At 60.2% G+C, this 41,522-nt stretch carries 33 protein-coding genes; 17 read left to right on the top strand and 16 right to left on the bottom strand.

The genetic code is table 11. The features are described from left to right. Nucleotides 1-193: 193 nt before the first annotated feature. Complete coding sequence (locus NKH38_RS29820) at nucleotides 194-445, top strand: DUF768 domain-containing protein (RefSeq protein ID WP_352765712.1); 252 nt, start codon at nucleotides 194-196, stop codon at nucleotides 443-445. 717 nt (nucleotides 446-1,162) lie between these two features. On the opposite strand, the gene NKH38_RS29825 is transcribed toward NKH38_RS29820, so the two are convergent. Further along, complete coding sequence (locus NKH38_RS29825) at nucleotides 1,163-1,672, bottom strand: tyrosine-type recombinase/integrase (RefSeq protein ID WP_352765710.1); 510 nt, start codon at nucleotides 1,670-1,672, stop codon at nucleotides 1,163-1,165. 445 nt (nucleotides 1,673-2,117) lie between these two features. Between NKH38_RS29825 and NKH38_RS29830 the strand changes: the two genes are divergently transcribed. Then, nucleotides 2,118-2,249, top strand: a complete 132-nt coding sequence (locus NKH38_RS29830; protein ID WP_352765708.1) for a hypothetical protein — start codon at nucleotides 2,118-2,120, stop codon at nucleotides 2,247-2,249. A 592-nt stretch (nucleotides 2,250-2,841) separates the two neighbouring features. Here NKH38_RS29830 and NKH38_RS29835 read toward each other — a convergent pair. The 3 genes from NKH38_RS29835 to NKH38_RS29845 all read right to left on the bottom strand — a co-directional run bounded on the left by NKH38_RS29835 (nucleotide 2,842) and on the right by NKH38_RS29845 (nucleotide 4,792). Continuing rightward, nucleotides 2,842-3,048, bottom strand: coding sequence for a KTSC domain-containing protein (locus tag NKH38_RS29835; protein ID WP_352765707.1), 207 nt, complete (start codon nucleotides 3,046-3,048; stop codon nucleotides 2,842-2,844). 430 nt (nucleotides 3,049-3,478) lie between these two features. Further along, nucleotides 3,479-3,664 (bottom strand): DUF3606 domain-containing protein, encoded by a 186-nt coding sequence (locus NKH38_RS29840; RefSeq protein WP_023815822.1) that lies wholly within the window; start codon nucleotides 3,662-3,664, stop codon nucleotides 3,479-3,481. Nucleotides 3,665-4,474: 810 nt separating this feature from the next. Continuing rightward, the gene (locus tag NKH38_RS29845) at nucleotides 4,475-4,792 is read right to left on the bottom strand and encodes a DUF982 domain-containing protein (protein ID WP_352904722.1); all 318 of its coding nucleotides are present in this window, start codon (nucleotides 4,790-4,792) and stop codon (nucleotides 4,475-4,477) included. Nucleotides 4,793-6,339: 1,547 nt separating this feature from the next. On the opposite strand from NKH38_RS29845, the gene NKH38_RS29850 reads away from it, so the two are divergent. Beyond that, entirely contained in the window at nucleotides 6,340-6,690 is a 351-nt protein-coding gene (locus tag NKH38_RS29850; RefSeq protein ID WP_352765058.1) for a hypothetical protein, read from the top strand. Between the two features lie 94 nt (nucleotides 6,691-6,784). Continuing rightward, complete coding sequence (locus NKH38_RS29855; RefSeq protein ID WP_023697367.1) at nucleotides 6,785-7,018, top strand: hypothetical protein; 234 nt, start codon at nucleotides 6,785-6,787, stop codon at nucleotides 7,016-7,018. Nucleotides 7,019-7,117: 99 nt separating this feature from the next. Here the strand turns inward: NKH38_RS29855 and NKH38_RS29860 are convergent, their stop codons facing one another. The 4 genes from NKH38_RS29860 to NKH38_RS29875 all read right to left on the bottom strand — a co-directional run bounded on the left by NKH38_RS29860 (nucleotide 7,118) and on the right by NKH38_RS29875 (nucleotide 11,054). After that, complete coding sequence (locus NKH38_RS29860; protein WP_352446670.1) at nucleotides 7,118-8,089, bottom strand: NAD-dependent epimerase/dehydratase family protein; 972 nt, start codon at nucleotides 8,087-8,089, stop codon at nucleotides 7,118-7,120. 11 nt (nucleotides 8,090-8,100) lie between these two features. Continuing rightward, complete coding sequence (locus NKH38_RS29865) at nucleotides 8,101-9,243, bottom strand: DegT/DnrJ/EryC1/StrS family aminotransferase (RefSeq protein ID WP_352765061.1); 1,143 nt, start codon at nucleotides 9,241-9,243, stop codon at nucleotides 8,101-8,103. 1 nt (nucleotide 9,244) lies between these two features. Beyond that, on the bottom strand, nucleotides 9,245-10,270 hold the full coding sequence (locus tag NKH38_RS29870) for a Gfo/Idh/MocA family protein (protein WP_352446672.1): 1,026 nt from the start codon (nucleotides 10,268-10,270) through the stop codon (nucleotides 9,245-9,247). 298 nt (nucleotides 10,271-10,568) lie between these two features. Further along, nucleotides 10,569-11,054 (bottom strand): acyltransferase, encoded by a 486-nt coding sequence (locus tag NKH38_RS29875; RefSeq protein WP_352446673.1) that lies wholly within the window; start codon nucleotides 11,052-11,054, stop codon nucleotides 10,569-10,571. 192 nt (nucleotides 11,055-11,246) lie between these two features. On the opposite strand from NKH38_RS29875, the gene NKH38_RS29880 reads away from it, so the two are divergent. The 4 genes from NKH38_RS29880 to NKH38_RS29895 all read left to right on the top strand — a co-directional run bounded on the left by NKH38_RS29880 (nucleotide 11,247) and on the right by NKH38_RS29895 (nucleotide 16,039). Then, complete coding sequence (locus NKH38_RS29880) at nucleotides 11,247-12,881, top strand: glycosyltransferase family protein (protein ID WP_352765063.1); 1,635 nt, start codon at nucleotides 11,247-11,249, stop codon at nucleotides 12,879-12,881. A 507-nt stretch (nucleotides 12,882-13,388) separates the two neighbouring features. Further along, nucleotides 13,389-14,099, top strand: a complete 711-nt coding sequence (locus tag NKH38_RS29885; protein WP_352765065.1) for a polysaccharide deacetylase family protein — start codon at nucleotides 13,389-13,391, stop codon at nucleotides 14,097-14,099. Continuing rightward, nucleotides 14,096-15,067 carry a glycosyltransferase family 2 protein gene (locus NKH38_RS29890; RefSeq protein WP_352446676.1) on the top strand — a complete coding sequence of 324 codons (972 nt, stop codon included), beginning with the start codon at nucleotides 14,096-14,098 and terminating at the stop codon, nucleotides 15,065-15,067. The genes NKH38_RS29885 and NKH38_RS29890 overlap by 4 nt, the downstream gene beginning before the upstream one ends. 30 nt (nucleotides 15,068-15,097) lie before the next feature. After that, nucleotides 15,098-16,039 carry a glycosyltransferase family 2 protein gene (locus tag NKH38_RS29895; RefSeq protein ID WP_352765067.1) on the top strand — a complete coding sequence of 314 codons (942 nt, stop codon included), beginning with the start codon at nucleotides 15,098-15,100 and terminating at the stop codon, nucleotides 16,037-16,039. A 6-nt stretch (nucleotides 16,040-16,045) separates the two neighbouring features. On the opposite strand, the gene NKH38_RS29900 is transcribed toward NKH38_RS29895, so the two are convergent. Together NKH38_RS29900 and NKH38_RS29905 are read right to left on the bottom strand one after the other, a co-directional pair. After that, nucleotides 16,046-17,134 carry an acyltransferase family protein gene (locus tag NKH38_RS29900; protein WP_352446678.1) on the bottom strand — a complete coding sequence of 363 codons (1,089 nt, stop codon included), beginning with the start codon at nucleotides 17,132-17,134 and terminating at the stop codon, nucleotides 16,046-16,048. Between the two features lie 21 nt (nucleotides 17,135-17,155). After that, entirely contained in the window at nucleotides 17,156-18,340 is a 1,185-nt protein-coding gene (locus NKH38_RS29905; RefSeq protein ID WP_352446679.1) for an acyltransferase family protein, read from the bottom strand. Nucleotides 18,341-19,052: 712 nt separating this feature from the next. On the opposite strand from NKH38_RS29905, the gene NKH38_RS29910 reads away from it, so the two are divergent. From NKH38_RS29910 to NKH38_RS29920, 3 genes are read left to right on the top strand one after another with little or no spacing between them, the layout of a single operon-like run. Further along, nucleotides 19,053-20,276 carry a DegT/DnrJ/EryC1/StrS family aminotransferase gene (locus NKH38_RS29910; RefSeq protein ID WP_352765070.1) on the top strand — a complete coding sequence of 408 codons (1,224 nt, stop codon included), beginning with the start codon at nucleotides 19,053-19,055 and terminating at the stop codon, nucleotides 20,274-20,276. Between the two features lie 9 nt (nucleotides 20,277-20,285). Further along, on the top strand, nucleotides 20,286-21,869 hold the full coding sequence (locus NKH38_RS29915) for an oligosaccharide flippase family protein (protein ID WP_352765072.1): 1,584 nt from the start codon (nucleotides 20,286-20,288) through the stop codon (nucleotides 21,867-21,869). Between the two features lie 18 nt (nucleotides 21,870-21,887). After that, nucleotides 21,888-22,940, top strand: a complete 1,053-nt coding sequence (locus tag NKH38_RS29920; RefSeq protein WP_352765074.1) for a GNAT family N-acetyltransferase — start codon at nucleotides 21,888-21,890, stop codon at nucleotides 22,938-22,940. Nucleotides 22,941-23,657: 717 nt separating this feature from the next. Here NKH38_RS29920 and NKH38_RS29925 read toward each other — a convergent pair. The 3 genes from NKH38_RS29925 to NKH38_RS29935 all read right to left on the bottom strand — a co-directional run bounded on the left by NKH38_RS29925 (nucleotide 23,658) and on the right by NKH38_RS29935 (nucleotide 28,924). Continuing rightward, on the bottom strand, nucleotides 23,658-24,377 hold the full coding sequence (locus tag NKH38_RS29925; protein ID WP_023697353.1) for a Crp/Fnr family transcriptional regulator: 720 nt from the start codon (nucleotides 24,375-24,377) through the stop codon (nucleotides 23,658-23,660). A gap of 712 nt (nucleotides 24,378-25,089) precedes the next feature. Further along, nucleotides 25,090-27,390, bottom strand: a complete 2,301-nt coding sequence (locus NKH38_RS29930) for a mannose-1-phosphate guanylyltransferase/mannose-6-phosphate isomerase (protein WP_352765076.1) — start codon at nucleotides 27,388-27,390, stop codon at nucleotides 25,090-25,092. A gap of 13 nt (nucleotides 27,391-27,403) precedes the next feature. Further along, nucleotides 27,404-28,924, bottom strand: coding sequence for a phosphomannomutase/phosphoglucomutase (locus NKH38_RS29935; RefSeq protein WP_031199982.1), 1,521 nt, complete (start codon nucleotides 28,922-28,924; stop codon nucleotides 27,404-27,406). 121 nt (nucleotides 28,925-29,045) lie between these two features. On the opposite strand from NKH38_RS29935, the gene NKH38_RS29940 reads away from it, so the two are divergent. The 3 genes from NKH38_RS29940 to NKH38_RS29950 all read left to right on the top strand — a co-directional run bounded on the left by NKH38_RS29940 (nucleotide 29,046) and on the right by NKH38_RS29950 (nucleotide 32,437). Continuing rightward, nucleotides 29,046-29,471, top strand: a complete 426-nt coding sequence (locus NKH38_RS29940) for a hypothetical protein (RefSeq protein ID WP_352765079.1) — start codon at nucleotides 29,046-29,048, stop codon at nucleotides 29,469-29,471. Between the two features lie 167 nt (nucleotides 29,472-29,638). Continuing rightward, the gene (locus NKH38_RS29945) at nucleotides 29,639-31,519 is read left to right on the top strand and encodes a GumC family protein (protein WP_352765081.1); all 1,881 of its coding nucleotides are present in this window, start codon (nucleotides 29,639-29,641) and stop codon (nucleotides 31,517-31,519) included. Nucleotides 31,520-31,645: 126 nt separating this feature from the next. Beyond that, nucleotides 31,646-32,437: a sugar transferase gene (locus NKH38_RS29950; protein WP_352765083.1), complete on the top strand. Its 792-nt coding sequence runs from the start codon at nucleotides 31,646-31,648 to the stop codon at nucleotides 32,435-32,437. 553 nt (nucleotides 32,438-32,990) lie between these two features. On the opposite strand, the gene NKH38_RS29955 is transcribed toward NKH38_RS29950, so the two are convergent. Continuing rightward, on the bottom strand, nucleotides 32,991-34,304 hold the full coding sequence (locus NKH38_RS29955) for a polysaccharide biosynthesis/export family protein (RefSeq protein ID WP_023697345.1): 1,314 nt from the start codon (nucleotides 34,302-34,304) through the stop codon (nucleotides 32,991-32,993). A gap of 14 nt (nucleotides 34,305-34,318) precedes the next feature. Next, a complete protein-coding gene (locus NKH38_RS29960; RefSeq protein ID WP_352765084.1) occupies nucleotides 34,319-35,191 on the bottom strand; it encodes a glycosyltransferase family 2 protein in 873 nt (290 codons plus the stop codon). A 246-nt stretch (nucleotides 35,192-35,437) separates the two neighbouring features. Here NKH38_RS29960 and NKH38_RS29965 point away from each other — a divergent pair, with 246 nt between their 5' ends. Further along, nucleotides 35,438-36,670: a glycosyltransferase gene (locus NKH38_RS29965; RefSeq protein WP_502896674.1), complete on the top strand. Its 1,233-nt coding sequence runs from the start codon at nucleotides 35,438-35,440 to the stop codon at nucleotides 36,668-36,670. Here NKH38_RS29965 and NKH38_RS29970 read toward each other — a convergent pair. Then, a complete protein-coding gene (locus tag NKH38_RS29970; protein WP_352765086.1) occupies nucleotides 36,663-37,793 on the bottom strand; it encodes a glycosyltransferase family 4 protein in 1,131 nt (376 codons plus the stop codon). The genes NKH38_RS29965 and NKH38_RS29970 overlap by 8 nt on opposite strands. Nucleotides 37,794-37,983: 190 nt before the next feature. Between NKH38_RS29970 and NKH38_RS29975 the strand changes: the two genes are divergently transcribed. Beyond that, nucleotides 37,984-39,255, top strand: a complete 1,272-nt coding sequence (locus NKH38_RS29975) for a glycosyltransferase family 4 protein (protein ID WP_352765090.1) — start codon at nucleotides 37,984-37,986, stop codon at nucleotides 39,253-39,255. A 248-nt stretch (nucleotides 39,256-39,503) separates the two neighbouring features. Beyond that, nucleotides 39,504-40,943 (top strand): DUF4214 domain-containing protein, encoded by a 1,440-nt coding sequence (locus NKH38_RS29980; protein ID WP_502896673.1) that lies wholly within the window; start codon nucleotides 39,504-39,506, stop codon nucleotides 40,941-40,943. Nucleotides 40,944-41,522: the final 579 nt, after the last annotated feature.

The raw sequence follows: 41,522 nt of genomic DNA on the forward strand, positions 1-41,522 counted from the left end.
TATCCCGAACGGAATGCGGAAATCCGTAGGTCGGTATCGACACGCTGATCCTGTCGTCAGTGACGCGTCGAATAATGGTGGCGTCGATCGCCACCTCATCGCCCATCTTGAGACCACCATGCAATGGAGTCTGGTGCGGCCGTCTCTGGGGTCAAGTAGTGGAACCTAATATGCGCTTTGAACTTATCGGCTGATGAGCACACGCGGCATCAACTTTCTCGATCGGTGGATGGCAGAGCACCTGCCCAACGCAATGACTGATGATCCAGTGGCGGTTAGCGACCTCGCTGACGCAATGATGAAATCTGCGGAGCGTGAGGGAATCGGTGCCGACGAGATCAACGAGGAGGTCGGCAGCGTCTATGAGGTGATCTCCGATGCGATGCACCACCGCGAAGGCAGCTTGGCCGAACAACCCTTGCCGTCCAGGTCCAGTGAGGAATAGAATCCTTCGCTGCGGCGCCCCCAAAAGACTCTGGCCGACAACCTGCCCGCGCATCCCATGTGCTGCAAGTCGACCAAACTGACGGCATCAACGGGAAGCCGGCGGTCGCGGCCGGCAGCCTTGCAATCCGAGCAGCTCATCTGTTCGGCCGATGTGCCGGGCAAAGGATGGCGGCAAATTGCACATGTGATCCTCCCCGGGTCATACGGCCGAACAGCCCCTTCACCTAGTCCCTAAGTGGGCTGTTCTAAGAGCCCCACCGGCTGATTCCGGTGGGGCATCTTGCTTATCCAGGCCTCAGCCAGGCGGCGCGTCGCTATCTGATTTTTCTCGATCCCATAGGGCCAAGCCCATCCGACACACGTCTCGCAACGTCCCTGACCAAATCATGGATCGCACTCGGCTCATGCGCCGCGTATGCCGTGAAGAACTCCATCGACTGTGCGACCTGATAAATCTCGCGGAAGTTCTGGGACATCAGTTCGTCATTATCGTCGAATGGATTCAACATGACATGTGCCTACAAGCTTTGGACAGATGCTGAAGACGGCATTTGCCGGGACGGTTATCCCGACTATGCCGCCATATCAAGAGCGCTTCCCCACCGCAGTCGCTGCGCGATCAAGAGCCGGTGCGTGAGCATCGGAATCACAAGAGCAGCACATGGAAGCCCGAAATTTGCGCCCACGCGACCTTTCACGGTGAGGAGGCCGCGCTTCAGGTCGACGGCGTTCCATCTGAGGCACGCAGTTCGGAGGCGCGCAAGCCGCTAAATAGCGCCTGACTATCAGGGCGCGGTGCTTGCCTTGGGCGGCGGCCAGTATCGTCCGCAACTCGGGTTTGGTCGGGATCTCGGGCCGCTTCAACTTTCGCCGATCGTTCGTCTTCACCTTGGCGTCCGACAGCGGATTGTCGCCGCCAAGCCACGCCGCCTGCTTCAACGAAGATCGCGCCGAGCGAACGCACAACGCGCTTGACCATGGCAAGCGATCGATCCTTCGCTAGTTCGTCAGCGAAGGCGTGGGCGTGCGGCGTGTTGAACTGCGAGAGCTTTCTGGCGCCGATCAGCGGCACGATGTGGATGTTGACGTGTTGGGCGTAGGCATCGCGCGTAGAGCGCTCCAAGCCTTCGGCGTCGCATCGTTCCAGCCACAGCTTCGATGCCTCTTTGGTCGTGATCGAGGTGCTGTCTGCGACATGAACGCCGAGCTGCAGGTCACGTTGCACTCTACCAGATAGGCGTCGGCATCCTTGCGCTTGTCCAACTGCTTGGCGCGGCGATTGCCGCCGGCATCGAAGTAGCCTGCCAGCCAGCGAACTTCACCGGAGGGCAGGGTGCTTGCGAACCTGAGCCATTCCTATTCCTCGCGGTACTTTGGATGACGTTGCGTGGTGTGCGAGCGAGCTTGCCAGACCGGATAGCGTTCCGCCTCTTTCGCCAACTCTCTATCATTTCTTTCCGCGACGCTCCGATGGCCTCGAAAACCTCTTGGCCAATGGGGACGTCTCCGGAGGCGTATTCATTCGCAAGCTTGATTGCTTCGCCCAACTTTGGATCGTTGGCGAATGGCGCAAGTTCAACCAAAAGATTGAACAGGTTATCCAGACCAGAACATTAGCGCCGACTAACGGTTAATGTCGGCAGTGTCCCGAATCATGATTGGCTGGAGCGATGGCGGTACTGGCGTTCGATCTTGTCTATTTTTCCCGCCTGACCCTAGGCGACCTGCTGGGCAGCGTCATTTCGTTGCTGGCGTGTTTGGTGCTCTACAACGCTTTGGCTACGGACTGCCCGAACCGATAGGTCGGGACTAACCCGCGACCGCGAAGGCCCAGGCCATTGCCACGCCAAGAAACAGCTTGCCGGCCATGTCGATGCGAAGGCGCATACAGGGCGCCATGCGTCTGTGCGGGCGCTCTGAGGCCGTTGCCGATGTCATCGAAGATCGTTTCCATCGGCCGAGTCTCGAAACGCCCAACCTGTGAATCCCCTGTTTGTTCCGTCAAAGTCTAACGATCAGGGAAGCGCCATGGAAAGCACGTGCAGTAACGGTTGATTCAACCATTGCTGGCATAAGTGTGGGTGGGTGGCGGCTCCGACAGCTCGGGGGTGGAACTGAGTGCCGAAGCCGCCTGCGCAGCCAAGGTTGGGGTTTGACCGCGCCGTCCTATTCTGGGACAGCGCGGTCAACGATTCGTTAAAATGATCCGGACCTAATTAAGTCCATGCTAATTGCGCCCTTCGGCCTTTTTGCGTCAGCCGGCTGTTCGGTCACACCCCGCTCGCGTTCTCAGCGGTCCTGCCGGTGACCAAGATGGCCCCTCACTCATCATGGTCGGCCCGCGCTCGGAAGCAAGCGCGGGCCATCCCTGAACAAGCCCGGCGGCTCCAGATGTCAGCGCCCTGCCGCGAGCCGGAATGCATAACGATTGCGGATGTGGCTGTTAAAATAGACGCCCTTGGCAAAGGCAGCTTTGAACGCGGCAAAGGCCTCAGCAGGTACGTCCAAAAACTCGTAATGCTTCCCGCTCGCTACAAACCAAACCGAGAGAACCCTGGTGCTGGGGTCATAGTCGAACTTGCGTATCGAGGTCGACGGCATTGTATGCCATCCAAAAACTCAGCCAGCCGAGTTGGATCGTCAGCTACAGGCTCAAACTGTATTCGAATATGTGGCCGCGCTTTTCGTCGGCAACCCTGATCCATATGGCTCGCTGGTGCGCAGAGTGACGTCGCGCTCTGTCGCTTCCCGCGCCGCCCTGATCGGCGTTGTCGCGTGGACGATGTGGGTAGCCGTCACGGTATCGCCGTCCATTTCCTCAACGTGGTATTTTGGCACTTGTGTGCCTAAGCGTCTAGTTCGAGAGGCTGATCGTGATCCGGATCGGCATGATAAGCGACCTGGCGAAAGTCGCGCATATCGATCTGTTGGCCGCAAACAGGGCAAGGCATGAAATGATCGAGCTCGCTCGCGGGTGGGCCTTCATGTCGGTGCCCAATTATTGGTCTGCCGAGATCCGATAGCCTGGTCATTATTTCCGCAGAGCCTTCGCTTCTCGCTCCAACGTCTCGCGTTGGTTGCCGTGCTTCGCGATCAGCTCTTTGACCTGCTGGGGTGTGATGCCGGTCTTTGTTGCGAAATATTCAACTTCATAATCCTCATCGGCCGAGACACGGTCCCGATCGCGAAAATCCCGCTTGCTCTTGTCGTCGGCCATATCGATTCCTCCTTCGCTCATCCCGCAACGCCGAGTTGACGTGTTTGTTGCACCCAAGAGGCTGATTTCCGGTTTCGGAGCCGGCCATTCGCAGCCGGCGAAGTCTTTGGGCGACGTAGTGCGGACCTGGCAGATCTAAGACCTAAACGGGGGCGACCCGAACCAGGTGGATCGCTAAGTTCGATGGACCTAACGGGGCCGCCCGCGCCAGCCTGTAAAGCACAGCGCGGGCCTCAACCATCGACATCGGTTGGCAGCGGGAGACGCAGCACCACCCAACTCACCCGCCTGACGCTGTTCCCCGGACAGACAAAAAACCCGCCGCCTATGCGTTTTGCGCGTAATTAGTTCGCGCAGTTCACTGGCGCTAGTTGACCATCTCGCGCAGCGGCTTTTTTCGCCTCGGCGGTACATAGGGCGGCCCAGCAGCTTGTTGCGGGGGGTAACGGGCGGGCCACAAGTCCTGGCGGGGCTCCCTGAGGCCTGACCGGTATCATCGGAAACCGTGTCCATGCCTTCATAGAAACGCCCGCACTGTGAATCCCCTTGGAACATTGTAGGCTCGAAACACTTCGGGCGGTCGCACTGTTCCCATTTCAGTGTCTTCCCAAAGCTGCCCACTATCTGAACGGTGGTGGGCTTTTTTGTACATTAGGGGAGCCTGAAATTTGGGGGCTTGTTGATAGAACGGCAGCGAGTGGGTGTTCGCTGCTGGTCGAGGTCCCGCAAGACTCGGCCGGGCTCGCACCACCTCGCCGGTCGGTGCGAGCCCACCGGCGCGCCACCAAGCGAGATCCCCTGTGTCGGTCCCTATTTGATACTAGGGGACGGCGGTTCATCATCACGATGGTTTATGGCACGTTGCCCGATATGCCGAGGGCGGGACTCCGTCTTGGCCGGCTGCAGCAAGCGCTGGTCGATAGCGGCGGCCTTGAACGCCGCAAATGCTACGGCCGGACTGCAGCTTCCATCCTTGGCCTCCGCAATTAATCGGCACGCATTCCTATAGGCCGCCGCTTCCTTATTTGGCCACTGCCCCAGCAGCGCTTCCTCGGCCTCACAGATGGAGGAAACCGTCATTGATTTCCGGTCTACCAGCTTAACGAAAAGCGGTAAAAAGGTGCTCATCGCACACCTCCCGACCTTTTAGTGCGCCGAACGCAACAAGAGCTTTTTGGTTTCCATGCCTATCTGGTCATGGGGCTTCGCCGCAACAAGGACTATAATCCTACATGCCGAGCCGGCTGGCAAGCGCGTCGCTGGCCTTACCCGGAAGGAAGAGGTAGGGCCACGGCGCCAAGCCCAGCCATCAGGAGCAACCACCCGAGCAACGGCAAGCCCGGCGACCTCCTTTGGACACACACAGGGAACGAAAAGAAGGGCGCCGAGCCTTACCGGCGCTGCTTTGTGAGGGAGACGACGCCGGATGAGATGAGAGTATGCGATCATGCCAATCTCCGTAACCATGCGAATGAACGAAAACCGTGTGACAGCGCGGTTGAGACCAAGGTAGGCGGTGCGGTCAGCTACAGTGCTGAAGAGCGGGTGCGGCTTCAGTCGCAATCTCTGCCGGTGGATTTATAGCCGGACTTAATGACGCGCTCTGATCTTGTGATTTCATCCCTCAAGTCTGGCAGAGCCGATTTTCTGTTATGACTTCAGACGACAATAAACGTGCCGTGATCGCGGATGTGGCCAGGGCAGACGTCATCAACGCCCGCTTACGGCCGCTACGACCTCGACGACAATGCCGCCCGGATCAGTGGGGTTCCCGCCGAACTGCATCAGGATGTCGTGGGGCAGGTGGGTGCGGCGCCGGCTGAGTGAAGGGTGACGCCAGGCACCGTTGCGGGCGCTGGCGCCGCTTGCGCTGGCGGTTCGCTAGGTGACGGCGGCTTGCCGCCGGAAGCCGCGTCGGCGCCGCTCTGGCCATAACCCATTCTTCAAACAGTGCCATCTTGCGTGCAGAGTGCGGTGATCTGGCTGACGAGCACCAGGCGGCGGCATCGGGACAGCGAACGGTGCCACCGACGTCCGGTACGGTCCGGTGCACTAGCCTGGCAGCTCGCGCAAAAGGGCCAATGATGAATCGGCCGTCGTTGGTGAAAATCCAACAGAAAGATGCTACCAGCCAAATAGAAATAGCTAGAACCGCATGCGCCGGCCGACAGTTCCTTCAGGTCCGGCGAAGCTAGAACAGCTGATTCGTTGCGCCAGGGGAGCTGGCGCGGCCAAGTATTCTAGTTGGATCTCATTGCCAGACGGCTCGCAAGCACCTCAAGTTCATCAAGCGTCAACTCAATCTGGTACCGGTATTGCGAACCGCTTGCATAAATGCCGCCGGCATCTATCGACATGATGACCGCCCCCGTTTCGGATCTGATATCGGCATCGCCCAACGGTCGATGGAAAATCGTTCGAGAAACACCTTCTCGTTTAGCAGGTCCCACTAGGATGCGCATTGCCTACCTCGCCCTGTTGCTTCGCCAACCAGGAAGCAGCGCCCTCGCGCCACGACAAAGCCTTAGAAGCAATTGCGGTGCCAAACCAAGGGTGTCCCAATATGAGCCAAAGACAGACGGCGCCATTCGGCGTTGGGGGACTGCGGCTTGGCTTCCGCTTTCGCACGCAGCTCAACAAGACCGACGCGTCGGCGTCGCCAAAATCCTGCGCACTTGCTGGTCCCGCTGGGGCTATATCAAGTCGGAAAGGTGCAACCGAACGCACCTGCTGCTAAGGCACCGGCGAAGCTGAAAGCCAAGCTGCTCTATCTGGAGAACGCCGTCCGCCACTCGTTAAAGTCGTTCGGCATCCGCATGGGGCAAGGTCGGAGGCGGCGCCTTCGCGCAGGCGGTGCGCAGGCTGCGGCCGAGTTGATAGATGACATGCTCACCGGCCCGCGCGCGCTGTGGCGACAGTACTGCCGGCTGCATGATCTGGTCATGAGGACCGTCGCGCGCTGCGAGGCATGCTGGCGCTTTATGGCGATCCGCGGCGTCAGCCCGGTGACGGCAACTTCTTCATGACAGCGATCGAGGACCCGACGCGCATTCGTCGCTCAGGCACTCGCCGCCTACTTCGGCCTAGTCTCGCGGCCCAGGCACTCGGGCACTTCGATCGATGTTCGAGGTCCCTATCTCAAAGGCTGGCGACGCCGACGTGCGGCGCGCGCTCTCCGAGGCGGGTGTCGGGACGGATGACGCGCTTCAAGGCAAGGACAAGATCAAGAGCTGGGGCCTGGAGATCGGCAACGCTCTTGCCATCGCTAGGCCTGCGATAGCGCGCAAGCTGGCGGCGTTCATTTACGCCATGTGGAGCGACTGCACATTCTACGTCGCGATGGGCGGCGGGTGAGGGTGACGCCGCGGGGCGCGCCCATGTCAAGGATCGCACGCTTCTGCCATGTAGGGGCAAGCCTATCAGGAAAGATTTCGTCGTCGCGCGAGCGGTTCGTCAGGTCACCTGCCCGCGTTTGGCTCGCCACCAGTCGACCAGGCGGGTGAGGCCCTCATCGAGGTCGATGCTCGCCTTGAAGCCCAGCATCTTTTCCGCCTTGGACGTGTCGGCAAGGCGCCGCGAGACGGGGTTCACTTTGCGCTCGGGCCCGTACTCCGGCTGAAGGTCGGAGTCCATCACGCGCAGGAGTGAGGCGGCCAGGTCGTTCAGGCTGGTCTCCACGCCGCTGGCGACGTTGAACACATCGTCCTCCACGTCAGAAAGCAGGGACAGGATGTTCGCTCGGGCGATGTCCTCGATATAGACGAAGTCCATGGTGGTGGAACCGTCGCCGAGAATCAGCGGCGGCTGGCCGGCGTCGATGCGGTCCATCCAGCGGATTAGAACCTCGGTATACTTACCATGCAGGTCCATGCGCGGGCCGTACACGTTGAAATAGCGCAAAGCCACGTAGGGAAGGCCGTACATGTCATTGAACGAGCGCAAAAGGCCTTCCAGCATGACCTTGCTGGCGCCGTACCAGGTGCGGTTGTTGTACGGGTGGTGGCTCTCTTCTGTCGGGAAGAGGTCGGCCAGGCCGTAGACCGAGGCCGAGGAGGCCGCGCAGATCTTCTTCACGCCCTTAGCCTGGGCGGCCTCAATGACGTTGTAGCTGCCGTCGCACATGACGCCCAGGGCTTCGCGCGGCTCGGCGGCGCAGGCGATGACCCTCAGGGTTGCCATGTGGATGACGGCGTCCATTCCGTCGGTGGCCCGGTGGACAGTTGCCACGTCGCGAATGTCGCCTTCGACGAGTTCGATGCGCGGGTCTTGCAGCGCGTCCTTGACGTTTTGCAGGCTGCCGCGGACCAGGTTGTCGAGGATCACTATTTTTTCCGGCGCGTGCTCCTTCAGCAGCAGGTCGATGGTGGTCGAGCCGACCAGACCACAGCCGCCGGTCACCAGGATGCGAGAGCCTTCAAGTTTCATCGTATTCCCTGTCATCGGTTCGAGGCGTGTTTCCGGTTGTGTGGGGCCCGCTCAACGCTTGCTTGCAATTCGATGACCGCGGCCACGACCGCGTCCTGCTGCTGCTCCGTCAACTCCGGGAACATAGGTAGGGAGAGAACCTCGGCGGCGGCCTTTTCGGCGTGCGGGAACTGGCCCTGCTTGTAGCCGAGATCGGCGTAGGCGGGCAGCAGGTGAACCGGAATGGGATAGTGGATACCCGACTGGATGCCTTGAGCGTTCAGCGCCTCCCCCCAGCGAGCGCGGTCGGGCGTACGCACGGCGTAGATGTGGTAGACGTGGCGCACATCGTCGCGGACGAACGGGGTCGACAGCCCGATGCCGGCGAACATGGCGTCATAGCGGGCGGCCGTGGCGCGTCGCTGCTCGGTCCATCGGTCCAGATGTTTGAGCTTCACACGCAGGACAGCGCCCTGAAGGCCTTCCAGGCGATAGTTATAGCCTTTGACTTCGTGATGGTACTTCCGCTCGGCGCCCCAGTCTCGCAGCATGCGAACCGCACGGTTGTGGTCGGCGATGTTGGTCGTCAGCATCCCGCCCTCGCCATAGGCGCCGAGGTTCTTGCCGGGATAGAAGCTGAAAGCTGCCATGTCGCCGATGGCCCCCACGCGCTTGCCCTTGTATTCCGCGCCGTGGGCCTGGCAAGCGTCCTCCAGCACCATCAGGCCGTGCATCCGGGCGATGGCCATGATCGGATCCATGTCGGCGGGCTGGCCGTAGAGGTGGATCGGGATGATCGCCTTGGTGGCCGGCGTGACCGCAGCTTCGATCTGGGCCGGGTCGATGGTGTAGGTCGCAGGATCGATATCGACGAGCACGGGGGTCGCGCCTGTGTAGTAAATGGCCGCAACCGTCGCCACGAAGGTGAAGGGGGAGGTGATCACCTCGTCGCCCGGTCCAATCCCGGCGGCCAGCAGGCCCAGGTGCAGGGCGCTGGTGCCGGTATTGACGCCGACGCCGAACGCCGCTTGCGAATAGGCGGCGAATTCCTTTTCGAATTCAGCGACGTCAGCGCCCAGGGTAAACTGACAGCTCTCCAAAGTGCGCTGAATGGCGGCATCTACCTCGAGCTTGATCGTGGTGTACTGGGCTTTCAGATCTACGAACGGGATCATATTAGGCTGCATCTTTGCGTCGCAGGTGCACGGTTTCGCCACGCCCGCGCATGGAACTGGTGGCGGCTTCGATGATCTCCACCACGCGCAGGCCAAGCCGGCCATCTGCGATGGGAACCCTCTTTTCGACGATGCAGTCGATCCACTCCTGGCCGGCGATACGCAGGGCCTCGGTGGAGTCGAGCTTGGGCGCCCACATGTCGCCCGTCCGGTAGCCGACGCGCATCTCGTGGATCTTGGCCGGGTCGTCGGTGAAGGAGACGCCCTTGTCGTAAACCTTGACCTTCTCGGACGGCTCCAGATCGTCGTAGGTGATCATCTTGTTGGAGCCGCCGACCAGTATGTTACGCACCTTCACCGGAGCTAGCCAACTCACGTTGATGTGCGCCATCATGCCAGAGTCGTAAAACAGCGAAATGTAGGCCAAATTTTCCGGGGTGCCGGGGAAGTGGTTGATACCGCTGGCCGAAACGGCGGTCGGATGCTCTTCGAACAGACGGTCGATGATCGCGAAGTCGTGGACCGCCAGGTCGGATATGACGTTTACGTCCTTCTGAAAGAGGCCCAGGTTCACCCGGGTGGCGTCGTAATAATAGATCTGGCCGAGGTCGCCGGCGGCGACGATGTCGCGCATCTTCCGGACTGCACCGGTATAGATGAAGGTGTGATCGACAATCAGGGTCAACCCGCGCTTGTCCGCTTCATTAACCAGCATCCTGGCCTGTAGCGAGGTTTCGGTCATAGGCTTCTCGAGCCAGAGATGCTTGCCGGCCTTTAGCGCAGACATGCCCAGTTCGAAGTGGCTATTGACCGGCGTCGCCACGGCGATGGCGTCGATCTCGGGATCTTGGAACAGGGCCTGGACGTCCCTGGTGGTCTGGAGACCCGGATAGCGACGGTTCACCAACTCGCGCTTCTTGGGGTCCAGGTCGGCGACCACGCGGACCCGGGCATCGGGGATCTCCATGAAGTTGCGCAGGAGGTTCGGCCCCCAATAGCCGTAACCGATGATGCCGATATTGATCATATTGACTACCCTTCGCTCCGCCCCTGCCACCGGAGTCTTGGAGGCTTGTTGGAGCTTGTCGTTGGTTGAGAAGGGATGCGCCGATCGCTCAATGCCGTGCCACCTCGACCTCTTCACAATGCAGTTTGAAGCTGCGAAGCGGTGCGGTCACCATGGCCGTTGGGTCATCAAGACCCCATCAGGATCATCCAGCCAGGCGAGGCAGGGCGCCGGATCTACCTCAAATGATCTCTCCGAATACACCAAAGATCGCAATTCGGTGTACGAAGCCGTGCCGAGAGGGCGCCGAGAGGGGGCGTCAGCCAGTCTTTGCGGTCCTTACGTCTCCGACCACACGGGCTGGCACGCCGGCAGCGATCGCGAAGTCGGGGATGTCACGGGTGACGACGGCGCCAGCGCCGATCAGGGCCCGTTCTCCGATCGTCACGCCCGGGGTGATGGTCACGTTGGAGCCGATGGAGGCGCCCTTCTTGACCAGGGTCAGCTCAATTTTCCAGTCGGCTTCATTCTGGGCGCTCCCGTCCGGGTTGGTGGCTCGGGGAAGACGGTCGTTGGTGAACATCACCCCGTGGCCGATGAAGACCTCGTCCTTGATGGTTACGCCCTCGCAGATGAAGGTGTGCGAGGAGATCTTGCAGCGCTCGCCGACCGAGGAATTCTTCTGGATTTCGACGAAGGCGCCGATGCGCGAGCCGTTACCGACCTCGCAGCCGTAGAGGTTCACCATATTGGGGTGGTGGATGACGACCTCGCCACGCAGCACCACACTGTCCGAAATCGGCATCGCTTCCCCCTGGAGTTGTCTGTCTCGTGCCATCGCCTGCAAATCGGATATGATCCTTGGTGCGCCGCTGAAGCGATAGCAGCGGTCGGTTACAGTTCTATGTAACCTGCCTTGTCGCTTGGCAAGCGTTCGCCACTCGGTATAACAAGTTTAGGGCAGGCTGCGACCGTGGGGGGAAGGATGCCGGAGACGATGCGATTTGAAGCCGTGCGCTCCGATTCCGAGGTGGCGCGTATGCGTCACAACTATGAAGAGTTTCAAAGCCTTCGTTTTGAGGCGGAGCGCTGTCTGGAGGCTGACGACCTCAACTCCGCGGCGGCCTATGTAGAGGCGGCGGTCACGCTTGCACGCAAGCGGCATTGCGGCTTTTATCGGTCCGAGCCGCTTGAGCAAATCCTGATCGAGATCGCGCGACGGACACTCGCCCCGAAGGCCGAAACTGCGCGACCAGCGCGAACGAAGATCGGCCGCGTGCTGCATGTGGCCACCGCCTTGAGCGAAGTCGGCGGTTTGACGCGGATGATGCGCCGCTGGATCGTCGCCGACGAGGGGCGTCATCACTCCCTGGCGCTGTTGCGCCATCCGGGGAAGCCGCCGGCCTCGGTGCGCCAGGCCGTGGAGGATCGTGGCGGACATATCCACGTAATCGGCGCAACACGCGGCGGACCGGTGGAATGGGCCAGCGCGCTCCGCAAGGTGTCGCTCAATTTCGACCTGGTCGTCCTGCACGTCAGCAACGAGGACCCGACGCCCAGTATAGCCTTCGCCGACGAGCGCAACCGACCGCCCGTGGTGCTGGTCAACCATGCCGACCATGCCTTCTGGGTCGGTCTCTGTGTGTGCGACCTGATCGCCAGTTCGCGCGTCTCGGGCCAGCGTCTGGTGGTGGAACGGCGTGGGATCCCGGCTAAGCGTCACGCCATCCTGCCGATCCAAATCGATCCGCCGATCCGCAAGCACAGCCGGGCCGAGGCGCGCCACAAGCTCGGCATCCCGGTCGACGGACCGCTTCTGGTTTCGGTCGCGCGCGGCGTGAAATACCGGACGATGGGCGGGGTGTCGTTCGCCGACATGCATGTCGAGGCACTGCTGGCCCGATCCGATGCGCGGTTGTTGGTCGTCGGGCCGGGCGAGCCGGCCGACTGGCAAGACGCCATAGCGGCGACCGGCGGGCGGATCATTGGGCGGCCGGAGACGCCCGATCCTTCGCTCAGCTTCGAGGCAGCGGACATCTATCTCGACTCTTACCCCTTTGTATCGATTACCTCGATGCTGGAAGCCGGCGGGCTGGGCGCGCCCTGCGCGACGCTGTTTCCCTATCCGTTGGATGCCAACGTCATGAGCACCGATATGCCTGGGCTGGCGCCTACCATTGGCTTCGCCACCTCGATGGCGGAGTACAACCGCATCCTGGCGGACTGGCTCGCCGACCCGCAGGCGCTGCGTCGGCGGGGCGATGAGACGGCTGCCAATGTCAAGCGGCTGCACACCACGCCGAATTGGATCGAAAGCCTGGAGGCGCTCTACGCCAGAGCCGTGGCGATCCCGCCAGTCACACCGCTGCGTGGGAATGGCGCGCCCGCGAACGAGGAATTCTACGAAGGATATCCCGACATCCTGCTCAACGAGGTGTTCGGCGAGTTCGACAGCGCCGAGGCGATCCTGAAGCGTTCCCTGCGCCTGATGGCGCTGCCGGAACGGCTACGGGTATGGCGGCGCCTGGCGCGGACCAAGAGCTTCAACGGGCCTTGGGACGCAGTCCGCAACCTGCTTCCCGAATGGCTGCCGCGGTCGGCAAGCCGGCTGAGGGGCGACAGCTGGATGTGAGGTTTCAACGGCATGGTTTGCCCGGCGTCCCTTCGTCGGGCGGTCTGCGACGCCTGGAAAAGCGAGATCGATCTTCAGATGCGACCCGCACACCTCATTCCAGTACCTCTATAGCGTGAAGGGCTGCCAGTCAGGCAACCATCGCGAATTACACTTTTGATTTAGCAGGCTGACAAAAACGTACCGGGATACCCTTTTTGACTCTGGTCTGTTCAGCACCTCATTCTGATACGTTCGACGATACAAAGCCTGTTAAGGCGTTGCTTTCCTTCTGGTGAGGATTGCGTTTGACGGGATGGATATGGGTGCCTCGAGTTTTGACATGGTGGCGTTGGCGTCAGAAGTCATACTTGCCATGAGGCCTGCTTTTCGACACCGACAAAAAGAACTGAGGCGAAGGTGAATATGATTGGGCGACCGCCGAAGATTCTGAAGCGGGCTGTCCGCGCCTTCGGTGTCGAAAGGCGTCATCTGGTCGGCGCACGCATGGTCCTCGAACGAGAGGGCATGTCCGTCCTTGGCCGACGCGTAAGCCGTTCGGGCGGCCGTATCCTGGCCTACCACTCGGTCGGCCAGCCGCTGATGGATCACAACGACGTGCCGCCGAAGCTGTTCCGTCGCCAGTTGGAGTGGGCCGCGGCGCGAGGCTACCGGTTCGTCCCGGCCTCGAAGATCGCTCGGACGGGGGGCGACCCGATGGACCTTGCCATCACCTTCGACGACGGTCTGCGCAGCGTGATGACCGAGGCCGCGTCAATCCTGAAGGACTTCGAGGCTCCCTGGAGCCTGTTCGTCGTCACCGACTGGAGCGAAGGCGGGTCTCCCTGGCCGACCGACGAGGTTCTAGGCTGGCGCGATCTGGAGCGCCTGGCCGCCGACGGCGCCGAAATCGGCAGCCACTCCGCAAGCCATCCCGATTTTGGACAGCTGGACGGCGCGGCCGCCCGTGAGGAATTGGACCGCTCGCGCACTATGATCGAGGCCCGGCTCGGCTTTGCGCCGACCTCGTTCGCAATTCCGCTCGGCCAATCGACCAACTGGACCCCGATCGCCATGCGGCAGGCCAAGGCAGCAGGTTATGAGCTGGTGTACGCCCAGGCAGAGGAGACGCGTTCGGCTGGCACCATCGCGCGGACCTTCATCACGCGCTTCGACAACATGCGGGTATTTTCGGCGGCCCTGGCGGGCGTCTTTGATCGGTGGGAGGAATGGGGGTGAGTCAGGCGCGCATCGTCTCGGTAGTCGTCCCGACCCGCGACCGTCCGCAGTACCTGGACCAGTCGCTGGCGAGCATTCGCGCGCTCGAAGGCCCGGATCTGACGTTTGAGATCCTTGTTGGCGACAACGGCTCCAACCATGACGCCACCGGCGCAGTGACACAGGCCCATGGCGCGCAGCACCTCATCGTGACGACCGCAGGCGCTGGCGCCGCGCGCAACGCCGCGATGCGGGCGGCCTCGGGAGAGTTCCTGGCGTTCCTGGACGACGATGACGTGTGGACCGAGCAACATGTGCGGCCGCATTTGCAACTCTTCGATCGCCAGCCGGAGGTGGAGGCGGTCTTCGGTCAGGTTGTGATGGCCGATCCTAGTCTGCGGCCGATCGCGCCTCCCATCCCCAATGACGTGCGCCCCGACGGCGACCATCTGAAGATGATGCTGGACGGCTACTTCCCGCAGATCGGCGCCACGATGGCGCGTATCGCGGTACGCGACGCCTACGGTTATTTCGACGAGACCCTGCTGGCCGACCAGGACTGGGACTGGCATATGCGCGTCGCCAGCGGTGGGCATGTGGAGCATGTGGCCGTGCCATGCGTTTTGTTCCGCCAGCGTCCGTCGGGATCCTACGACGCCTTGGTCCTGAGCCGGATTCCCTATACGCGCAGGGTGTTTATGCGGCACGCCATACCCGTCTGGCGCAAGTGGCGCTCACCGAAGGAGTGGCTGCATTCCTATTTCGCCACGCTCTTGGGATTCTACACCTATTTCGCCGATGCGGCGGTGGAGCGGGCGGCCAAGGGGGATGCGAAGGGCGTGCGGTTCGCGGTGCGTCATGCGCTGCTGGTGTTTCCGTTCCGGGCGGTTAGGCAGCTCGTGAGGCCGACGCCGTTGCGCGCGGCGTTCTTCTGGTCGATCGGCCTAGGCGCGCGCCCGTCGGCCGTCGAGGACGCGGCGCTGGACTGAACGCGCGTGGAGCTTAAGGATCGGATGGGCATGCACGACGCCAAGGACGCGCCGAAGATCAGCACAGGTGCCCCGGCCATTAGCATCGTCATCGCCACACATAACCGCAGCCACGACGTCCTCGAAAACGTCGACGCCCTGCTGCCGCAATGCGTCGGCCAGGCGGTGGAGGTCATCGTCATCGACAGCGCCTCGGCGCCGGCGCACGCCGATGTGCTGGAGACCCTGAAGGCGCGCCCGGGACTGAGCTTCATACGGCTCGACGAGCCCGGCGTTGCCCGGGCCCGTAACGCGGGTTTCGAGGCAGGCAAAGGCGATTGGATTGCATTGCTGGACGATGACGCCGTGCCGCGGCCCGGCTGGGTACAAGCGGCGATCACCTGCGCGGCCCGCTGTGACGCCCAGACCGCCATCCTGGCGGGGCGGGTGGTCGCACACTGGCCCGACGACGCCAGCAGTCTTGAAATACCGCCGAGCCAGCTCGGACCGCGAGCGCGCTTGTTGTTGTCGGTGGTCGATGAGGACGGCTTCCGCGACACGACCGATCATCCCATCGGCGTCGGCGCCAACTTGCTATTCCGCCGCCGCGCGCTTCAAGCTCATGGTGGGTTCGACGTAAAGACCGGTCGGGTCGGCTCGAACCTAGCCAGCGGGGAAGAGGCCCAGATGATGACCGATCTGATTGGAGCAGGTTATCGCTGTTGGTACGCGGATGCCTTCGTCGTGGACCACAAGGTCGATGCTGGCCGTCTTACGCGCGCGTGGCTCACAGAGCGCGCGCGCAAGGAAGGCGAGGTGGAACTGAGGGGTTTGAAAACGCCAGGCCAGAAGATCGCGCGAGCAATCAAGATGCTCGTCGCCACCCCGGTGCTGGCCGCGTTCCAGATGCTCGACCGGCCCGAACGCGAATATTACCTGCGCCTGAACCACAACATTGGTCTGCTGCGGAAGCTGTTCGGTCTGGCAAGCTGAGGGTGCTCAGGCGATGGCCGGCGCGGCTTTCGGTGTCGCCCGATGGGCCCAGGCCATGATTGGTCGTTCAAAGAATCGCCAGGAGACGGTCGCCAAGCCGATGGTCAACACAAGTTCGATGGGGGCCGAGATCCAGTCCGGCGCTTCGAATGCGACGCCGAACTTCCGGGCCGCTGCCTCGACGTTGTAGAAATGAATGAACTCGTGGAAAACGTAACAGCCGTAGCTTATGCGTCCCAGGTTGCGCAGGGGCCTTGTGTCCAGAAGGGCGACAAAACGCGAGGCCTGGTTCCTCGCGATCTGGAAGACCAGAAGCGCGGCTGTAGCCGCGACTGCCGGCGCGTAGACGCGCCAGGCGATCTCGTCCTTGAGGACTGTCAGGGGCAAGATAAGAAGCGCCAGGGCGGCGATGCTCTGGGCCGCCGTGGAAACCAGCCATGCCGGTACCCGCCGGTCGAGGTTCAGTCCTGCCAGACCACCCAAGGCGAGATAGCCAAAGCCGATCATGGGATTCAAGCCGATGACCTTGGACGATGCTCCGGCCCATTCGAGGCCCGCCTGAGTGATGAGACCCACAACCACGAAAGCAACGCAGATCTGACCGGCGGCCTTGCTGTGGGTGAACAGCAGCAAGGGTGCAAACAGCACATAGAATTGCTCTTCGATCGCCAGCGTCCAGAAGTGGTTGAAATGGCCTACCCAGTGGCCGGTCATGAACACATAGATGTTCGTGGCGTAGAGCAGCATGGCCTGGGGCGCGCCGCCTTCGAAGCCATCGAAGTGAACGTACAGCGAGGCGATCAGGAAAACGCCGATCGTCGCGTAATAGACGGGGAATATCCTGGCCGTGCGTCGAAGATAGAATCGCCCCAGACCCGCAAGCGTTGTCGTCTCGCCAGCCTCGACTGCCACCCGCGTGCGAGCCAGGATACGGGTGATCAAGAGGCCGCTGAGCCCGAAGAAGAGCATCACCCCGTCGCCGCCAAGGGATCCATACGTCCCTTGATGAAACTTGTGGCTAATGAATACGAAGACGAAGGCGATCGCGCGCAAGCCATCAAAACCCTTGATGCGGCGTTCGTCGTCGAGTCGCATTGGTCGTAGCTCCGCCCGCATCTACGTGGCTCTTTGCCGGCCAGGGGACAAGGCAGCGGTTGCGCTGCTGGCCTCGGTGCCCTCCCGCGCCGTCAATCTGGCGCCCAACCGCAGAAGCGGCCGCTCGAAGAAGTGCCAGGAGAGCGTCGCCAGCGCGATGGTGATGAAAAGCTCCAGGGCCAGTTGAACGTTAGCCGGCGCGTCGATCTCCAGATGCAGCTTATGGAGCACCGCCGTGACGTCGTAGAAATGGACGAACTGGTGCAGGATATAGAAGGCATAGCTCACCCGGCCGAGCGAGCGCAGCGGCCACAGGTTGAGGAAAGCCACGACCGGGGTCTGTTGGTTGCGGGCGATCTGGAATAGGAACAAACCGGCCACAGTGCAGGTCAGCGGTCCGAAGACGTTCCATGCGTCCCGGAAATATCCGAAGACCAGCGGGATCGCGATCAACGCCAGGCCAGCCGCCGCCTGGGATTGCGCACTCACCAGCCATGCGGGCGGCTTGAAGTTTTTCAATGAGGCGAGAAAGCCGCCGACGCCGAGCATGCCGAAGGCGATCAGCGGATCGACGTGAATGGCGTTCGGGTGGGTGTTCACCGATACGAGCCAAGCCAGCCTTGCCGCGCCGGCGAGCATGAAGCCGATGCAAATCCGAAGCAGGTATTTGCGCGGGGTGAACAGCAGGATCGGCGCCAGGAGCAGGTAGAACTGCTCCTCCGCCGACAGCGACCAGAGGTGACCGAAATGACCGTGGGCCCCGGTCGGCGTCATCTCGATATAGATGTTGGTGCCGTAGAGGGCGTAGATCGTCGCTTCCACGCGCGAGAAGCCGACGAATGAGGTGAACAGCGAACCCAGTGCGAAAACACCGAGACAGGCGTAATAAAGTGGGAAAATGCGCAGGCTGCGGCGCAGATAGAAGTCACCCATCGACCGCCAGGTCGACTGGACCCCCGCTTCGACCTTTGCGCGCATCTCCGACAGTATCGAGGAGATGAGCATGCCGCTTAGCACGAGAAAGAGCCAGACGCCGACGGAACCATAGGAATCGTGGTGCGGCAGGGTCGTTTTGTGGCTGATGAAGACCATCAGGACGGCGATCGCGCGCACGCCGTCGAAGCCGGCGATACGATCTTCCGCCGGCCGGGCGACGGCCTTGGCCGACCGGACGGCGAAAATCGCGCCTTGATCAATGGTTGCCATGGGTCAATACTCGAGCCGATGCTCCGCAACCGAGACATGGTTCGGCCCCGGGGGCCGTCAGACTTTCTTGGTTATAAACGCCTAACTCTTTGTCACATCAATTCGGCCAGAAGGCGTAGGCTCTGAGCGTGACGGTGCAGGCGCACGTCTCGCCAAATTGAGATCCTGAAAAATGTTGTTTGCGCGCCGGTCGGTCTATAGGTGGGTTACTCGTCTCTTCCAGGCGATGGATAAATGAAAAGAAGCGTAACGATAACATTTTCCTCCCAGGCCAAGCTTATCTCGCAGCACAATATACGCTTCGGCTTGACTGGATGCTAAGCTGCATTGTCACACTGCCACAACTGGTTTTTCAGGGTAGATGAATCTGCTGTAGGCCACCCGCCGGCAATCCCTATATTGAATTCAATATTTAAGTGTTAGCGTATAGTATCGAATGGCGGGTGCGACACATTTTGGCGTTTCCCCGCCGAAAATGTCGGGCCACACATTGCTTGCCCCATTGCAATGGGGCCGGAAGGTTGTTTCAGAGCCTGTCCGCTGACCGAAAGCGGTATCCGTATGGTAGGAAACCCAAGTGTCCCAATACACCAGGCACGCCGGCCGTCGGTATCTGCATCCCACAATAGGACAAGGTGAGCCACCGGCTTTGTCGTGATACGACCACTGCAACTTCTCGCACCGAGTAGGTCTTTCGTTCTGAGGATCTGACATGATTCCGATCATCAAGCCCACCATGGATGGGGCCGAGGCCGAGGCGGCGCGCCGCGTCATCCTGTCCGGCTGGGTCACGCAAGGCCCCGAGGTGGCGGCCTTCGAGACGGAATTCGCCACCTTCACGGGCGCGCCGCACGCTGCGGCCGTCTCGAACTGCACCACGGCCCTGCACCTGGCCTTGCTGGCGGCGGGGGTGAAGCCCGGCGACGAGGTGGTCACGGTCAGTCACTCCTACATCGCCACAGCCAATTCGGTGGCCTATTGTGGCGCGATCCCCGTCTTCGTCGACATCGATCCGACCACCTACAACATTGATCCGGCTCTGATCCAGCACGCGTTTTCGGCCAAAACCAGCGCGATCCTGGTGGTCCACCAAATGGGCTTGCCCTGCGACATGGCTGCTGTGGTCGACATCGCCAAGGCTAGGGGCTTGCCCCTAATCGAGGACGCGGCCTGCGCCAGCGGCAGCGAGATCTTCTGGAACGGTCGATGGGAGAAGGTCGGCAAGGCGCACGGCGACGTGGCCTGCTTCTCCTTCCACCCACGCAAGATTATGAGCACCGGCGATGGCGGTATGCTGACCACCAAGCACGCTGACTGGGTCGCCAAATTCAAGTCGTTGCGCCAGCACGGCATGAGCGTGCCCGACACGGTCCGCCACGGCTCGACCCAGGTGATCTTCGAGACGCACCCAGTGCTCGGCTACAACTATCGCATGACCGACATCCAGGCCGCTGTCGGCCGCGAGCAGCTCAAGCGCCTGCCCGGCATCGTGGCCCGCCGCCGCGCGCTTGCCGCCCGCTACGCCGAATTGCTCGGCGAGGCGCAATGGCTGGGCCTGGTGCGCGAGCCGGCCTACGCTCGCACCAACTGGCAGAGCTTCTGTGTCCGTCTGCCGGACTCCGCCGACCAGCGCACTGTCATGCAGGCTATGCTGGATGCCGATATCGCCACCCGCCGCGGTATCATGTGCGCTCACCGCGAGGACGTCTATGCCTCCCGGCCCCTGCGCATGTCCTTGCTGGAATCGGAGGCAGCCCAGGATCATACCATCGTCCTTCCCCTCTATCCCCAGATGACCGATGAGGATCAACAGAAGGTCGCCTCGACCCTGATCAAGGCTACCCGGGTTCAAAATCCAAGGCCCATGACTCCAATTCTGGAATTCAAGCGAGATGTGATGGAGGTCCCACATCGGGGCCGGTCTGTCCGAAAGTGAGAGATAGGAATGGCGAGCATCCGGCGCGCCGTGGTCGCGGTCTATTTCGAGAAGTACGCCACCCTCATCCTGAATTTGGCGACGCTGTATGTTTCGTCGCGGTTTTTGACACCCAACGAAATCGGTGCTGCCTTCCTTGGCGCCAGCCTCGTCGCGCTCGCCGAGGGTATGCGGGACTTCGGCGTCACCAACTACATCGTCAACGCCGAAAAACTCTCGAAGGGGGAAATACGCACTGCCTTCACCTTGATGCTGGCGGTCGCCGTCGTCCTTACGACCGCCTTCGTCGCGACGGCGGGCCTCTATGCCGCCTTCGCCCGCGAACCGCGTCTGGAGAACTTTGTCCGCACCGTGGCATTCGGCTATCTGTTCTCCAGCATCGGTTCGCCGATCGTGGCTCTGCTTCGCCGCGACCTGAAGTTCTGGAGCATCGCGGCCATCAACCTGGGCTCCGCTCTCGTCGGCAACATCACCACAACTGGCCTGGTGATGATGGGCTTCGGCTATATGAGCTTCGCCTGGGGCTCGCTTAGCTATCCGCTCTCCACCTTTGTCTTTGCCGTCCTCATGCGCCCGGACCTGTCCATCTTCCGGATCGAGCTCACAAAATGGCGCGAGATTCTGGCGTTCGGCGGCTTGAACACCGCGACCGGCCTTCTGACCACCCTCGGGGAGGTCATTCCAACCTTCATGCTGGGGCGGGCCAGCGGCAGCACCGATGTAGGTCTCTACAGCCGAGCCCAACAGGTCACACAGATGCCCAGCCGCCTAGTCATATCGGCTATCTCCGCGGTGGCCCTGCCAGGGTTCGCCGCCCATGCGCGCACGGGGCGTCCCCTCAAGGCCCCCTATCTCAAAGCCGCCGCCAGCCTGACCGCATTCCACTGGCCGGGCCTGGCGATGGTCATCCTCTTCGCCTATCCCCTGGTGCACACCCTACTGGGACCAGGATGGGAGACCTCCATCCCCCTGGTGCAAGTGATGGCGGCCGCCACCATGCTCTGCTTCCCCGTCCCCCTTATGTTTCCGGCCTTGGTAGCCGTCGGCGGCATCCGAGACACGGCCAAGGCCTGGATCATTTCCCTGCCGATCACCAGCCTGATCATGATCCTGGCGGCCCAGCATGGCCCATTTATGCTAGCGCTCTCGATCTTCGCCACCACGCCGATCCAGGTGGGCGTCGGCCTCTGGTTCCTGATGCGGCGGCTGAAATTGAGCGTCGGCGAATATTTGCGCGCCCTACTGCCCAGCGCCGTCGCCACCCTCGCGACGGCGCTGGGCCCGCTCGTCGTCATCGGACTGAACGGCCTCGACATGAACCTGTCGGTCTTACAGACTGTCCTGGGCGGCGGGCTTGGCGCAGTGTTCTGGTTCCTGGCCATGGGCTGGACCCGTCATCCGTTTGCCGCCGAACTGGCTTATCTGCTGGGCAGGATCCAGGCCTTGGCGCCTGTGCGCCTGCGCGCGCCCTTTGCCCACCTCCGGCGCTTCCTGGGTGAGGACACCGAACAGGGGCAGGCGCCTGCGCCGGCCGACGCGAACACCGGCGGACCGCTTCTTCGAAGGATTGCCTGGATGGCAGACAAGCACTGACTGCAGGGGGAACCGGTGATGAATCACTCTGACGCCATGGATTCTGCCGGCGCGAAAGCCGCCGGCTCGGATTTCAAGCGTGCGTTGGGCCATCTCGCCGCGCCGGCCGTGATCTCCGCTGCCCGCATCGTTACCCCCTTAACCTCGCGGGGCGTTAAAATCGCCTGGTTTGATGTCTGGAACTCGACCCTCGACCAAGCCTTGGACGTCCTGCCGGCCATTCCCGGCTGCGACCATGACCTCTATCGTGAACTCACCCAGCCCACGAGCGTCCAGAAGCGCCACGCCCTGGCGACAGAGAGCGGCCGGCCGACCGCGCTCATCTCGCTGCGTCGCCGCCGCCGGTACTGGGAGCCCGTCGCCTATCAATCGCTTTCTGGCGTAATCGCGCCCACGTCCTCTCCCGCCGCTCTTGGTCGGGCGCTACACGCCCTGGGTGTCGAGGTCCGGGTCGAGGCGGGGCTCGACAAGAGCGTCGTGGATCTCAAGCCGCGATCCTACTGGTCTCCAGACAACTACCGCGTCGACCTGCAGGGCGACTATGAGGCACTCTGGAGCCGCAATCACCGCAAGAATGTGCGCAAGGCCCGCCAACGTTGCGACGAGTTCATGCGCCTTCGCGTCGACGATGTGGGCGACCTGGAATGGTGCTGCACCCAGTGGAGCCGCGTGTGGGAAAGCAACGACGCCGAGGAGACGGTCGCCGCGGAGGATCGTCTGCGGTTCTGGCGCGCCTTCATGAAACGGCAGACCGCCGACAGTCCGATCCAGTTCCACACCTTGCACCTGCTCGACGGCGATCGGCCCACGGCCGGCACCGTCCTGATGTGTCAGGACGGTGCCGTGCTCGGCCAATGCATCGTTCGCGACCCCGAATACGACGGCCTTTGGGTCGGTGTCCGCATAATGCAGGCTTCGATCGAATGGGCGGCAAGCGCTGCGTATCGCCAGTTCGATCTCGGTTCCGGGCAAGACTACAAGCAGAGTTGGGGTCAGCCCGTAGCCGGGCGTTATGGTGCGATCTTCCGCCCACTTGCGGTCAGCGCGCTCTATCGGTTCGGACTTCTGTGACGACGCAGCGACATTAGCCGATTGAGCAAACGGATCGAGCTCTGCATTGCTGAGGACGACCGACCCGCCCCCAGTGCTAGCCCAGAAGCCAAGCAGGACTTCACCGGGTGCCACAAAGCCGGGGAAAACGGCTCTGAGAGGTGTTACTTCGAAGGTCCTAATATTACCATCGTTCCAGCCGGCAACGCCACCCAGGGAGCCGGTGAGGCCCGACGGTCAGACAAGTTGCACCCCAACAGGCTGTCGGGCCGCTTGCGCGGATTCCGCTCCCGGCCAAATGAGCGCGTGCGGCCCGAAGTCTGCGGGGTAGCGGCAGACGCCGCCGGACCTGACCGGCAGGATCCACTTCGCGCCCGGTGACAACGATTATGTGCTATTGATTATATAAGAAGAATTCACCCAAACGAATAATGAAGGAGTAGAGGCGAAGCGTGACTGGTATCAGGCGTACTCCGAATAAACGGCAATGTGGGACCTGCAGGCCATATTGCCAGCTAATCCAGGCTGACGTAGCTTATGCCCGATCTTACTTGCTAGGCTTAAGAAACACGCAAAAGCTTGCCTAAGCGGAGCGGCAGGTTCGGAGTGGTTTGTAGCTCGGCGCAACTCTCTTTCCATCGCTGCAGCTATTCACCAACGGGAATTCCGTTGCGGCCAGTCCAGCGCTCGAGCGCGCTTTACTAAAGCGAGGGTTCCAAGGGCTAAGGCGCCCGGCGCTCAACTCTTGATGTATTCGCCGTCGAATCCAGCGAACTTCGCCAGACCGCGGTAATCGAGCAGGCGGACATGGCCCTGCCGGAATTCGAGAAACTTCCGCTCGCGAAGTTCCCGCAGCATTCGATTGACGTGGATCGGAGTAAGGCCAAGGGCGTCAGCGAGGTCGTATTGGGTGAGCGGGCAGTCGAAGCCGTTGCGGTCAACTGCGCCTACTCGTTGCAGACGCGCTGTCAGCTCGAGCAGCAAATGTGCTGTCCGCTCTAATGCGTTGCGTCGTCCTGCGCTGGCAAGGTGCTGAGCCATAACCGCCCCATTGCGCAAGAGGGCTCCAACGATGAACGCGAACAGACGAGGCGATTTCATAGCGGCAAGCGTCAATGTCTTGGTGGGTGCTACCAGCAATGAAAGTTCAGTTTGAGCTACGAATGTCCCAATAGAGCCGCTTCCAGGTGATTGAGACAGAACGACATCGCCAGTCAGGGCAAAATCGAGAATTTGTCGCTGCCCGTCCGGAAGCTCATGGGAAATGCACCCCCAACCCGACTCGACGACGTAAATACGATCGTTGTCGTCACCTTGGCTGAAGATTACCGCGTCGACTAGATACCGCTTCGCGGCGAAGCCGAGGGTCTTGATCAGAGCGGCGTCGTCATCGTTAAGTCCAACGTATGACAAACTGTGCTCATCTCCTCTCGAAAAAAAACGTGAAGCCTGTGTCATCCGTAACCCTACCCAACTCCTATGTACCTTCCTGAAACTCATCATGCATATTAAATTTTAGCTTATGAGCGTTCTTTCAGATCTCGCCAAAGGAAGGTGCCACGACATCAATGTCCTGTCGAAACCTGGATCGGAATAGGCCACGGGTCGATTGATGCCGCCTAGAGCTTGTATTATCTATGACTTACTCCTCTTAAAATTCTCCCTCATTGACTCAACGATCTCACTGGCAACGAGACAGCTCCGATTGTCCGCCTGGTCGGCGGCATTGCGCAACGTCAGGGACGCATCCCGCAGCAGGCCCCTGATCTGCGCCGGAGATAACAACTCCGATGCTTCAAGTTCCAAGAGGACCGATTCACTCACATGCAGCGCTGCAAGCGCAACTACCCGAGGTCTTGTTGCAAGCAGCTTCAAGAGATCACCACTGCGCCTGTCACGCGATTTCTTTTTTGCCATCGTCGCCCTTCAGCTGCCCGGACAAAAAGCTTCTACTTCCCACACCTTGATAAGTTTACGCCGCCAGAAGCCGGGAGACCCTCGTGTTTGTGGGCGCGGCCTCTGCTTAAGGTACCGCAGTTTGCCATGGTGACACAGAGGCAAGAAGATACCGAATTAGCGGTACCTCCCACCGCATCAGCGCGAACGGTGAGAAAACTCCCTGTTTGGAGTAAGATCTGCCGCGTTGTGACGCGATGAGCAGTCGCTTTCTTCAACCATAACTCTGCTTCGCAACAAGGCTGTCCGCTTTCAGAGAAAGTCCCGGAAACGCCTGAACCTGCCCCTCAGTCTTGTCGAGATATTGCATCAATGCCGTCACCAAATGGTAGAAGATGCTGGCAGGAACCTCCGTCGCCAGCGACCGACCGCGCTCGTCGATCCTGTCCATCCACAGGCCAAGCGGCGCGGGATCGATATGCCATCTGAAAAGGCGCGCGACGCGAGCTTCGATCTCGGGTTTCAGATCAGGCCCACCGATGTTGTCCAACGCGATCGCCGCCTTGATGGCTTCGCATTGAGGCCAGCTGCGCGAGAGCCTGTCGAGAGGCATCCCTTGTCGCGAAACGGCCGCATAAGCCAGCCCTGTGGCTCGATTCAGTCCGCTGGCGACCGCCGACGAGTAGAGTTTCCTCGCGTAAGCAGCCAGATCTTTCTGTCCGGTTGCCCGCGCGAAGTCGACGAGCAGGGAGGCCCATTCGAAATGGTGCCCAGGCTCGGTCCACTGTCCGTTGTCTCCGGGCAACGGCAGCCAGTCGGCATCGAAATATTCGCCCAGCGTCCAACTTTCCTGGTCGAAGAAATGGCTGCGGAATAGATCGATGATGCGAGCCGCTCGACGCAGATATGCGCGATCGCCGGTTGCGGCGTACCAGGCAAGGAATGATTCGAGCATGTGCATGTGTGGGTTCGAGGACCGAACCCCGTTCCAGCCTGGTGTCTCGAGGAAGCCATTTAAGCTCCCATCCTCAAGGTGCGAATCGATGAAATGAAATGTCTCCTGTGCAAGCTGAAGGGCAGGTTGGTGGCCGCAGCGATAGGCATGAGCAAGTGCCAGGAGCACGCAGGAATGGTCGTAGGCATCCTCCGCCGGATCGGCTACGCTTCCATTGGAATTGAGGGTGCGTACCCAGCCTCCACGATCTGTGCGGCCGTATTTTGCGATGAAGTCTATACCATGATCGATGAGCTTGTCGGCGGCCCCCGTCCAGCCACGTTCCTTGGCCACAGCGAAAGCATAGATCTGGCGAGCCATCGTGCGCATCCGCTTGGGTTTGCCCAATGGCCTGGCATCGAAACCGAGCGCTTCGTGGAAGCCGCCATGCGCGTTGTCGACGCCTGCGTCTGACCAAAGCGGAAGGGTCTCGTTGAAGAGCCAGTGCTCGACGCGCTTGCGCCATGATCCGCTGACAATGATCCGGTCTTCCGACGCTGTGAATTTCGTCTCGAGGCGCCCGCTCTTCTCAAGTTGCTCGACGACCTTCTTCACATTCTGACTATGGCTGACCGGGGCGATGAATATGGCGTCCGGCGTTGCGACCACCGCCACATCCTTCATTCCTATGACGGTGAGCAGCCGACCTTGGCTTCTGAGGTAGGAGTTGTCGCAGTCCATGGCGACGACATCGCCCATTACGACGTTGCCGTTTCCGTCCACGGGGCTGGCCTCCAGCAAGGATTGCCACGACCCAAGATCGTTCCAGCGGAACGAAGCCGTCACCATCGCGATGCCCCGCGCATGTTCCATGACTGCATAGTCGATCGATGTGGAGGGGACAGCCGAGTAGAAGCCTTGCGGCAGGTAAACGCCCGACACATCCACCTTGGCAGTGCTGAAGGCGCGTTCGGCGGTTTCCCAGATCTCCGGGTGAAACTCGAGCAAAGCCCTCCGCATCGTGTCGGCACGAAACAGAAAGATACCAGCATTCCAGTAAAACCTCCCCGACGACAGATATTTTTGCGCCGTCTCGATGTTCGGCTTTTCGACAAAGCGTGAGACCGCGGCTGCGCCGTCACCATTGGCCGCAACCTCAATGTATCCGTACCCGGTTTCTGGATGAGTGGGCTTGATGCCGAACACGACAATGCTTCCCGAGCCGGCGGCGGGCATACCCGCTTCAACGGTCTCCCAGAACTGCGTCTCGGTCGATATCTCATGGTCGGAGGGAACCACGAGCACAAGCGCTTCGTTGCCGTGCTCCGAAATCGTCTGCAGTGTCGCAATGGCGACCGCTGCGGCCGTATTGCGGCCCAGCGGTTCGAAAATTGGCTTTCCCCCGTTCAGACCGAGCGAACTAATATCGGAGATGACGCGTTCGGCATGGCGTTCGGATGCTATCAGATAGATCGGCGTTTCGTTGTCCGGCCACGCCTTCAGGCGCCGAACCGTCTTCGCCAGCATAGAGCCATCCCCCGAGAGATCGTGGAATTGCTTAGGATTGTCTTCGCGCGAGAGCGGCCACAGCCGGGACCCGACCCCGCCGCTCATAACAAAACTTACGATCCGGTGTGCCATGCTTCAGTTCCTCTCAGAATGTCTGGTTGTAGGCTCCGACCTCTGGATTGCGGCGCAGGACGGCGTCGATCGCCTCGAACATCTGTCGACGTCGCTCCGACGAGACGGGGCTTTCGACGACGACGACAATTTCGGGCTTGTTCGACGAAGCCCTGACCAGACCCCAGGTGCCGTCTTGAGCCACGACACGCACCCCATTGACGGTAACCAGATCAACAAGCGGCTGCCCCGCAAACTCGGTCCCGTCCCCCTTCATTTTCATGAAGTCGCCCAGGACCTTGTCGACGACGCCATATTTGACTTCGTCGGGACAGTGGGGGGACATTGTTGGGGTGCCGAAGGTCACGGGCAGGGCGCGGTAGAGTTCGGCCAGCGTCCTTCCCGGATTACGGTCGAGCATCTCGCAGACAGCAATCGCCGTGATAAGGCCGTCATCATAGCCACGCCCGATCGGCGGGTTGAAGAAGAAGTGTCCCGATTTCTCGAAGCCGGCGATTGCGTTAAGCTCGGCTACCCGCCGCTTGATGTAGGAATGTCCCGTTTTCCAATAGTCCGTGCGCGCGCCGTTTCGCGCCAGAACTGGATCCGTCATGAAAAGCGCGGTTGATTTCACGTCCACGACAAAGGTGCATTGCGAATGCAGGCTGGAAATGTCTCGCGCCAGCATGACGCCGACCTTGTCAGCGAAGATCTCGGTGCCCTCATTGTCGACGACGCCACAGCGGTCGCCGTCGCCGTCGAAGCCGAGACCCAAATCGGCACCGGTCTCCAGAATCTTGTCCCGGATGGCATGCAGCATCTGCATGTCTTCGGGATTGGGGTTGTAATGCGGGAAGGTGTAATCGAGCTCCACGTCCAGTGGGATCACGTCACAGCCGATGGTCTTCAGCACCTGTGGCGCAAATGCGCCAGCCGTCCCGTTGCCGCAGGCCACGACCACGCGCGGCTTGCGTCGAGCCGTCCTTCCGGCAGTCAAGTCGTCGATGTATCTCTCACGAAATCCGGACACGAATTCGTAGCCGCCGCCACCGACAAGATCGAAGTCGCCGTTCAGTACGAGCGCTTTGAGGGCTGTCATCTGGTCAGGACCGAATGTTAGCGGTCTCTGTGCGCCCATTTTAACTCCGGTCCAGCCGTTCTCATTGTGGGAAGCCGTGACCATCGCAACAGACGGAGCGTTGAGTGCGAACTGGGCGAAATAGGCGGTCGGGGAAAGCGCCAGGCCGATGTCCTTGACATGTGCGCCAGCCGCCATCAGCCCTGAGACCAACGCCATCTTTATGGACATTGAATAACTGCGAAAGTCGTGACCCGTGACGATCTCCGGGCCGACCCCCATTCGGCGGATCAGAGTGGCGAGACCCATTCCCAGTGCTTGGGCGCCCATCAAATTGAGCTCGGGCTCTTTCTCCGAGCCAGGGTGGCCGAACCACCACCGCGCATCATATTCCCGGAAGCCAGTGGCTTTGATGAGAGCATTGTTCTCGAACGCGAATGTGTTTGGCCTGGCTTGGGCGACTATCGTTAGGGTCACGGCTACCGCTCCGGGATTGCGCCAATATTCCTAGCATGGCCGCGAACCTCGGCCCCTTCATGAATTCGGGTAGCGCTACCCCGCGGCTCGTGCCGCTTCATCCAATAGGTGGTGCCGATCGATGATCGAAAGGATATCTCGTCCAGGCATGGCGGTCGCGTATCGTGGGGGTAGGCCCGTATCGGGCGCCAACATCAATTGTGGCTCTGTAGTGCCGCTGACATCATTCGGATTCTCCTTTCACAAGAACGTCGATGATAGGCGTTTCCAGGCTTTGGCGCGTGCGCTCGACCTCATTCAGCCGGAGATGGAAAGGGAATCGGAACGACTTCGCCAAGCTCGGAAACGAATGACAGATTGTGCCGCATTTTGCCTGGAGGCGACGGAAAACGGGGATAGGGGCGAACGTCTTTCAGCCAAACTGGTTATCCTCTCGCACGATCTTGCGGCAAACCAAGCACGAGAGTTGCTGCTGGAACAGCAGAAGTCATTTCTAGCCAGGATAAGGGCCGGTCTGCCGCGCATTCTCCATTCGCAAAGGATGTAGGTCTACGCCAATTGGCGGCGTTTACCTTCCCCCACGTCGGCGTAGTCTTTCTGCAGAAGCCGGGATCGCGGGCCCCGGCTCTTATGAGAACATCGGGCGGACGCCATGAAGCTCTGTATCGGGCGGCGTGCACGAAGGACTCTCCCATGCCCGCCGGAGACGTTTGAATGAACCGCTTGTTCGCCAACCAATGGCCTTTGGCAACCAATCAGCAGGCCAATGTCGGACAGGAATTCATCGGCCTCTCGGACATAACCGGGTTTTTGAGAAATTATGTCGGAACAATTACGGCCTGCCTTGCCGCGGCACTCCTGGTCGCATGGTTCTACGATTTGACCACCGATCCGGTTTTTACGGCCAGCGCCCAGATATTGATCGAACCGAAGCTACCGCAACATTTGCAGGAGGGCGGTGAAGTAAATCTGTCATTGGACACCGCACAAATTGAAAGTCAGATCGCAGTACTGCAATCTGAGAAGATTGCTTCGATGGTAATTGATCAGTTGAAATTGATTGAGGATACGAGTTTCAATCGCCCCGAGACACCGATGTTGCAGGAAAGATTCAGGAAACTCAATGATATAATGGTGCAAGCTTTAGGGCTTGAGAAAAGCGCACGGCTGAACTCACTCTGGGGGCATATCGGCTTAGGCGCTCCGGAGTCGACCGCAAAGCTGACCGATTACCAGAAGTCCCGTCTCAGCATGCTGATTTTCCTCAGTGGCCTCGATGTGCGAAGGGTAGGTGTCTCCTACGCGATAGACATATCCTTCACCTCCGCCGATCCGGAGGGCGCCGCCAAGATTGCGAATGCAACGGCTGACGCCTTCGTGCATGAACAGATCGACACCAAGGCCGATTCGGCAAGAGAAGGTGGAGCATGGTTGGAAAAACGCCTTCAGCAGCTGCGCACCCAGATGAACGAGGCCATGGCAAGGGCGCAGGCATTTCGCTCTCGGCACGATTATAGCGTAGGAGGTGGTGCAAGTGCCGGTGGCGGCGTTAATTCTGAACCTACTCTCGAAGAACTCGAGGTAACTGCTGACACCTATCAAAAAATGTATGAGAGCTTTCTGCAGGCTTACACCAATTCGGTAAGCCAGCAATCCTACCCGGTTGCAGATGCAAGAGTGATCACTGCCGCGACGCCGCCGCTTTTTCCAAGCGCTCCAAAACCGAAGCTGGTGTTGGCCTTCGCTGGCGTCGCAGGGCTCATTCTCGGCATTGGCCTTTCCTTCGCGCGGCACTCGTTCGACTGGACCATACGATTGCCACGTCATATCCGCGATAATCTGGGAATAGAGTGCGTCGGAGAACTACCGCCCACGAGCAGGCGCAGGGAATTCGGAAACGTCGACGAAATGACCAAGCATCCGTGGTCGCGATACAGCCAGAGCCTAAGGAAAGCGCGAACCGAAATCAGCTTGGCGGAAACGAACCATCCGGTGAAGTTTCTTGGACTAACCGCTGTTTCGAGCAACAGTCAGAAGACTTCCGTTGTCAGCAACCTCGCCACGCTCTATTCGATGTCCGGTCTAAAGACGTTGGTGATTGACGCTGATGTTCGCAGATCGACGATTACCACAAGACTGATTGGGCACTCAAACGTCCAGGGCAACGAGTGCCTGGATCCCGCTCGACACAATATCACACGCGCTCTGGGGCGGCGGTTCGACGTTCTTTCAAGTTCCGTCGTGGATGCAAAGAACCTGCTCGTGCCAAGGAACATGCAGGTTTTCCTTTCTGAAGTTACTGCTGGGGACGCGGCAGGCTACGAGTTGGCCGCTTATGATATCGTCATCGTTGACCTGCCATCGCTTGAATCCGGGGCGGATGACCTGGTCGTTGGATCCGTGCTCGACGGTGTCGTGGTGGTTGCGGAGTGGGGAAAGACGCACGTCGACGCACTGCGGGAACTCGTGAGAACACTTCAGGCCTCCAGGACGCCTATACTTGGCGTGCTTCTCGCGAACGCGAGGGTAATGACGTCCAAGCACCGTCGGGTTGCCGCTAAGCAGAGCGCTTTCGGAAGCCGGCAAAGCGTGTAGAGCAATCATATGTGAGGATAGGGGGTAGCCCCTGGAGTATCGCGCTACCTCCTTTGCATTTCTTGCCGGCACGTTCCGTCCTTGGAAGACTGTCGAAGTTAATCAACGAGAAACAGCGACCGGCACATGACAAACGCCTTCGAAAAGCAGCACCAGGGTGAGGCGCTTTGGAGCCAACCCGTTGTGCCGGCCGCGATCGAAAGCAGGGCGATCCTGCATGTTGTTTCTGCGCGTGACTACGCCAGCACCGGAACGGTGTTGAATGAGCTGCCGGGTGTCCTCACCGGGAAGACGAACCCTCCGATTGGAGGCCTCCTCAAACGGATCATGGATCTGGCCATAGCCGGCGCAGCGCTTGTTTTGGCCGCGCCCGTCATGATTGTCGTCGGTCTGTTGATCAAGGTTACGGCCGGCGGCGGTCCAGCCGTATTCTCGCATAGGCGAGTAGGCTTCGGTGGAAGCTCATTCAATTGCTATAAATTTCGCTCGATGGTCGCCAATTCGGACGAGGTTCTGAAGGCATATCTCGAGTCCAACGCCCACGCACGCAAGGAGTGGGAAGAGACCCACAAGATCAGGAACGATCCCCGCGTTACGCTTTTCGGGCGACTGCTGCGCAAGTCCAGCCTGGATGAGCTTCCCCAACTCATCAACATACTGCGCGGTGACATGAGTTGCGTGGGCCCAAGGCCGATCGTCGAGGACGAACTCAGGCGTTATGGCGAGCATCAGGCAGAGTACCTCGCAGCAAGGCCGGGGCTCACCGGTCTTTGGCAGGTGAGTGGAAGAAGCAGCATGGACTATAATAACCGCGTTGCGCTGGACAGCCACTATGTGCGGAACTGGTCGATCTGGCTTGATATCGTGATCTTGCTCAGGACCATCGTCGCGGTCATGCGGGTCGGCAGGGCCTCCTGAAACGTCGAACGATCACTTCTCGTTTCGATTGCAGTAGTGCGACAGAGACAAGCCTGCGAGGTAGGCGCAAGCCAAAAGAAATATCAAAACCAGAGATTTGCCACCAGTCACATGGCCCCACAGACCTAGGCTATTCCAGGCAAGGATTGCGATCAGAAGCACTGCAGTCGCTGCCAGCAGCGCGGCAGCCTTGAAGCGTAGACCCAGAAGTATCCCTGCCACCGATACGGCCAGTATGCTTGTGAGCACCGATATCTCCAGTGGCACCCGCAGAAGGAGTTGGCTTGCCGCGGCGGGGAGTTCCGTCAGGGGCCGAGACCCCACCGTGCGCCAACTGATAGGCGGCCTAGGAGTGCAAGGCAAGTGCTAGATACGGTGCTTCGGAATGCTGTTTGCGGTATTGCAAAAGGGGTACTTGTAGAGCCACATATTTTTGGGTCGCAGCCCCCATGCCTAACGCCCCAGCCATCCAACCCCACCTGCAACAGGTGGCGGTCCTGGTGAGCATCGACGGAGCCAGGATGCTGGCCTGGTTCGCGCCAAGCGGATCTGGTCAGTTCGTAGTTCCAACAGCAGTGGTGTCCGCCTGGACGCTTGCATCCGCTGCAGGCAAGCTGTCCAAGCCAGACTGCGGCAGGGGGATTTCGACCTTGATGGTATCGCCCGGCTCGACAAGGGTTGTCTCTTGGGCAGCAAGTTCTTCCGTGCCGGTGTCTTTCGGCCTCACAATGGTGAAGATCGGCTTGGCCCTCGCCGCACTCTGCCTTAGTGCCAGCAGAGCGGGCACAGCGACCTGCGTCTCGCTCAGCAACTGCACTGCGGTGTCGGATTTGCTGGTCACCTCGTTGAGCTGCTGCTGTGTTTCGCGCAAGCCCTCGGCGACCTCGCTGGAACGCTGATTGCTGAGGTTGAGTATTTCGATGTCTGTCTTGCTCATCTCCTGCCTGACACGCAGCATCGAGGTCTCGGCCGCTAATCTGTCGCTCTGCATCTGGGCGACAGTCCCCTCCAGCGCAAGTTCCCGTGGTGCAACCGCAAGGCCCTTCTGCACGAGATTCGAGACACCCGCGAGCTCCTTTTGGATGAGCTCGATCTGTTTGTCATGGAAAGTCAGCTGTTGCTCGAGCGAGGCCAGCTCCTGTTGCAGGAAGTCCTTGAGGTCTCGCAGTGAACGGAGCTGGGTCGCCAGTGCATCCTTTCGGATATCGAAAATCTTGCGTTCCTGGTTCATTGCAAGGGCAACGGTTTCGTTCGAAACCCTGTCCCTCAGTTCAGGGGGGAAAGCGATGTCGTCACTGCCGGCCAGCTCTGACTGCAACCGCGCTTTGCGTGCGAGCAGGCTGACATTGTTCAGAGCCAGCAGCCCGACATCGCCCCGGGCCGTGATGAACTCTCGTCCAAGCCGAGACACATCATCCTCGCGTATCGGCAACCCGCCGGCGACCCCAAGCGCCTGCAGCACTGTCAGGCCGGGCCTGTAGGGAAACTCTCCGGATTGCTTGACGTTGCCGACCACATAGAACGGCCTGTACTGGGCAATCTCCACGGCGACATCCGGCTGGCGGCCGAGTCCCATCTGCTGCATCAGCCGATCGCCTATGGCGCGGGCGAGAGTCCCAGGAGCGGTGCCCTCCGCGCGTATCTGCCCGACAAATGGCAGGAAGAGAGTCCCGTCGGCACCGACAGTGAAACTGTCGTTGAGAGCCGCCCACTCGAAGATCACATCACGCGATGCGCGCCATTCGTAGACTTTGAGCCTGACCTTGTCCTGGGGCCCAAGCAGGTACTCCGCGGCTGATGCCGGATACGGACAGACAGAGGCTGCCGCCAATGAAATCCCTGCCGCTGTTGAAAGCCATTTCCGCATTGTCTTCACCGTCGTCAGATCTTCAGGATGTATTCGGGTTCGATGCGCCCCATGGCGATATGCAGGATCGCGAGCGCGTTGCCGCTGAGACGACCTCTGCGATCGACATATGGCTCGGGCCAAAGGCTCTTTGCGAGGTTGGCCGCAATGTTCCTGAACATAAGGGGCAGTGCGAAAGAGGCTGGAACTGACCCCTTCTTTATCAGGTAGATCGCATTGACGACCTGGGAGTAGCCGAACCGCTTTCCGCTGACGCGGCCCGTTTTGATTCCGAGATGAACGCCCGTGATCGACGTCACGCATACGACGCGGCCTCTGGATCGCATTTGACTTGTGAAGTCGATGTCTTCTTGCCAGCCGTAGAGGACCAGGCGCTCGTCAAAGCGCAAATCGCCAACCAGCGAGGAGCGGAGCGACATATTGCATCCATAGGCACCGACATGGTCGACCACGGACGCTCCATCCGGTTTTAGGCCCTCGGCTTCCCTCAGCGCAGCCTCTGCATCGTCCCAGGTGAGACCAGCATTGGTGGCGCCGTCTCTGACGACCCTGCCCATCACAACCGCCCATCCGCGATTTCCGGCAAAAGCCTGCTCGATCTGCTCCAGGTACTGGGTGGATGGAACGAAATCGTCGTCGAAGAATGTTATGATGTCGAAGCGCCGCAATGAAGGCACGAGAGCGGCGTTGCGTTGCGCAGCCAATCCTTTTGGACCGAACACATTCGACACAGGGAAGGGGCAGCCGTCCGGCAGGTCGATGTGTGTGGCGTCGGGTGCCGACAATATGACTTCGTCGGGAAGTCTTGTCTGGCTGCCCAAATATCCGAGCAGGCGAGCTACTTGCTCGCTGCGGCCGAGGGTTGGGATAATCACCGCAAGTTTCATGTTTCGTCCAGGCGTCGCTCCCCCTGACCATATTATGAGGCGATAGCTCAAACAGCTTGAATAAAAGTGGGCGCGACCAACGCGGCCTACCCCATCGAGTACCAGCTTTTGACGTACTTCCTGCAAGCGGGTCACGACCATAAGCGGTAGGCGCATACGCGCCGGCAGCGGTCGGTGATCGATCGGACAACTTGCGATGGTCCCCGCACAAAACGGAAACTCGGGCTTCAAAGAAAGGGGAGAACCATGCTCCATGAACGTTCTTCCGACCTGGCCATCGCGGCCAAGGTCGAAATGCCGATTGAGGAGTTTCCAGCTGCCCCGGCGCCCGACTTCGACAGATATGCCAGGATAGCGGTCGTTCACGACTGGTGCCCAAATTTCCGGGGCGGCGAGCGAGTTCTGGCGCAAATCTGCAAGCAGCTTCCCAATGCAGAGGTATTCACACTTTTCGATTTCCTCCCGGCCGAGGTGAAGGAGCAATACTTCCGCGACGTGGAATTTCATGCCTCTCCGGCCAACCGGATCCCTCTGGTGCGGAAATTCTACCGGTCTCTCTTCTTCTTTTGCCCGTTTCTGATCGAGCAGTTCGACGTGACCGGCTATGACGCTGTGATCTCGTCGTCGGCCGCATTTTCTCGTGGCGTGATCACAAGGCCTGATCAGCCGCATCTGTGTTATGTGCACAGCCCTGTCCGCTATGCTTGGGACGAGCAATTCTCGTATCTTGAGCAGGGCAAGCTCGGTTTCGGTCCGAAGGGAATACTCTACCGCTATATGCTGCACCGTCTGAGGACCTGGGATACGAGAACCGCGCACGGTCCAGACCTGATGCTGGCGAATTCCAACTATGTCCGTTCTCGCATCCGCCACATCTACGGACGTGACGCAAAGGTTGTTTTCCCGCCGGTCTCGCTGAAGGAACTGCCCTGTGTCGAGGACAAGGACGATTACTACGTCTCGGCGTCCTTCCTGGCCCCCTACAAGCGCACCGACCTCGTGATCAGGGCCTTCAACGAGATGCCGTCGCGACGGCTGGTCATAGTGGGCGAAGGACAGCAATCGGCCAGCCTGCGGGCGCTGGCAGGTCCTAACGTCACATTCTCGGGATTCCTTCCTCGCAGGGACTATATCGATACGCTTGCCCGAGCGAAGGCGATGGTCTTTGCGGGTTGCGAGGACTTCGGCATCGCGCTCGCCGAGGCGCAGGCCTGCGGGACGCCGCTGATCGCTTTCGGGAGAGGCGGCGCGGTCGATATTGCGCGCAGCCTGGGGTTAAATTCCGAGCCGACGGGGGTGCTGTTCAAGGCTCAGACCATCGATCACCTCAAGGAAGCGGTCAAACGGTTCGAGGAAAACAGCCACCTCATCACCCCGCGGGCCTGCGCTCGGAACGCGCAGCGCTTTTCCGAAGAGAATTTCGACCGCGCCATGCTGGACTCGATCGGAGCGGTCCAGGCACTTCACACGATCACGTGAGTTCACGTAACCTGACTATCCTGGTCTCTGGATCGATACCGTCGGCAAGAGCCATCGCCTGCAGGTAGCTCAAGGCGCTCGCTCTCCAGCTATATGCCAAGGCTCTGGCTTTTCCCTTCCCCATGAACTGCACGCGTAGCGCCTTGGAATTGCGCAGCCCCATGAAACGGTCGAACCACGCCTGCGGGTCGTTGGCAGCGGCATAAAGAGCTGCGTTCCTACAGACCTCGGGCAGGCTGGCGCGTTCGGACACGACGACCGGACAGCCCAGCGCCATTGCCTCGACAACCGGAAGACCAAAGCCTTCAGTTAGCGAAGGAAAGGCCAGGCAAAGCGAGTCCATCAGCAAAGCAGCCAACTCGTTGTCGGAAATGCGTCCGAGCCAATGGATATTTTGGGCTTCAGCTCTGGCTGATCCTGTTTTGAAAATGTCCGAATCCGACATGCCGACGACCGCGATCTTCAGTCCGGCCTTGCCAAGGCGCTCGGCCATATCGAGAATGAGCTTCACGTTCTTGTGAGGTGCGGCGCCGCCGATCATGACGATTGTTTCACGCGAGGCCGCCAATCGTGTCGCCGCCGAATGTTCAGGCTTCCATCGGAATACATGTTCATGACCGTTGGGGGCAACGAAGGCCCTCCGCTCCGGAACGATGCCCAGCCGAACCAGCTCGCCTAGCGAAAAATTGGAAACGGTCGAAATGCTGCATGCCGTCTTGCCGAGGCAGGGTAGCAGCGCTTTGTAGGAGGTCCTGAAGCGAAGTGAATAGCTCTGTGGGGCATTCCAGACATTTGCATCATGAATGCAGACAATATGCTTGCGCGACAGAAGCGGGCCGGTATTGCACAGGCTGAGGAGCCCGCCACCCCGAAGAGAGGCGGCTAGCCGGGTCTGCTCCCATAGGTGCCCACCCCTGCTGCCTATCTCGCAACGTTCGATGGAATTGATCGCGATGTCTGAGCTGCCAGGTGGGCAGTGAAGCCTGAGTTCCAGCCCACGGGTGAGCGGCGCCTGCTCGGCGAACAGGGCGTCCAGCGCACGCACGATCTCTCCGGCATAACGCTGGACGCCCGTTGTCGGTTGGGAAAGGAAACGCCCGTTGATCGTCCACTGCCGTGCCATGTCACCCTCTCCATGTCCCTAGTTTGAAACCGTCAGCGCGTGGGGTCACCACAGCCGTTGGGTCGTGCGGACGCGCGCAGCATCATCCAGGCAGGCGAGGGCGAGCGTTGGAGCTACCTCAAACGTTTGAGGGTCGCTGCGGTTCAGAGAGTGTTAGTCTGGATGTTGGGGCGGCAAGGCGGGGGACGTGATGATCGGCAAATCTGAGTTCGATGCGGCGCCGGCGGTGCAATCGGGGAATTTGAACGGACACAGCGTTGCCGCCGTGGTGGCAAGATCGCTTCCCGGAGGCTCGCAGTACCTGATTGGCCATCCGGGCCGGACATTGGCGGACTTAGTGCCGCCAAAGCGGCGGTGGACGATAAACGGCGATTTCACTACGCTTCGACGCAATGGGATAGCGCGTTACGCCCACGAGGTGACGATGGCTCTCGACGCCCTTATTTCCGAAGGGCATCCCTTGGGTCGCGACCTTGAGATCGATCTCGTGGTGCCGCGCCAGCCTGCCGAGCCTCTTCATCTGAAGGCAATCGCGGTGCGGGTCGTCCCCGAATTCAACAGGCCTCGACTTCCCCAGTTCTGGGTACAGGCGCAGTTGCCCTGGCATGTGCCGGGAGGGTTGGTGAGCTTTTGCAACCTCGCACCGGTCGTGCTGAGACGCCAGATCGCATGCATCCACGACATGCATACAAGGTTGATGCCGTCGAGCTACGGGCGAGGGTTCCGTTGGGCTCACCGCCTGATCCTTCCGCTGCTGGGCAGGCGGGCTGCACGGATCACTACGGTTTCGCAACTCTCCCGCAGTCATTTGGTCGCGTTCGGGATAGCGCGCGAGGAGAACATTGTCGTTACCTACAACGGCAGCGAGCATGCTAAGAAGTGGGACGCGACGATATCATCCTTGGCTGTCAATCGGGGCAGGCCATATGTCGTTTGCCTCGGCCGGCGGGATCAAGAATACAAGAACATGGGGCTTCTCGCTAAGCTCGCATCGTTTCTAGATGAGATGGGCCTCGATCTGTGGATGCCGGGTGACATCGACGAAACCACGGTCTTGCGGCACGTCCCGAAAATGCCGGCGAACATCATCCTTCTTGGGCGCATAAGCGATCACGACTTCAAAAAGGCGCTTGAAGGCGCCCTCTGCTTCCTGTTTCCATCACGGATCGAAGGCTTTGGGTTGCCCGCTATCGAGGCTATGGCGTCGGGTTGCCCGGTCATAGCCTCGACTTCGCCCTGTTTGCCTGAAATCTGCGGAGATTCCGCACTCTATGCCGATCCGGACGACGTCCAATCATGGGTCGAAAACGTTCGCCAGCTAGCGGTCGACCCAGATATGCGCAAGCGAATGGTTGGCAAGGGCCATACCAGGGCGAGCAGCTATTCCTGGCGCTGGATCGCTTGGAAATATCTCGAGCTTATGATCCAGGTCGACGCCGATTTCGGGGAAGTCCACGGGTAATTGACCGCGAGCGCAGTTACCCCGTTGGTTAGCGCACAAATCGCAATCAATTTGAGTCATCCTCGGCAGTCACCCCCGCTCATCCGGGTGCTGAATCGGGGCAGCGGCACTCCAATGGTCATGCCGCTTGATGGCTAGGTTGTAGCCTCCAAAGGAGGTAACGCGAAGCTTCCCATATCCATTTTGACCAATTGCTCCCGTGTCCCGCAGTTCCGACAATCCCAATATTGATCGTCGTGCAGGGAGGCATGATCGCCATGTCGTTTCGTTTCGCAGCCGCGACTGCTTTGTTGCTGATAGCATCGGCGCCCGCATCCGCCGATTTGCTCTGGGGCGTGAACGGCCATCCGGTGATTTCCTACCCGGATGTTCCGATCGAAAAACAACTCGATTTCGTCAAGAACCTCGGTCTCAAATCATACCGGGTCAACATCACCGCCGCAGATCAAGGAGATACCCTTGCTCGGGTCGTGAAGGCCGGTAAAGAAAGAGGGATCGAAATACTCCCCGTGATCACGCCGGGACTAGACCTGGACAAGCGCGATCCGGAAGAACTCTATAGTGAGGCCCGGCAATTGGCGGTCGTCCTTGGGGGCAGGTTCAAGAACGATATCCGCGTTTGGGAACTCGGCAATGAGATGGAAATCTATGCCATTATAAAGCCCTGCGAGAAACGCGATGACGGATCACAATATCCATGCAGCTGGGGGCCTGCAGGTGGAACCGGAGCGCTCGACTACTACGGTCCGCGTTGGGTGAAGGTGAGCGCTGCCCTCAAGGGCCTGTCCGACGGCATGACAGCAGTTGACCCGAGCATCAAAAAGGCAATGGGTACGGCTGGATGGGGCCATACCGGCGCCTTCGCGCGGATGAAACAGGACGGAATCGCCTGGGACATCTCGGTCTGGCACATGTACGGGGAAGATCCGGAATGGGCTTTCCACGAGATTTCCGCCTACGGCAAACCCATCTGGGTCACCGAATTCAACAACCCCTACGGAAGTCAGCACAGCGAGCGGCAGCAGGCCGACGGCGTCAAACAGGCAATGACACGGCTTCGCGAACTCCAGGATACGTACAAAGTCGAAGCGGCGCACATCTACGAGTTGCTGGATGAGACCTACTGGGCGCCGAGCTTCGAAGCCAATATGGGGCTGGTTCGACTTAGCAAGAACAACAACGGCAAATGGATAGCCGGTGAACCAAAGCCTGCCTACATGGCTGTTCGCGACATTACCCGTGGCCCGCAGCCGTTGCCCAAGCCACACCGAGATTGCGCCCCTGAAGCAAAGTTTGCCGGCCGGTTCACCTATGTCCATCAGATAAATTTTGCCTATTGCCTCGTCCTTGGCCATGATGGCGATGCCGCAGGGTTGGATCGGTGGTCGCCAGCCCTCGAGAACGGAGACGCCACGCTCACTGCCGTGATCATGGAAATGTTCCGCTCCGACGAATTCGAGGCCAAATATGCCACGATTGGCCTTACCGACCGAGCCTATATCGGCTTTCTTTACCTGATGCTGCTGGATCGCCCCGCAGACAGTTACGGCATCGAAACCTATTCCCGTCAGTTGCGGGCAGGATCAATGACGCGTGATAGCATTGCCCTTGGCATCGTCAGCTCGAGCGAATTCAAGTCCCGACATGCTGCCCTGCGCAACGCCTCGGATGTGCCCGCGCCCTACTAAGCAGGACAAGACGCTGGTTATGGCGGCGGCATTTGCAAGTCCATTGCTCCGCCTCCGGCCACAAAAAGCGCCGGCAAGTCGATTGCCGCGATCGACATGCCAGGCCGAGATCATCAGACAGATGCATCACGTCGCGGACTTGGACCCGAAATTGCTTGTTGCGGTGGCCGCGACAGACGCATTGTTACTATTGGAACCGATGTGTACCGCTCTTTAGACGGTCGGCCAGGCGTGCACGAAGCCCCGAGGGAACGATATTCGTCCATAGGTGCAATCATGGGCAGCCTTTTTGGTAATCGCGGAATCTTGAGTGGACATGGAGGATTTTCGTTGAGGCTGGAGTGTCCTGCACCCAGCAGAGCCTCGTCCTGGCAAAACTATCATTTGCAGCATCGGGCATGACAACTGGTTCCAGGTGGTTCCCACCCACCGCCAAGGGGAGGAAAACCATCGGTGGGCCGGCGGGGGGGCCACCGGGGCCCCCCCGAAAACACAATAAAACATTAGGGAGGGGGGCGTAGCCCCAAAAAAAGGTTTACATTAATGGGGAGTACCGCCGAATAGTAGGCGTGAGGTTTT

This window comes from Mesorhizobium sp. M1078 (genome assembly GCF_040318615.1).
In the GTDB taxonomy this organism is placed as follows: Bacteria; Pseudomonadota; Alphaproteobacteria; order Rhizobiales; family Rhizobiaceae; genus Mesorhizobium.

Coding starts and splice junctions, on each gene's coding strand:
- NKH38_RS29820 (WP_352765712.1), top strand. CDS start 194: ATGAGCACACGCGGCATCAACTTTCTCGATCGGTGGATGGCAGAGCAC.
- NKH38_RS29830 (WP_352765708.1), top strand. CDS start 2,118: ATGGCGGTACTGGCGTTCGATCTTGTCTATTTTTCCCGCCTGACCCTA.
- NKH38_RS29835 (WP_352765707.1), bottom strand. CDS start 3,048: ATGCCGTCGACCTCGATACGCAAGTTCGACTATGACCCCAGCACCAGG.
- NKH38_RS29840 (WP_023815822.1), bottom strand. CDS start 3,664: ATGGCCGACGACAAGAGCAAGCGGGATTTTCGCGATCGGGACCGTGTC.
- NKH38_RS29845 (WP_352904722.1), bottom strand. CDS start 4,792: ATGAGCACCTTTTTACCGCTTTTCGTTAAGCTGGTAGACCGGAAATCA.
- NKH38_RS29855 (WP_023697367.1), top strand. CDS start 6,785: ATGTTCGAGGTCCCTATCTCAAAGGCTGGCGACGCCGACGTGCGGCGC.
- NKH38_RS29860 (WP_352446670.1), bottom strand. CDS start 8,089: ATGAAACTTGAAGGCTCTCGCATCCTGGTGACCGGCGGCTGTGGTCTG.
- NKH38_RS29865 (WP_352765061.1), bottom strand. CDS start 9,243: ATGATCCCGTTCGTAGATCTGAAAGCCCAGTACACCACGATCAAGCTC.
- NKH38_RS29870 (WP_352446672.1), bottom strand. CDS start 10,270: ATGATCAATATCGGCATCATCGGTTACGGCTATTGGGGGCCGAACCTC.
- NKH38_RS29875 (WP_352446673.1), bottom strand. CDS start 11,054: ATGCCGATTTCGGACAGTGTGGTGCTGCGTGGCGAGGTCGTCATCCAC.
- NKH38_RS29880 (WP_352765063.1), top strand. CDS start 11,247: ATGCGATTTGAAGCCGTGCGCTCCGATTCCGAGGTGGCGCGTATGCGT.
- NKH38_RS29885 (WP_352765065.1), top strand. CDS start 13,389: ATGTCCGTCCTTGGCCGACGCGTAAGCCGTTCGGGCGGCCGTATCCTG.
- NKH38_RS29895 (WP_352765067.1), top strand. CDS start 15,098: ATGCACGACGCCAAGGACGCGCCGAAGATCAGCACAGGTGCCCCGGCC.
- NKH38_RS29900 (WP_352446678.1), bottom strand. CDS start 17,134: ATGCGACTCGACGACGAACGCCGCATCAAGGGTTTTGATGGCTTGCGC.
- NKH38_RS29905 (WP_352446679.1), bottom strand. CDS start 18,340: ATGGCAACCATTGATCAAGGCGCGATTTTCGCCGTCCGGTCGGCCAAG.
- NKH38_RS29910 (WP_352765070.1), top strand. CDS start 19,053: ATGATTCCGATCATCAAGCCCACCATGGATGGGGCCGAGGCCGAGGCG.
- NKH38_RS29915 (WP_352765072.1), top strand. CDS start 20,286: ATGGCGAGCATCCGGCGCGCCGTGGTCGCGGTCTATTTCGAGAAGTAC.
- NKH38_RS29920 (WP_352765074.1), top strand. CDS start 21,888: ATGAATCACTCTGACGCCATGGATTCTGCCGGCGCGAAAGCCGCCGGC.
- NKH38_RS29925 (WP_023697353.1), bottom strand. CDS start 24,377: ATGACACAGGCTTCACGTTTTTTTTCGAGAGGAGATGAGCACAGTTTG.
- NKH38_RS29930 (WP_352765076.1), bottom strand. CDS start 27,390: ATGGCACACCGGATCGTAAGTTTTGTTATGAGCGGCGGGGTCGGGTCC.
- NKH38_RS29940 (WP_352765079.1), top strand. CDS start 29,046: ATGATCGAAAGGATATCTCGTCCAGGCATGGCGGTCGCGTATCGTGGG.
- NKH38_RS29945 (WP_352765081.1), top strand. CDS start 29,639: ATGAACCGCTTGTTCGCCAACCAATGGCCTTTGGCAACCAATCAGCAG.
- NKH38_RS29950 (WP_352765083.1), top strand. CDS start 31,646: ATGACAAACGCCTTCGAAAAGCAGCACCAGGGTGAGGCGCTTTGGAGC.
- NKH38_RS29955 (WP_023697345.1), bottom strand. CDS start 34,304: ATGCGGAAATGGCTTTCAACAGCGGCAGGGATTTCATTGGCGGCAGCC.
- NKH38_RS29960 (WP_352765084.1), bottom strand. CDS start 35,191: ATGAAACTTGCGGTGATTATCCCAACCCTCGGCCGCAGCGAGCAAGTA.
- NKH38_RS29965 (WP_502896674.1), top strand. CDS start 35,438: ATGCTCCATGAACGTTCTTCCGACCTGGCCATCGCGGCCAAGGTCGAA.
- NKH38_RS29970 (WP_352765086.1), bottom strand. CDS start 37,793: ATGGCACGGCAGTGGACGATCAACGGGCGTTTCCTTTCCCAACCGACA.
- NKH38_RS29975 (WP_352765090.1), top strand. CDS start 37,984: ATGATCGGCAAATCTGAGTTCGATGCGGCGCCGGCGGTGCAATCGGGG.
- NKH38_RS29980 (WP_502896673.1), top strand. CDS start 39,504: ATGATCGCCATGTCGTTTCGTTTCGCAGCCGCGACTGCTTTGTTGCTG.